The 57546-nt window shown below is 70.0% G+C and carries 46 protein-coding genes, 10 tRNA genes, 2 pseudogenes and 1 riboswitch (1 of these 59 only partly in view); of the genes and pseudogenes, 27 read left to right on the plus strand and 31 right to left on the minus strand.

Going from position 1 to position 57546, the window contains the following annotated elements; genetic code table 11:
• Window positions 1–272 precede the first annotated feature (272 nt).
• Complete coding sequence (locus tag H1D24_RS30480; RefSeq protein ID WP_181660959.1) at window positions 273–821, minus strand: MarR family winged helix-turn-helix transcriptional regulator; 549 nt, start codon at window positions 819–821, stop codon at window positions 273–275.
• 113 nt (window positions 822–934) lie between these two features.
• On the opposite strand from H1D24_RS30480, the gene H1D24_RS30485 reads away from it, so the two are divergent.
• Window positions 935–2221, plus strand: coding sequence for an MFS transporter (locus H1D24_RS30485; protein ID WP_181661046.1), 1287 nt, complete (start codon window positions 935–937; stop codon window positions 2219–2221).
• An 82-nt stretch (window positions 2222–2303) separates the two neighbouring features.
• Here H1D24_RS30485 and H1D24_RS30490 read toward each other — a convergent pair whose 3' ends face one another.
• Together H1D24_RS30490 and H1D24_RS30495 are read right to left on the minus strand one after the other, a co-directional pair.
• Complete coding sequence (locus H1D24_RS30490) at window positions 2304–3968, minus strand: ATP-binding SpoIIE family protein phosphatase (RefSeq protein ID WP_181660960.1); 1665 nt, start codon at window positions 3966–3968, stop codon at window positions 2304–2306.
• A 275-nt stretch (window positions 3969–4243) separates the two neighbouring features.
• A complete protein-coding gene (locus H1D24_RS30495; protein ID WP_181660961.1) occupies window positions 4244–5671 on the minus strand; it encodes an NAD(P)/FAD-dependent oxidoreductase in 1428 nt (475 codons plus the stop codon).
• A 376-nt stretch (window positions 5672–6047) separates the two neighbouring features.
• Between H1D24_RS30495 and H1D24_RS30500 the strand changes: the two genes are divergently transcribed.
• Window positions 6048–6902: a TetR/AcrR family transcriptional regulator gene (locus tag H1D24_RS30500; protein ID WP_181660962.1), complete on the plus strand. Its 855-nt coding sequence runs from the start codon at window positions 6048–6050 to the stop codon at window positions 6900–6902.
• A 205-nt stretch (window positions 6903–7107) separates the two neighbouring features.
• On the opposite strand, the gene H1D24_RS30505 is transcribed toward H1D24_RS30500, so the two are convergent.
• Window positions 7108–7278, minus strand: coding sequence for a hypothetical protein (locus H1D24_RS30505; protein WP_181660963.1), 171 nt, complete (start codon window positions 7276–7278; stop codon window positions 7108–7110).
• A 32-nt stretch (window positions 7279–7310) separates the two neighbouring features.
• Complete coding sequence (locus H1D24_RS30510) at window positions 7311–9404, minus strand: asparagine synthase-related protein (protein WP_181660964.1); 2094 nt, start codon at window positions 9402–9404, stop codon at window positions 7311–7313.
• A 782-nt stretch (window positions 9405–10186) separates the two neighbouring features.
• Between H1D24_RS30510 and H1D24_RS30515 the strand changes: the two genes are divergently transcribed.
• From H1D24_RS30515 to H1D24_RS30530, 4 genes are all read left to right on the plus strand, one after another.
• On the plus strand, window positions 10187–11620 hold the full coding sequence (locus tag H1D24_RS30515; protein WP_181660965.1) for an NsdA family TPR-like regulatory protein: 1434 nt from the start codon (window positions 10187–10189) through the stop codon (window positions 11618–11620).
• Window positions 11621–11781: 161 nt separating this feature from the next.
• Window positions 11782–13011, plus strand: coding sequence for an L-2-hydroxyglutarate dehydrogenase (gene lhgD, locus H1D24_RS30520; RefSeq protein ID WP_374064450.1), 1230 nt, complete (start codon window positions 11782–11784; stop codon window positions 13009–13011).
• A 131-nt stretch (window positions 13012–13142) separates the two neighbouring features.
• Window positions 13143–13964: a tRNA (guanosine(46)-N7)-methyltransferase TrmB gene (gene trmB / locus H1D24_RS30525; protein ID WP_181661047.1), complete on the plus strand. Its 822-nt coding sequence runs from the start codon at window positions 13143–13145 to the stop codon at window positions 13962–13964.
• Between the two features lie 100 nt (window positions 13965–14064).
• On the plus strand, window positions 14065–15414 hold the full coding sequence (locus H1D24_RS30530; protein ID WP_181660967.1) for a PrsW family intramembrane metalloprotease: 1350 nt from the start codon (window positions 14065–14067) through the stop codon (window positions 15412–15414).
• 63 nt (window positions 15415–15477) lie between these two features.
• Here H1D24_RS30530 and H1D24_RS30535 read toward each other — a convergent pair whose 3' ends face one another.
• Both H1D24_RS30535 and H1D24_RS30540 read right to left on the minus strand, forming a co-directional pair.
• Window positions 15478–16617: a M23 family metallopeptidase gene (locus tag H1D24_RS30535; protein WP_181660968.1), complete on the minus strand. Its 1140-nt coding sequence runs from the start codon at window positions 16615–16617 to the stop codon at window positions 15478–15480.
• A gap of 11 nt (window positions 16618–16628) precedes the next feature.
• Window positions 16629–16773, minus strand: a riboswitch (cyclic di-AMP (ydaO/yuaA leader).
• 404 nt (window positions 16774–17177) lie between these two features.
• Window positions 17178–17251: transfer RNA gene (locus H1D24_RS30540), tRNA-Met, on the minus strand.
• A gap of 374 nt (window positions 17252–17625) precedes the next feature.
• Here H1D24_RS30540 and H1D24_RS30545 point away from each other — a divergent pair.
• Window positions 17626–17991, plus strand: a complete 366-nt coding sequence (locus H1D24_RS30545) for a nuclear transport factor 2 family protein (RefSeq protein WP_181660969.1) — start codon at window positions 17626–17628, stop codon at window positions 17989–17991.
• A gap of 186 nt (window positions 17992–18177) precedes the next feature.
• Here the strand turns inward: H1D24_RS30545 and H1D24_RS30550 are convergent, their stop codons facing one another.
• The 5 genes from H1D24_RS30550 to H1D24_RS30570 all read right to left on the minus strand — a co-directional run bounded on the left by H1D24_RS30550 (window position 18178) and on the right by H1D24_RS30570 (window position 25363).
• Window positions 18178–18471, minus strand: a complete 294-nt coding sequence (locus H1D24_RS30550) for a hypothetical protein (RefSeq protein WP_181660970.1) — start codon at window positions 18469–18471, stop codon at window positions 18178–18180.
• A gap of 295 nt (window positions 18472–18766) precedes the next feature.
• A tRNA-Lys gene (locus H1D24_RS30555) sits at window positions 18767–18839 on the minus strand.
• 205 nt (window positions 18840–19044) lie between these two features.
• Complete coding sequence (locus tag H1D24_RS30560) at window positions 19045–20628, minus strand: amino acid permease (RefSeq protein ID WP_246460758.1); 1584 nt, start codon at window positions 20626–20628, stop codon at window positions 19045–19047.
• A gap of 102 nt (window positions 20629–20730) precedes the next feature.
• Window positions 20731–22869, minus strand: coding sequence for an FG-GAP-like repeat-containing protein (locus H1D24_RS30565; protein WP_181660971.1), 2139 nt, complete (start codon window positions 22867–22869; stop codon window positions 20731–20733).
• Between the two features lie 199 nt (window positions 22870–23068).
• On the minus strand, window positions 23069–25363 hold the full coding sequence (locus H1D24_RS30570; protein ID WP_181660972.1) for a DEAD/DEAH box helicase: 2295 nt from the start codon (window positions 25361–25363) through the stop codon (window positions 23069–23071).
• Window positions 25364–25871: 508 nt separating this feature from the next.
• Here H1D24_RS30570 and H1D24_RS30575 point away from each other — a divergent pair.
• Window positions 25872–26198: a hypothetical protein gene (locus H1D24_RS30575; RefSeq protein WP_181660973.1), complete on the plus strand. Its 327-nt coding sequence runs from the start codon at window positions 25872–25874 to the stop codon at window positions 26196–26198.
• A gap of 362 nt (window positions 26199–26560) precedes the next feature.
• On the opposite strand, the gene H1D24_RS30580 is transcribed toward H1D24_RS30575, so the two are convergent.
• Window positions 26561–26911, minus strand: a complete 351-nt coding sequence (locus tag H1D24_RS30580) for a metallopeptidase family protein (RefSeq protein ID WP_181660974.1) — start codon at window positions 26909–26911, stop codon at window positions 26561–26563.
• Window positions 26912–27023: 112 nt separating this feature from the next.
• Here H1D24_RS30580 and H1D24_RS30585 point away from each other — a divergent pair, with 112 nt between their 5' ends.
• The 4 genes from H1D24_RS30585 to H1D24_RS30600 all read left to right on the plus strand — a co-directional run bounded on the left by H1D24_RS30585 (window position 27024) and on the right by H1D24_RS30600 (window position 29187).
• Window positions 27024–28757 carry a metallophosphoesterase family protein gene (locus H1D24_RS30585; RefSeq protein ID WP_181660975.1) on the plus strand — a complete coding sequence of 578 codons (1734 nt, stop codon included), beginning with the start codon at window positions 27024–27026 and terminating at the stop codon, window positions 28755–28757.
• Window positions 28758–28902: 145 nt separating this feature from the next.
• Window positions 28903–28975, plus strand: a tRNA-Glu gene (locus tag H1D24_RS30590).
• A gap of 39 nt (window positions 28976–29014) precedes the next feature.
• Window positions 29015–29089: transfer RNA gene (locus tag H1D24_RS30595), tRNA-Asp, on the plus strand.
• A gap of 24 nt (window positions 29090–29113) precedes the next feature.
• Window positions 29114–29187: transfer RNA gene (locus tag H1D24_RS30600), tRNA-Phe, on the plus strand.
• Window positions 29188–29276: 89 nt separating this feature from the next.
• On the opposite strand, the gene H1D24_RS30605 is transcribed toward H1D24_RS30600, so the two are convergent.
• From H1D24_RS30605 to H1D24_RS30630, 6 genes are all read right to left on the minus strand, one after another.
• Window positions 29277–30002: a site-specific integrase gene (locus tag H1D24_RS30605; protein ID WP_258564427.1), complete on the minus strand. Its 726-nt coding sequence runs from the start codon at window positions 30000–30002 to the stop codon at window positions 29277–29279.
• Window positions 30003–30237: 235 nt separating this feature from the next.
• Window positions 30238–30540 carry a hypothetical protein gene (locus tag H1D24_RS30610; RefSeq protein ID WP_181660976.1) on the minus strand — a complete coding sequence of 101 codons (303 nt, stop codon included), beginning with the start codon at window positions 30538–30540 and terminating at the stop codon, window positions 30238–30240.
• Window positions 30541–30542: 2 nt separating this feature from the next.
• Entirely contained in the window at window positions 30543–30860 is a 318-nt protein-coding gene (locus tag H1D24_RS30615) for a hypothetical protein (protein WP_181660977.1), read from the minus strand.
• Between the two features lie 2 nt (window positions 30861–30862).
• Window positions 30863–31210: an RRQRL motif-containing zinc-binding protein gene (locus H1D24_RS30620; protein WP_181660978.1), complete on the minus strand. Its 348-nt coding sequence runs from the start codon at window positions 31208–31210 to the stop codon at window positions 30863–30865.
• Entirely contained in the window at window positions 31210–32064 is an 855-nt protein-coding gene (locus H1D24_RS30625; RefSeq protein WP_181660979.1) for a protein spdB, read from the minus strand. The genes H1D24_RS30620 and H1D24_RS30625 overlap by 1 nt, the downstream gene beginning before the upstream one ends.
• The gene (locus tag H1D24_RS30630; protein ID WP_181660980.1) at window positions 32061–32336 is read right to left on the minus strand and encodes a DUF6284 family protein; all 276 of its coding nucleotides are present in this window, start codon (window positions 32334–32336) and stop codon (window positions 32061–32063) included. The genes H1D24_RS30625 and H1D24_RS30630 overlap by 4 nt, the downstream gene beginning before the upstream one ends.
• Window positions 32337–32779: 443 nt before the next feature.
• On the opposite strand from H1D24_RS30630, the gene H1D24_RS30635 reads away from it, so the two are divergent.
• From H1D24_RS30635 to H1D24_RS30650, 4 genes are all read left to right on the plus strand, one after another.
• Window positions 32780–33580 (plus strand): GntR family transcriptional regulator, encoded by an 801-nt coding sequence (locus tag H1D24_RS30635; protein WP_181660981.1) that lies wholly within the window; start codon window positions 32780–32782, stop codon window positions 33578–33580.
• Complete coding sequence (locus H1D24_RS30640) at window positions 33577–34224, plus strand: YdcF family protein (protein ID WP_181660982.1); 648 nt, start codon at window positions 33577–33579, stop codon at window positions 34222–34224. The genes H1D24_RS30635 and H1D24_RS30640 overlap by 4 nt, the downstream gene beginning before the upstream one ends.
• A gap of 95 nt (window positions 34225–34319) precedes the next feature.
• A complete protein-coding gene (locus tag H1D24_RS30645; protein WP_181660983.1) occupies window positions 34320–34919 on the plus strand; it encodes a hypothetical protein in 600 nt (199 codons plus the stop codon).
• A 393-nt stretch (window positions 34920–35312) separates the two neighbouring features.
• Window positions 35313–35410, plus strand: a tRNA-OTHER gene (locus H1D24_RS30650).
• A 77-nt stretch (window positions 35411–35487) separates the two neighbouring features.
• On the opposite strand, the gene H1D24_RS30655 is transcribed toward H1D24_RS30650, so the two are convergent.
• Window positions 35488–35853: a hypothetical protein gene (locus H1D24_RS30655; RefSeq protein ID WP_181660984.1), complete on the minus strand. Its 366-nt coding sequence runs from the start codon at window positions 35851–35853 to the stop codon at window positions 35488–35490.
• A 622-nt stretch (window positions 35854–36475) separates the two neighbouring features.
• On the opposite strand from H1D24_RS30655, the gene hrpA reads away from it, so the two are divergent.
• The 3 genes from hrpA (at window position 36476) to H1D24_RS41810 (ending at window position 41228) form a co-directional block, all read left to right on the plus strand.
• Window positions 36476–40456 (plus strand): ATP-dependent RNA helicase HrpA, encoded by a 3981-nt coding sequence (hrpA, locus tag H1D24_RS30660; RefSeq protein WP_181660985.1) that lies wholly within the window; start codon window positions 36476–36478, stop codon window positions 40454–40456.
• A gap of 120 nt (window positions 40457–40576) precedes the next feature.
• Window positions 40577–40651 (plus strand) — tRNA-Asp (locus H1D24_RS30665).
• A gap of 310 nt (window positions 40652–40961) precedes the next feature.
• The gene (locus H1D24_RS41810; protein ID WP_220137426.1) at window positions 40962–41228 is read left to right on the plus strand and encodes a DUF6274 family protein; all 267 of its coding nucleotides are present in this window, start codon (window positions 40962–40964) and stop codon (window positions 41226–41228) included.
• Window positions 41229–41818: 590 nt separating this feature from the next.
• Here the strand turns inward: H1D24_RS41810 and bldC are convergent.
• Window positions 41819–42025: a developmental transcriptional regulator BldC gene (gene bldC / locus H1D24_RS30670; RefSeq protein WP_003949541.1), complete on the minus strand. Its 207-nt coding sequence runs from the start codon at window positions 42023–42025 to the stop codon at window positions 41819–41821.
• A 604-nt stretch (window positions 42026–42629) separates the two neighbouring features.
• Entirely contained in the window at window positions 42630–43472 is an 843-nt protein-coding gene (locus H1D24_RS30675; RefSeq protein ID WP_181660986.1) for a DUF8083 family protein, read from the minus strand.
• Window positions 43473–43660: 188 nt separating this feature from the next.
• On the opposite strand from H1D24_RS30675, the gene H1D24_RS30680 reads away from it, so the two are divergent.
• Both H1D24_RS30680 and H1D24_RS30685 read left to right on the plus strand, forming a co-directional pair.
• A complete protein-coding gene (locus H1D24_RS30680; protein WP_181660987.1) occupies window positions 43661–44761 on the plus strand; it encodes a Leu/Phe/Val dehydrogenase in 1101 nt (366 codons plus the stop codon).
• 394 nt (window positions 44762–45155) lie between these two features.
• The gene (locus H1D24_RS30685; RefSeq protein WP_181660988.1) at window positions 45156–45419 is read left to right on the plus strand and encodes a DUF3073 domain-containing protein; all 264 of its coding nucleotides are present in this window, start codon (window positions 45156–45158) and stop codon (window positions 45417–45419) included.
• 255 nt (window positions 45420–45674) lie between these two features.
• Here the strand turns inward: H1D24_RS30685 and purM are convergent, their stop codons facing one another.
• From purM to purS, 7 genes are all read right to left on the minus strand, one after another.
• Window positions 45675–46742: a phosphoribosylformylglycinamidine cyclo-ligase gene (purM, locus tag H1D24_RS30690; RefSeq protein ID WP_181660989.1), complete on the minus strand. Its 1068-nt coding sequence runs from the start codon at window positions 46740–46742 to the stop codon at window positions 45675–45677.
• Between the two features lie 60 nt (window positions 46743–46802).
• Window positions 46803–48329: an amidophosphoribosyltransferase gene (gene purF, locus H1D24_RS30695; protein ID WP_181660990.1), complete on the minus strand. Its 1527-nt coding sequence runs from the start codon at window positions 48327–48329 to the stop codon at window positions 46803–46805.
• A 103-nt stretch (window positions 48330–48432) separates the two neighbouring features.
• Complete coding sequence (locus H1D24_RS30700) at window positions 48433–49299, minus strand: META domain-containing protein (RefSeq protein WP_309484496.1); 867 nt, start codon at window positions 49297–49299, stop codon at window positions 48433–48435.
• A 56-nt stretch (window positions 49300–49355) separates the two neighbouring features.
• Window positions 49356–50156 (minus strand): maleylpyruvate isomerase family mycothiol-dependent enzyme, encoded by an 801-nt coding sequence (locus tag H1D24_RS30705; protein WP_181660992.1) that lies wholly within the window; start codon window positions 50154–50156, stop codon window positions 49356–49358.
• 129 nt (window positions 50157–50285) lie between these two features.
• Window positions 50286–52589: a phosphoribosylformylglycinamidine synthase subunit PurL gene (purL, locus tag H1D24_RS30710; protein ID WP_181660993.1), complete on the minus strand. Its 2304-nt coding sequence runs from the start codon at window positions 52587–52589 to the stop codon at window positions 50286–50288.
• Window positions 52589–53293 carry a phosphoribosylformylglycinamidine synthase subunit PurQ gene (purQ, locus tag H1D24_RS30715; protein ID WP_181660994.1) on the minus strand — a complete coding sequence of 235 codons (705 nt, stop codon included), beginning with the start codon at window positions 53291–53293 and terminating at the stop codon, window positions 52589–52591. The genes purL and purQ overlap by 1 nt, the downstream gene beginning before the upstream one ends.
• Entirely contained in the window at window positions 53290–53559 is a 270-nt protein-coding gene (gene purS / locus H1D24_RS30720; protein ID WP_067273899.1) for a phosphoribosylformylglycinamidine synthase subunit PurS, read from the minus strand. Before purS ends, purQ begins: the two co-directional genes overlap by 4 nt.
• Window positions 53560–53922: 363 nt before the next feature.
• On the opposite strand from purS, the gene H1D24_RS30725 reads away from it, so the two are divergent.
• The 6 genes and pseudogenes from H1D24_RS30725 (at window position 53923) to H1D24_RS30750 (ending at window position 55418) form a co-directional block, all read left to right on the plus strand.
• Window positions 53923–54273 (plus strand): histone-like nucleoid-structuring protein Lsr2, encoded by a 351-nt coding sequence (locus tag H1D24_RS30725; RefSeq protein WP_181660995.1) that lies wholly within the window; start codon window positions 53923–53925, stop codon window positions 54271–54273.
• Between the two features lie 237 nt (window positions 54274–54510).
• Window positions 54511–54582: transfer RNA gene (locus H1D24_RS30730), tRNA-Gly, on the plus strand.
• A 105-nt stretch (window positions 54583–54687) separates the two neighbouring features.
• A tRNA-Gly gene (locus tag H1D24_RS30735) sits at window positions 54688–54763 on the plus strand.
• A gap of 158 nt (window positions 54764–54921) precedes the next feature.
• Window positions 54922–55136, plus strand: a pseudogene (locus H1D24_RS30740) (ABC transporter ATP-binding protein); the annotation flags it as partial.
• Window positions 55137–55220: 84 nt separating this feature from the next.
• Window positions 55221–55319, plus strand: a pseudogene (locus tag H1D24_RS30745) (DNA-binding response regulator); the annotation flags it as partial.
• 23 nt (window positions 55320–55342) lie between these two features.
• Window positions 55343–55418 (plus strand) — tRNA-Gly (locus H1D24_RS30750).
• 60 nt (window positions 55419–55478) lie between these two features.
• Here the strand turns inward: H1D24_RS30750 and H1D24_RS30755 are convergent.
• Window positions 55479–56378, minus strand: a complete 900-nt coding sequence (locus tag H1D24_RS30755; RefSeq protein WP_181660996.1) for a phosphoribosylaminoimidazolesuccinocarboxamide synthase — start codon at window positions 56376–56378, stop codon at window positions 55479–55481.
• A 162-nt stretch (window positions 56379–56540) separates the two neighbouring features.
• Window positions 56541–57546 carry the 3' portion of a N,N-dimethylformamidase beta subunit family domain-containing protein gene (locus H1D24_RS30760; RefSeq protein WP_181660997.1) on the minus strand. It continues 482 nt past the right edge of the window, so 1006 of the gene's 1488 nt are visible here — the last part of the coding sequence; its start codon lies off the right edge, out of view; its stop codon occupies window positions 56541–56543.

Genomic DNA, 57546 nt, shown 5'->3' on the forward strand with positions numbered 1-57546 from the left:
AGTGGGTTGCCTTCCCGGCTCTTGGGCCGTTCCGACGTCCTAAACCTTAGCGGATTCTCCCGGCGACTCATAATCGAGCCGTGGAATTGAATTCGGACGCGCCGAATCAGTCCCGCTGGGAGTTCGTGCTGTGGTTTGGGGTGCCGCGTGAGCAGCGAAGGTGTCACCGGAGAACCGTTACGTCTCGTGGCAACCCGAAGAACCCTACGGATCGCCCATGGCGATGTCAACCGTCGCCGTCAAGATTTTTTCGGCGAGGCCGGCCAGGGGCATCAGTCCAGGTCACTGAGGCGTCCGCCGGCGTCCGGCTGAGCGTGCTCCACGCGTCGCAGGAGCCGGGTCAGCACCTCGCCGAGGGTGGAGCGCTCCTCCGGGGAGAGGTCCTGGAGGAGATCCTCCTCGAAGACCGAGGCGAGCCGCATGGCCTCGAGCCACTTCTCGCGCCCCTCGGCCGTGAGCTCGACGATGACGCGTACGCGGTTGGACTCGTCCCGCTCACGCGTGACCAGCCCCTCGCCCACCATGCGGTCGATCCGATGGGTCATCGCGGCGGGTGTGAGGCCGAGCCGCTTGGCGAGGTCTCCCGGACCCATGCGGTACGGGGCGCCGGAGAGGACGAGCGCCTTCAGTACTTCCCACTCGGCGTTGCTGATGCCGAGCGTTGCGGTCTGGCGGCCGTAGGCGACGTTCATACGGCGGTTCAGGCGGCCCAGGGCCGAGACGATCTTCTCCACCTGCGGGTCGAGGTCCTGGAATTCCCGCTGGTAGGCGGCGATCTGTTCTTCGAGGGTCGGCTCGGTGACGCCGTGAGTGTCGCCCATGGTCGGCAGTATGGCACGACCTTGCTTGGCGTTGAAGTTCTTCACCCTGTATTGTTTAGCTTCGAAGTTTATGTTCGAAGTGTTTCAGGGTTGAGGTGAAAGTGACCAGGGCGATGGGCGCAGCGTTGCGCCGGATCCAGATCGGCAGCGTGCTGAGCGCGTTCGGTGTCGGCTTCACGGTTCCGTTTCTCTACGTCTATGTGGCGCAGGTGCGGGGCCTCGGGGCCAGTACGGCAGGCATCGTGCTCGCCGCCTTTGCCGTCGCCGCCCTGGTCGTCCTGCCCTTCACCGGGCATGCTCTCGACCGGCGCGGGCCGCTTCCGGTCCTGGTGGGGGCCGCGCTGATCGCTTCCGCCGGTGCCCTGGCGCTGGGACTCGCGCGCGGCGAGGTGGCGGTGATCGTGGCAGCCGCGGTGCTCGGTGCGGGCACCGCGGTGATGCAGCCGGCGCTCGCGACGCTGATCGTGTGGTGCGCGGACACGAACACGCGCACGCGTGCCTTCGCCACGCAGTTCTTCCTGCAGAACCTGGGGCTCGGTATCGGCGGACTGATCGGCGGCCAGATCGTCGACGAGCACCGGCCCGCCAGCTTCACGCTGCTGTTCTCGATCGAGGCCGTGATGTTCCTGGTACTGGCAGCGATCGCCGCCACGGTGCGGATGCCGCAGTCGCCGGCTCTCCGCGGTTCCGTGCCCCGGGACGAGGCCTCGGCCGGCCGGAACGGTCTACGGGCGCTGCTGCGGCACCGGGCGATGGTGCAGCTGTGTGTGCTCGGGTTCGTACTGTTCTTCGCCTGCTACGGGCAGTTCGAATCGGGCCTCTCCGCGTACGGCGTGGAGGCCGCGGGAATCTCGGCGTCGACCCTGGGGATCGCTCTGGCGGCGAACACGGCGGTGATCGTGGTCGCGCAGTTCGCGGTGCTGAGGTTCGTCGAGCGGCGCAGGCGGTCCCGGGTGATCGCCTCCGTGGGGCTCCTGTGGGCGCTCGCGTGGGCGGTCGCCGGGTATGCGGGTCTCGGGCACGGCAGCCAGGCCATGGCGACGGCCGCGTTCGTCTCGACGTACGCCCTGTTCGGACTCGGCGAGGCGATGCTGTCGCCGACCCTCGCGCCGCTGGTGGCGGATCTGGCGCCGACGGGCATGGTCGGTCAGTACAACTCCGCCTTCGCCCTGGTGAAGCAACTGGCGCTGGCGGTCGGCCCGGCCGTCGGCGGTCCGATGGGGGCTGCGCTGCACGCGCCGTACATCGTGACGTTTCTGCTCTTCTCGCTCGGCATCACGGTGCTGGCGCTGCGACTGGGCCGCCGGCTCGCCCCGGGGCAGGACCAGCCGTCGCTCGCCAGGGCCCGCGTGGTGGCGCAGGGCGGTGCACCGGCCGAACCGGTGCCGTCCGGCGCCTGACGCGACGGGTGCCCGGGCCGTCCGGCGCCTGACGCGGGTACGACGCGGGTACGACGCGGGTACGACGCGGGTACGACGCGTACTAGGTGACGCTGGGCAGTGCGAACTCGCACCAGACCGCCTTGCCGCCCCCGGGTGCGCGGCGCGAGCCCCAGTTCGAGGCGATCGTGGCGACGATGGCGATGCCGCGGCCCGTTTCGTCGGCGGGCTCGGCGCGGCGGCGGCGCGGCAGGTGGTCGTTGCCGTCCGTCACCTCGATGATCAGACGGCGATCGGTGCGGCGCAGTCGCAGACGCATCGGCGGGGTGCCGTGCTGGAGCGAGTTGGCGACGAGTTCGCTGGCGGCCAGGACGCCCAGGTCGTGCAGCTCGCGCGGGAAGCGCCAGCTGGTGAGGACGCCGGAGGCGAAGGCACGCGCGCGTGGAGCGGCTTCCACGCCGCCGAGCAGTTCGAGCGCGGCGTTACGGAAGAGCTCCTCGTCCGGGCCGCTGCGTGCGGGGTGCTGCAGGACGAGTACGGCCACGTCGTCGTCGTGGTCCGCGGTGACGCCCGCCGCGCGGATGAGGCGGTCGCACACCACCTGTGGCGTGCCGGTCGCTCCGGCGAGGGCGTTCTCCAGGGCGGCGACGCCTTCGTCGATGTCCTCGCCGCGCCGCTCGACGAGGCCGTCGGTGTAGAGCACGGCGGTCGAGCCGGGGCCGAGCGGGACGGAGCCGGAGGCGTGCATCCAGCCGCCGGTGCCGAGCGGAGGGCCGGTGGGTTCCTCTGCGCGGTGGATGGTGCCCTTCTCGTCGCGTACGAGGATCGGGAGATGGCCCGCCGAGGCGTACACGAGCTTGCCCTCGTTGGGGTCGTGCACGGCGTATGCGCAGGTGGCGATCTGGTTCGGGTCGATCTCGGCGGCGAGGCCGTCGAGCAGCTGCAGGACCTCGTGCGGAGGCAGGTCCAGGCGGGCGTACGCCCTGACGGCCGTGCGCAGCTGGCCCATGACGGCCGCCGCGCGCACGCCGCGGCCCATCACGTCGCCGATCACGAGGGCGGTGCGGCCGCCGCCGAGCGTGATCACGTCGTACCAGTCGCCGCCCACGGCGGCGTCGGTGCCGCCCGGCTGGTACGTGGCGGCGATGCGCAGGTCGTCGGGCTCCTCCAACTCCTGGGGGAGCAGCGACCTTTGCAGCGTGACGGCGGTTTCGCGCTGTCGGCGCTCGCTGGCGCGCAGCCGTTCGGCGGCCTCGGCGTGGTCGGTGACGTCGGCGGCGAAGATCAGGACGCCTCCGCCTTCGGGGGTTGCCAGGGTGTCGACGGGCGTGCAGGTGAACGTGTACGAGCGGCCGTCGGGGGCCTTGCGGGACTTGACGGTGCGGGGTCTGGAGCTGCGCAGCACCTGGTCGAGGAGCGGCAGCAGGCCGATCTCGTCGAGCTCGGGAAGCGCCTCGGCCGCGGGTTCGCCGACGGGGCGAGGGCCGAACGCCGCCGCGTACGCGTCGTTGACGTAGGCGATGCGGTGCTCCGGGCCGTGGACGAGCGCGACGAGGGCCGGGATGCGGTCGAGGACCTCGCGGACCGGGAGGTCGTCCACGGCGGGCGTGGCGCAGGGCTCGTCCGTGTCGGTCGGCTTTTCGGCGCGTGCCTGGGGAACGGCGCCCGCTCCGTCCACGGGCGGTGCCGGGGAGACCGCCTCATCGGCCCGCGCTGCCGCGCGGCGCTGCGTTCCGGGGAGCCGGGCGCTCCAGCGCGTGAAGTTCACCGATTCATGCCTCGTGTCGTCGTCTTCGGCCCGCTCCTGAACGGCCGGGGGTCCGGACCGCCGCGCAGCCGCGGTCGGGGGCTGCGTACTCCGGACAGATACAGCACTGGGGAAAGCCTCAAGATGTCTGGGTGATGTCAAGGTGATGTCGAGTGCGGGCGAGGGAACGACCGTCCGGCATCGTCATGGTCATGGTCGCGAATCAGGGACCAGTCTGGCCGATGGGACTGACATCCGTCAGACGCCCGTCAAGTGGGTGGAGTTCCTTACTCCGTTCAGGACGACCCCTTCGGGTTGTCCTGAGGCTTCCCACCGGCCGCGAGTTCGAACTCTGCCCGGGGATGTTCGAGCGATCCCAGCGACACGATCTCCCGCTTGAACAGCCCGGAGAGGGTCCACTCGGCGAGGACGCGGGCCTTGCGGTTGAAGGTGGGCACCCTGCTGAGGTGGTAGACGCGGTGCATGAACCAGGCAGGGTAGCCCTTCAGCTTGCGTCCGTAGACGTGCGCAACGCCCTTGTGCAGCCCCAGCGACGCCACCGATCCGGCGTATTTGTGCGCGTACTCCTGGAGGGGCTCGCCACGCAGTGAGGCGGCGATGTTGTCGCCGAGGACCCTCGCCTGGCGCACCGCGTGCTGGGCGTTGGGGGCGCACTCCTTGCCCGGTTCGTCGGCGGTGACGTCGGGGACGGCCGCGGCGTCTCCGGCCGCCCACGCGTGCGTGACGCCCTCGACGGTCAGCTGGGCGGTGCACTTGAGGCGGCCCCGGCCGTTCTTCGGCAGGTCGGTGGCGGCCAGGATCGGGTGCGGTTTGACGCCGGCGGTCCACACGACCGTACGCGTCGGGAAGCGCGCGCCGTCGCTGAGCACGGCGACCCGGTCCTCGCACGAGTCGAGGCGGGTCTCCAGGCGTACGTCGATGTTGCGGCGCCGCAGCTCACGGACGGCGTACTTGCCCATCTCCTCGCCGACTTCGGGGAGGATGCGGTTCGTCGCCTCGACGAGGATCCACTTCATGTCCTCGGGCTTGACGTTGTGGTAGTACCGCGCGGTGTAGCGGGCCATGTCCTCGAGTTCGGCGAGGGCCTCCACGCCCGCGTACCCGCCGCCGACGAAGACGAAGGTGAGCGCCGCGTCGCGGATCGCCGGGTCGCGTGTGGAGGAGGCGATGTCCAACTGCTCGATGACGTGGTTGCGCAGGCCGATGGCCTCCTCGACGGTCTTGAAGCCGATGCCGTGATCCGCCAGGCCGGGGACCGGGAGGGTGCGCGACACGGAGCCGGGGGCCAGGACCAGCTCGTCGTACGTGAGGGTGACGGCGCCCGTGCCCTCCTCGTCACTCGCGAGGGTGGTGAGGGTCGCGGTGCGCTTGGCGTGGTCGATCGACCGGGCCTCGCCGACGACGACACGGCAGCCGTCGAGGACGCGGCGCAGCGGCACCACCACGTGCCGGGGCGAGATGGAGCCCGCGGCCGCCTCGGGCAGGAAGGGCTGGTACGTCATATAGGGGTCGGGCGTGACGACGACGATCTCGACCTCACCCCGCTGGAGCTCGGGTTTCAGCTTCCGCTGCAGACGCAGAGCCGTGTACATCCCGACGTAGCCGCCGCCGACGACGAGAATGCGCTTGTGCACGGGGGGTTCGGCCCGCCGCTCAGCGGCCGACGGGTCCGGTGTCTCCTCATTGATCGCAGCGTTCACCATCCCATGACGCACCCGTCCCCGCCGTTTGTCCACAGTCCCGGCAATTTATGTGACCGGTCGCGCCGGGCGGTCGCTCTTGGGCGATTTGCCGGAGTCCCCGGAAGATGCGCAGGTCATCGGGTAGGCGCTACGAGGAGCCCGGGGGTGCAATCAGGGTTGAAACGGTGCGTACTCCGATCGTGGCACGCGCCGCGCGGAACGTCCCTCTTCTGAATTGACTCGGGCTCAACTATGTTCGTGTGTCGTCGGAGTGTGGGGGGATGCTCTCGGCGGGCCCGGCGAGAGGGCTCGTGGGACCACGCGTGTGCCTGTGCGCTCCGGCTGCCAATGACGGGGAGAGTCTCCGGGGGGAGACGTCATTACCGGGGGAACAAACATGCATATTCAGGACTCTCATTGGTCGTCCGCATCCGCCTATGCAGCCGCGGGATCGCACGGCGCGCATGGAGCACACGGGGCGCACGGCTCGCATGGCACGCACGGCACGCACGGCACGCACGGCACGCACGGCGGAAACGGTCGTGCAGTGGGCGACGGAGGCCGCACGACGCCGCTGCGTGTGGACGCTCAGCGCAATCTGGAGCATGTGCTGCGTGCGGCGCGCGAGGTCTTCGGCGAGCTGGGGTACGGCGCGCCGATGGAGGACGTGGCGCGGCGGGCCCGGGTCGGTGTCGGCACGGTCTACCGGCGCTTCCCGAGCAAGGACGTCCTGGTACGGCGCATAGCCGAGGAGGAGACCTCCCGGCTCACCGAGCAGGCGCGCGCGGCGCTCGGCCAGGAGGACGAGCCGTGGTCGGCGCTGTCGCGCTTCCTGCGGACCTCCGTGGCATCGGGCGCGGGCCGGCTGCTGCCGCCGCAGGTGCTGCGGGTGGGCGTCGCCGAGGACGGGTCCGCGGCGAGTGACGGTACGGGTGCGGGGCTGGACGAGACGCGCGTGCCGCAGCAGCGCTCCTCCCAGCCTGCGCAGCCCGAACTACGGCTGGTCGAGCAGCGGACGGCACGGGCCGACGAGCAGGGCGACGCGGGGGCGGCGGAGCTCCTCGACGTCGTCGGCCGACTGGTGGACCGGGCGCGGGCGGCGGGCGAGCTGCGGGCGGACGTGACCGTGGCGGACGTACTGCTGGTGATAGCCACGGCCGCACCCGCCCTGCCGGACGCGGCCCAACAGGCGGCGGCTTCCGCACGGCTGCTGGACATTCTGCTGGAGGGGCTGCGGTCGCGGCCGGCGTGACAGAAATTGGCCCGTCTGGGGGCACCTCCCAGCGGTAGCTGGGGGAGATTGAGGACGAGTCCGAAGGGCGATCCGGGGTCTGGGGCGGAGCCCCCCATGCGGCGGAGCCGCGCATCGATACAGCCGGGAAGGGGCGGGGTAGGGGAATCAGCACGCTCGGTCCGGAATCAGCACGCTCGGTCCGGACGTACGGGTCGGTTCGGGCCTACGAACCCATGGCTGCCGCCAGTTCGGCGAGCACGGCATCGGCCGTGAGGCCCGCGCCCGCCGCGTACTCGGCGTCGTAGCGCCGCCGGCCCAGCGCGGCGACCGGTTCGGCCTGAAACGCCCGGGTGCGTCCGCACCCCTGTGGGCCCGTCCTGCGGGCAGCCTGCAAACACCAACTGCCCCGGCGGCGGCGTCCGATCGCTACGGCCTCCCCGCCGCCCCCAACGCCCCCCTCTGCGGCCGCACCGTCCCCGTCGGCACCGCCCGCTGCCGCGCCGGCGTCCCCGTCCAGCAGGTGCCCCGGCGAGCCACGATGCGGCGCAGCCACAGTTCCAGGGAGACCAGGTCGGCCAGGCCGTCCAGCGGGAGGGGTTCGCCCTGGGCGGCGGCGCGCAGGGCCTTGCGTACGACGCGGGCCTCGACCAGGCCTGCCTGGGCGAGGAGCGGGGTGTCGAAGAGGGCGATCAAATCGTCGACGGCGACGCGCAGGCCGATGCGGGCGGCGGCGGCCGAGGAGGCGTGCGAGGGGGCGCCCCAGCCGGGCGGCAGATCGGAGACTCCGGCGCCCTCCAGGACCGTACGCAGGATCGAGGCGCGTGCACCCGGCTGGACGCGCAGGGCCTGGGGCAGGGCCCGGCACGCGCGGACGACCTGGTTGTCGAGGAAGGGCGCGTGGAGGCGCTGGAAGCGGATCTCCGCCGCCTGCTCCAGAATCCGGAGGTCGGCGGCGTGGCGGGCGAGCGCGGCGCGGGCACGGAAGTCGCCCGGGCGCTGTCCGGGCCCGGTCCCCGGGCGGATCACCGTGTCCTGAAGACGAACCGATACTTCAGCGAGCGCCTCACCGGTCAGCCAGCGCGCGGCCGGCCCGGGTCTGCCCCAGGCGAGCGCGGCGAGCGAGGCGCCCACGGCGCCTCCGGGTTCGTCGAACCTGCGGTGCAGGAGCCTGTCGGCGAGCCCTTCGACGCCCGCGCGGTACGGCGTACGGGCGAGCCGCCGTGCCGCGGCGTACACGCGCGCGGGGACCATCACCGACCCGTCGGCCTTGGTCAGCGCGGCCACCGGCTTCACCAGATGGCGGCGCTTGCGGTCCATGAGGAGGTCGGCGAGGCGGGCCGGGTGGGCGTCCATGACCTGGCGGGCGCCGTAGCCCGTGAGGTGGTCGGCGCTGCCGGAGGCGAGCCGCGCGCGGTGGCGGGCGGCCGTCACCAGCGAGGGCCCCGGCTCGTCGGTCAGTGGGGCGTCCAAGTCGACGTAAGGGAGGGTCTCTTCGCCGCCGGTGACGACGACGTGGTGCAGGCGCGGATTGGCGGCGATGGCCCCGGCGCGCTCCAGCTCGGCCTCGCGGCCGCCCGTCGCCAGGTCGTTGAAGGTGACGGCCAGCAACCGCTCCCCCGCGCCGGTGCCATGGCCGAGGACGGTGCCGGGCATGCCGGGCAGACCCGCAGCGAGCAGGGCGAGGGTTCCGGAGGCGGGCCCTCCGGAGAGGTCGGCGCCGATGCCGGGCACGGGCATGCCGCGGGCCGCACGCCGCTCGGCCGGGCCCATGCCGGGTACGGGACCGGGGTCGATGTCCGCTCCGGGTACGTGGCGCGGGGCGGTGAGGCGGGTGCGTACGGCCTCCACGAGGGCGTCGCGGACGCCGTCCACCGCGCTGGTCGCGTCGGCCGCGGGCGCCGCGACGGCGAGCGATGCCACGGGCTCGTACCCGGCGATCTCCCGTGCGCCGTTGCGCAGGATCAGCGCATGCCCGGGCGGAATGCGCCGTACGCCCTGATAGGGCGTCGAGTCGTGCAGTGCCTCCGGTACGTCGGGGGCGGCGAGCAGGGCCGCGAGGTGGCCGATGTCGAGGTGGGCCTCGATGAGGTCGGCGAGCGGCAGGGCCGCCGTCGCGTACGCCGTGCCGCTCGCCCACGGCGTGTAGAAGACGGGGCGCACGCCCGCGAGATCACCCGCGATGGTGACGCGCCGGCCGACCTGGACGACTGCCGTGTAGCTGCCGGACCAAGCGGTCAGATGCCGGAGTGCGCCGCCGCGCGCGGCGAACAGGGCCACCTTGAGCTGCTCGTCGGTCGCCCCGCAGGTGCCGAGGACCGCGATCCGGGTCTGGGCGTCGGCCTTGACGACGCGTACCTCGTCCGGCCGCCAGTCGCCCACCGCCCACAGCGGGTCGGGGTCGCCCCACAGCAGTTGGGAGCCCACGGGGTGAACGGTCTCCCCGTCGATCCCGGTGGCCCCGGCGGACCCCGCACCGGCGGACCCAGCGGCGGCACTGCTCCACCCCACCAACCACCGCATCGCCGCCTCCACAGGCTGTGGACAACCAGTGCACCGCACGAACCGGCCGAGTGAGTCCGAAGTCGCGCCTGCCCCGCGACGCCCCTCAGCCAGGCACCATGCTGCCACGAAGGAGGCGCACAAAGGGGGCTACGCGCGCGCTTGAGCCCCCGTGCATGCGCCCCTGGCAAACCCGTACCGAGGCTCTCTGTGGCTGGAGTTGACGGATGAAGCTGCAGGCCCGCGCGGGGCGCATGTGCAGCATGAACAGGGAATGCGCAGGGCGACGCGCAGACGAGATTCGGCCAAATCGGCCTGGGATGTTCACAACTCCCCACGATGGGGACACAACGCACGGTCCGGGAGGCGGAGTTCGCCTCCCGGACCGGTCCGCCACCCGCGGGGATGAAGGCGGCGGTGTCCCCCAGCCCGCTGCATCCAGTACAGCGGGCCGACCCACGCACGACCCATGGAAGCGCTCCCGCCATGGCCGGAGAAGAGCGCACGGACGGGCGCACGGCCACACGGCCGGAGCACGCGGAGGACGGCCTGTTCCCCGTTCGCGCGGGCCGTAATCTCGCCATCCGGACCTATGCCTCTTAACGCTTGGGATGCGGCGAACTACGCTGTGTGTGTCTGTGTTTTCGCGGGAGGCATATTCCTCGGGGCCCGGCCACACGCTCATGCGGCCGGATCCGGGGCTCGCGGTGGAGCCGCCGCGGGTGCGCCCCCTGGGAGGACACAGCACGAATGCCGCGTGCCAATGCCCGGCGCGGCAGCCGTCTTGTGTCGAGGGGTGGCGCATGTCCAGGGAGCAACGCGGGCCGAACGAAAAGCTCGGCGCCGTTCTCGCCCTCGCGGGAATCAGCAACGCGGGACTGGCGCGGAGGGTCAACGACCTCGGCGCCCAACGCGGTCTGACACTTCGCTACGACAAGACGTCGGTGGCCCGGTGGGTGTCGAAGGGCATGGTGCCGCAGGGCGCCGCCCCGCATCTGATCGCCGCTGCCATCGGCCAGAAGCTCGGCCGCCCGGTGCCGCTCCAGGAGATCGGCCTGGCGGACGCGGACCCCGCGCCGGAGGTGGGTCTCGCCTTCCCGCGCGACGTAGGGGCCGCCGTCAGGTCGGCGACCGAGCTGTACCGGCTCGACCTCGCGGGCCGGCGGGCCGGCAGCGGCGGCATCTGGCAGTCGCTCGCGGGCTCCTTCGCCGTGAGCGCGTACGCGACGCCCGCGTCCCGCTGGCTGATCACCCCCGCAGACTCCTCCGTCGCGCGCGAGGCGAACACGGCCGAAGGCGCCGAGAGCAGCGGCACACCGCTCAAGGTCGGCCACAGCGATGTGCAGAAGCTCCGCGAGGCCGCCGAGGACGCACGCCGCTGGGACTCCAAGTACGGCGGCGGGGACTGGCGTTCGTCGATGGTTCCCGAGTGCCTGCGGGTGGAGGCGGCACCCCTGCTGCTCGGCTCGTACTCGGACGAGGTGGGCCGCGCCCTGTTCGGAGCATCGGCCGAACTGACGCGCCTGGCGGGCTGGATGGCGTTCGACACCGGCCAGCAGGAGGCCGCGCAGCGCTACTACATCCAGGCCTTACGCCTCGCCCGCGCGGCAGCGGACGTGCCGCTCGGCGGCTACGTACTGGCGTCGATGTCCCTCCAGGCCACCTACCGCGGCTTCGGCGACGAGGGCGTCGACCTCGCCCAGGCTGCCCTGGAGCGCAACCGCGGCCTGGCAACGGCCCGCACGATGAGCTTCTTCAGGCTGGTCGAGGCACGCGCGCACGCGCGCGCCGGTGACGCACAGGCCGCCGGCGCCTCGCTGAAGGCGGCCGAGGGCTGGCTGGAACGGGCCCGTGACGGCGACAACGATCCCGGCTGGCTCGGTTTCTACTCCTACGACCGTTTCGCGGCCGACGCCGCCGAGTGCTACCGCGACCTGAAGGCACCCCGCCAGGTGCGCCGCTTCACGGAGCAGGCCCTGTCGCGCCCCACGGAGGAGTTCGTCCGCTCGCACGGACTGCGCCTCGTCGTGTCGGCCGTGGCCGAGCTCGAGTCAGGCAACCTGGACGCGGCCTGCGAGCAGGGCGTACGCGCGGTGGAGGTCGCGGGACGCATATCGTCGGCCCGGACGACGGAGTACGTGAAGGACCTGCTGCACCGGCTGGAGCCGTACGGGGACGAGCCCCGGGTCGTGGAGCTGCGGGAGCGGGCCCGGCCGCTGCTGATGGCCCCCGCGTAGGCGCTCCGCTGGACGTGCCGCGATGTGCCGTCGGTTCGCTGCGGCGCCGTTGTGGCTGGTCGCGCAGTTCCCCGCGCCCCTTTGGGGCGCTGCACTAGGTCACCTCGCCTCCGGGGTTTGAGCGCATTGTCAGTGGCGCAGTGCACTATCGGGGGCAGGAGGTGAGGGACGTGGTGACGGCGGGCAGGCGCGTGGCGCTCGACTGTGACGTGCTGGTGATCGGCGGCGGGATCGTCGGCCTGTCGACGGCGTACGCGATCACGCGCGCCGCACCGGGGACACGTGTCACGGTGCTGGAGAAGGAACCGGGCCCGGCCCGGCACCAGACGGGGCGCAACAGCGGCGTGATCCACAGCGGGATCTACTACCGCCCGGGCTCGCTCAAGGCGCGGTATGCGGTCAAGGGCGCCGCCGAGATGGTCAAGTTCTGCGCCGAGTACGACATCGCGCACGCCGTGACCGGGAAGCTGATCGTCGCCACCGACCGGGCGGAGCTGCCCCGGCTGCACGCGCTGGTGCAGCGGGGGCGGGAGAACGGCATTCCGGTGCACGAGCTGGGCCCGGCCCAGATCGCGGAGCTGGAGCCCGAGGTGCGGGGCCTCGCCGCGATCCATGTCGGCACAACCGGCGTCTGCGACTTCACGGCGGTCGCACAGCGGCTCGCGGAGGCCTCCGGGGCGGAGATCCGGTACGGGTCGGAGGTCACGTCCATCGACCGGCGGGCGGACCTGGGGGTGGCCGTCCGCACAGCCGACGGCGCGGTGGTCCGCGGGCGGATGCTGGTGAACTGCGCCGGACTCCACTGCGACGAGGTGGCGCGGCTCGTGGGCGACGATCCGGGGATGCGGATCATCCCGTTCCGCGGCGAGTACTACGAGCTGGCGCGGCCCGAGCTCGTGCAGGGCCTGGTCTATCCGGTGCCGGACCCGGCGTTCCCCTTCCTCGGAGTGCACCTCACGCGCGGCATCGACGGTGGCGTGCACATCGGGCCGAACGCGGTGCCGGCGCTGGCCCGCGAGGGGTACGACTGGGGCACGGTGCGCCCCCGTGAGCTGGGGGCGACGCTCACCTGGCCCGGATCATGGCGCATAGCGCGCCGGCACTGGCGGTACGGGGCGGGGGAGCTGCGGCGCTCGGTGTCGAAGTCCGCGTTCACCACCGCGGTGCGGCGGCTGCTGCCCGCCGTCACCGAGGACGATCTGGTGCCGGCGCCCAGCGGGGTGCGGGCGCAGGCCGTCCTGCGGGACGGGGCGCTGGTGGACGACTTCCTCATCCGGGAAGGGGCACGGGCGGTGCATGTGCTCAATGCACCGTCTCCTGCGGCTACGGCTTCGCTGCCGATCGGGCGGGAGGTGGCCCGGCGGGCGCTTGCGGCGTTGGCGCGCGGCTGACGTACCGGCGATGGTGCGTACCGGCCCCGCCGTCATGACCGCCGAACCTCCGTAGAATCGATCCCACTGTGTACGAGTACGACGAGAAGCACCAGGCGGGCGCCCCCGAACGCCGGCGCCCCGGGAAGCGCATGTTCCCCGAGGGGACCGGCCCCGCGCCCGACCCCGCCGGCTCCCACTTCGAGCGGCGGATCCGCAGCTTCCAGCCCCGTCGGAGCAGGGTCACCAGCGGCCAGGCAGACGCCCTGAAGCGGCTCTGGCCCACGTGGGGCCTGGACATCGACGGGCAGCGCACCCTCGACCTCGCCGACCTCTTCGGCAGCGACTGCCCCGTCGTACTGGAGATCGGCTTCGGCATGGGCGAGGCCACCGCGCAGATGGCCGCCGCCGACCCCGGCACCGGGATCCTCGCCGTGGACGTGCACACGCCCGGCCAGGGCAATCTGCTCAATCTCGCCGACCGGAACGGCCTGTCCAACATCCGGGTGGCCAACGGCGACGCGATCATCCTGCTCCGCGAGATGCTGCCGCCCGCGTGCCTCGACGGGCTGCGCGTCTACTTCCCCGACCCCTGGCCGAAGAAGCGGCACCACAAGCGCCGCCTCATCCAGCCGGAGTTCCTCACGCTCGCCGCGACCCGCCTCAAGCCGGGCGCGCTGATCCACTGCGCGACCGACTGGGAGCCGTACGCCGAGCAGATGCTCGAGGTACTGACGGCGCACCCCGACTTCGAGAACACCCAGGAGGACGGCGGCTACGCGCCCCGCCCCGCCTTCCGCCCCCTGACCCGCTTCGAGGGACAGGGTCTTGACAAGGGCCATGTGGTCCACGACTTGCTGTTCCGCCGCACGGAGACCATGAAATCCGCCGGATCCGGAGGAACCGACCGACCCGAAGGGCAGGCGGGACCCGCGAAGTCCGCCGGACCCAACCCACCGCCCAGAGCCCTCTGACGCACCGTCGCGGCCACCGGCCATCCCTCGTTAGGGTCGATACGTGGCCGCCAACTGCCCCCAGCAACCCTCGCATCCGCCGTCCCCCACATACCCCGCCATGCCCCCCGGCCCCGGCACCGGCGCCCCCGTCCCGGGCACCGGCACCGCGCTGCGGCATGCGCACTGGTGGCAGCGGCGGGTGGTGCGCGCAGGGGCGCTCATCACCTTGCTCGCGCTCTCCGGGCTCGTCATCCTGGCCCTCGTCCGCGAACAGACCGGCACCGAGGGGTTCCTGGCCGGCCTCGGTCTCGCAGTGCTCCCGGTGCCGCTGCTCATAGCCGCGTTCCGCTGGCTGGACCGGGTGGAACCGGGCCCCTGGCGGAACCTGCTCTTCTCCTTCGCCTGGGGAGCATGTGCGGCCGCGCTGATCGCGATCGTCGCGAACAGCTTCGCGACCCGCTGGATAGCCGTCGCGACCGCCGACCCCAGCAGCGCCGACACACTGGGCGCCACCGTCATAGCGCCCGTCGTCGAGGAGTCCGCGAAGGCGGCAGCGGTCCTGCTGATCTTCCTCTTCCGCCGACGGGACTTCACCGGAATCGTCGACGGTGTCGTCATCGCCGGCGTCACCGCCACCGGCTTCGCGTTCACCGAGAACATCCTCTATCTCGGCACGGCCTTCGGCACCGACCAGCTCAACGGCCAGAGCGGCCTGACCTCCGTCACCGCGGCGACGTTCTTCGTCCGCATCGTGATGTCGCCGTTCGCGCATCCACTGTTCACGGTGCTCACCGGCATCGGCTTCGGCATCGCGGCACTGTCCGCCGAGCGCCACCGCGTACGCCGGGTCCTCCTGCCGATCGCGGGCCTGCTCCTCGCGATGGGCATGCACGCCGCCTGGAACGGCTCGTCGAGCTTCGGCCCGTACGGGTTCTTCGCCGTCTACGCCGCGTTCATGGTGCCCGCGTTCGGGCTGCTCACCTGGCTGGTGATCTGGACGAGGCAGCGTGAGCTGGGCACCATCCGCCGCGAGCTGCCCGCGTACGCGGCCGCCGGCTGGCTGACGCCGCCCGAGCCGCTCCTCCTGGGCTCGATGCGCGCACGCCGCCTCGCCCGCGAGTACGCGGGTCGCCATCTGGGCAAGCCCGCGGCGCGGGCGGTCGCGGAGTACGAGGCGTATGCGACGTCTCTGGCGTTCCTGCGTCACCGGGGGCGCCGTGGCCGCGCGGGATCCGATTTCGTCGTACGGGAACGGGAGCTGCTGCACGAGCTGTGGCGGCGCAAGGACGTGGCACGGCCCGCGCTGGCCCACGCGGCCGCGGCGACGGCGCCGGAGGTGGTCCCGCCGTACGTTCTCCCGTACGGGCATCCGCAGGGACAGGTCCCGTACGGCGCGATGCCGCCGTACGGACAGGTTCCGTACGGCGGCATCGCGCCATATCCCGCGTACAACCCCTACCGTTCCTGACGCGCCTTACCAGGTCCGTTGGGAGTTGGGCCCGTTCCCGTCAGGGATTCAGGCCCATTCCCGTCAGGGGGTCAGGCCCTTGCTGCGCAGCCAGGCGAGCGGGTCGACCCCGTCGCCTCCGCCCGGGTGGATCTCGAGGTGCAGATGCGCGCCGGTGACGTTGCCGGTGGCGCCCACGCGGCCGATGACGTCGCCCGTGGTGACCTTCTGGCCGACGCTCACGCTGATCGAGGACTGGTGGCAGTACCAGATCTCCGTGCCGTCCTCGAGCTCCAGCACCGTGCGGTAGCCGTACGAGCCGGACCAGCCGGCCTCCTTCACCGTGCCGGTGTGGACGGCCTTGAGCGGCGTCCCCGTGGGGGCCGCGAAGTCAACGCCGGTGTGGTAGCCGGAGGACCACAGCGAACCCGCGTCGCCGAACTGCGAGGTCAGAGTGTACGAGGACGTGGGGAGGGCGTAGCTCGCGGCGAGCTTGGCGAGGCGCTCCGCCTCAGCCTTGCGCCTGGCCTCCTCCTCCGCCGCCTTCTTCTCGGCGGCGGCCTTGGCCTCGGCCGCTTCCCGCTCCTTGGCCGCTTCTTCGGCGGCCTGCTTGGCGGCGGCCTCCTCGGCGGCCTTCGCGGCCGCGCTCTCCGCCTGGTCCTGCTGCTGCTCGGCCTGCTGCATGATGCGGGCGCGCAGTGCCTCACCGGCGTCCGTGGTGCCCTGCTCCGCGTCGGTGGCGGTGACGCCGGCTCCGGTGAGGGGCGCGACGGCGTTGGTGCCGGAGTCCGACGAGTCGGACACCAGGGAACTCACGCCGGGCAGGGACTCGGTGACCGACGACAGGTCGGGCATCGATATCTGCACCGGCGGCTTGCCGCCCTGCGCGGTGGCGATGCCGCCCGCGCCGACGGCGGCGATGACTCCCACACCGAGAACCGTGGAGCTGCGCGCGAGGCCTCCGCCGCGCTGCTTGATGACACGGTGCCGACCGCGGACGGGCCGGACGGACTCCTCAGTGGGGTTCCATTCCTCCCAGGGCCCCTCGTCCTGGGAGAAGCCGGTGCCGAAGCCGGTGCCCGTGTCGAAGCCGCTTCCGGTTCCTCGGTCGAAGCCAGTGCCGGTTCCTGTATCGAAGCCGGTGCCGGTTCCGGTGTCGAAGCCGGCGCCGTCAGGGTCGTACGGCGCGAACGAGGGTTGCGGGGCAGGCGGGTTGGACGCCACTGGGGCGCGCTCCTTTCCTTCCTTCTCGCCTACCGGGTTAGCTGACGGGTTCGGAGCAGGAAGGTCTCCTACGAACGCCTTTTGCGGTAAAGGCGCCCGATTCACCCCAAGTTGGTGGTTCCCCGGTTCCCTTACGGGATTCGGCGCGTGCGCACGGAGCCGCCTCTTGTGACGGCTGGGACGACCGCGCTGCGTTATCGAACGTTAATAGACGGGGGTACCGAATTCCAAGCCGTTCCGGCTGATCGTTAACGCTTTTGGTCTGGACTTAACAGGTCAGGACCGGGCGGAATCGGGCGAGTTGACCGCCCGGCCGCATCAAGCACCTACTTGACGGTGTGTCAGTTGTTACGCGCAGGGGGGTCGTTCAGTCACGGAAGGTGACGTGGGGGCCGCTCCGCTCACGGACGCCGCACGGCTCACCGACAACGTGGCCGTGCTGGGGAACCCGGTCTCGTACGCACGATTGGGCCACGTCAGTAGACGGCTGCGGTGACCAGCGGGGCTGCAACGCGCCGAGGGGCCGGAACCACATCTGGTTCCGGCCCCTCGGGCTTCAGTAGCGGGGACAGGATTTGAACCTGCGACCTCTGGGTTATGAGCCCAGCGAGCTACCGAGCTGCTCCACCCCGCGTCGTTAAGTACAAGTGTACGCCATGCGCGGGGCCCTTTTGACCAGCCCGGTTCGCGCCCCGTGTGAACCGCGCACTCAGGCCAGTGCCACTCGCACGCTCCCGGCGCGCGAACGGCGGCGGTCCACTGACGGCGGACCGCACAACGCAGGCGCACCGGTAGTGCTCCGGCCGTGCACTGGTTGCGCGGGAGGGGCCGCCGGCCTTCCCCCTGCCCTCGGCCGGCGGCCCCGTGGAGGCCGGACGAAGGCCCCGCGAAGGCCGGGCGAGCGGATATGGCCCCGCGAAGGCCGGGCGGGCGGTTGTGCCACCGGCACCGGTTGCCGTGGCCCATCCTGCGGAGGAGCCTCGAAGGAGAGGTCAGAAGGAGGTCACCATGGGCACCTCGGCGAGCCCCGCCTTCGACACCGAAATCCTGCGCCAGGGCATCGAAGGCCACAACGCGGACACGCTCCTGTCGCTTTACGCGGACGATGCGGAAGTCCGCGTCGTCGACCGCAACACTCAGCCCAGCCATCCACTGATCAAGCACGGCCGCAACGAGATCAGCGAGATGCTGAACGACATCTACGGCCGCGAGATGACCCACAAGCTGGAACAGTGCGTGGTCCAGGGCGACCACGTCGCCTTCACCGAGTCCTGCGAGTATCCCGACGGCGTCAAGGTGCTGGCCAGCTCCATGATGTCGCTACGAGACGGCAAGATCGTCGATCAGACGCTGATCCAGGCGTGGGACGAGTAGGAGGAGCAAGAGAGCCGGGCGAGTAAGAGAGCAGGACGAGGCAATACGTGCGCGGGTCGCGCGGGAATGCCGCGACGCCGAGCCCGGGAAACCCGAGAGCCTCGAGGTAGGAACGTGGGCGACCACCAAGCCCACATACGCGACCGCGCCCGAGCCGGCCAAAGCCGACCCGGGCGCGGCGCCCTGCTAGCCCACAACGATGATCACGAAGCCGTGATCGAAGCGGTGGTCGAAGCGGTGGTCAAAGCGATGGTCGAATCGGTGATCGAAGCGGTGGTCGAATCGGTGATCGCGGTGATCGCGGTGATCGAAGCAGCGTCCGCCCCAGTAACCGCGGTCGCAGTGGTAGGTGGTCACATGAGTGTCCACGGCAGGGGTTGCTGCTGCGGCCGTCCCTGCTGCGCTGACCGCAGCGCTGCCGGCCATCAGAACGCTGGCCGCGGACACCGCGACGAGACGCCTCGCGCGTTGTGCTCGCATGGTGAATGCTCCTCTCCTTCCATCATCCCGCGCTCTCACCGGCACGAGACGGGTGGCCGCAGCCGCAAGGGAGGAGCGGCGCGGTCGCCGGCTTCGCCCGGCGCATACGAGGAGCACGTCTCTGTAACCGAGGCCCCCGCTGGACGCGAACCAGCCGACCGGGGGCGTGCCCCCCGGGTTGCGACCCTGCTTGTACTACGTCGACGGCGCCCTTTTGGATTGGCGCTTCCGGGCGGCTGGGCCCGAAAAGCACTGAAGGCCCAGATCAGATCTCCTCTGACCTGGGCCTTCCTCGTAGGCCGTGTGGGACTCGAACCCACAACCAATGGATTAAAAGTCCACTGCTCTGCCAATTGAGCTAACGGCCCGCGTTACTGCATCCCCGAGCATAGCCGGACGAGCCCGCGTCTCCGATCGGGTATCGGTGGACCGCGTCTTTCCGACCGCCGAAGACGGCACATCGACCGCCCAAGACGGCACATCGACCGCTGAAGACGGCACATCGGCCGCGGAAGACGGGCACGCGGCCCGAGGCCCCGCCGACACCCGGTCGGCGGAGCCAGGCCCTCGGCCTCACGGGTCCAGAGGTTCCAACGCCCCCTCCCGTGCCGCCTCTCGGGCGAGCGTGCGTGCGTGTTCCGGGTTGAGGAACCAATGGCGGGCCGAGGCCAGCCACCAGGCTGCCGCGAAGCCCAGCACGGCCAGGACGGCGATCGGCGCGTAGTTGAAGGTTTCCCAGGTCACCGGGGCCACCTGCGGCAGCATGAACAGGATCGTGATGACGCCGACCCACACCACGGCGACGATCCCGATGGGCCGTGACCACGCGCCGAGATGCCATGGACCGCGCTCGAAGGCGTCGCCCTTCCACAGGCGCAGCATGGTCGGTACGACGTATGCGATGTAGAGGCCGATGACCGCGATCGAGGTCACGGCCGCGTACGCCGTGACGTTGATCAGATACGGCAGGCCCAGCACCAGCGCGCCACCCGCGGCGAGCCAGACCGCCGCGACCGGGGTGCGCGTCCGCGGGCTGACCGTGTGCCAGACGTGGGAGAGCGGGAGGGCGCCGTCACGCGAAAAGGCGTAGATCATGCGGCTGTTGGCGGTGACGGAGGCCATGCCGCAGAACAGCTGTGCACCGATGACGACGAGCAGCAGCAGCTTGCCGGCCGTCGCGCCGAGCGCGTCGAGCAGGATCTGCGCGGGCGGTACGCCGGTCGGGGACGCCAGCGCCTTGTCGTACGACTGGATGGCGAAGGTGAAGCCGAGCAGCAGGACGAAGCCCGCGATCCACGACGTCCAGATCGACTGAACGATTCCTCTCGGACCCGCCGTCGAGGCGTCGTGGGTCTCCTCGGTCATGTGCGCGGAGGCGTCGTACCCGGTGAAGGTGTACTGCGCCATCAGCAGACCGAGCAGCACCACGTACAGACCGCTGCCCCATCCCGTGTTGTTGACGAACTCCGTGAACACGAAACTCGCGGACTGGTGGCTGTCCGGTACGAAGGTGAGCGCCCCGACGATCACGGCGACGCCGATGACGTGCCACCACACGCTGACGCTGTTGAGCAGGCCGACGATGCGTACGCCGAACGTGTTCAGCAGGCCGTGCAGCACCAGGATCCCGGCGAAGAGCAGGATCGTACGGCCGGGCGTCACCTCGAAGCCGAACTGCAGATTGAGGTAGGCGCCCAGGAACGAGGCCGCGCCGAAGTCGATACCGGCCGTCACCGCGACCTGGCCGAGGACGTTGAACCAGCCCGTGAACCAGGCCCACGCGGCCGCGCTCCGCGACGGCGCCAGCCGGTACGCCCAGTAGTAGAGCCCGGCCGACGTCGGATACGCCGAGCAGATCTCCGCCATCGCAAGACCGACGAACAGCGTCATCAGACCGACGCCGACCCAGCCCCAGGTGATCACGGCGGGCCCGCCCGTGTTCATGCCGAAGAGGTACAGGGTCAGACAGCCGGAGAGGACCGAGATGATCGTGAAGGAGACCGCGTAGTTCGAGAACGCGGACATGCTGCGCGCGAGGACCTGCGTATAGCCCAGCTGGGCCAGCCGCTCCTCGTCCGTCAAGTGCGCGGCGCCGGACGCGTCCGGCGCCGGCTTACCGGTGGTTTCAGCGGCACCACCGACCGCCTCATCTGTCATGCCCCCAGCGATTCCCTCGCTGGGGGCATGACATGCGCCACAGAAAGGCCGAAACCCGACCGTGACCGGGCCGACGCGGGCGGGCCCTGGGTCGAAGCCGGTCTAGAAGAGGCCCTTGTACCCCTGCCAGCCGCTCGCGATCTTCACGCGCGGTGCGAACGAACCGTTCCCATAGCCGGCGTTCCGGTACAGGCCGCCTGCGGTGTCCCGCACAACCAGGTCGTTCTTCCCGTCACCGGTGATGTCCCCGACCCCGACGATCGCGTTGTACGACGCGCCCCAGTTCGAGTACAGCTTCACGCGTTCCTTCAAAAGCCCGTTCCCCAGGCCGTCGTAGCGGTAGAGCGTGCCGTCCTTGTGGCGCGCGAGGACATCCCCGAACCCGTCGCCGTTGAGGTCCCCGGCGCCGACGATCTTCGTGTACGCGGTCCAGCCGGTGCGGATCTTCTTGCCGGCCGCCAGCTTGCCGTGCCCGTCGTTGGCGAAGACGTAGATGTCACCGGTCGACGCCTTGCGCGCCAGCAGGTCCGTACGCCCGTCGCCGGTCAGGTCGCCGGGCGCGACCAGCACGTTGTACGCGTTCCAGCCGGTGCCGAGGGACGTGTGGCTGCTGCTCGGCGAGTAGGAGCTGCCGCAGTGGCCCGAGTACCGGCGCAGCTCGCCGTTCGGCATCCGCACCAGCATCTCGGAGCAGCGGTCGCTGCCCATGTCACCGAACGGGACGGCGACCGTGCCCGCGGGCCAGCCCGACGCGGACCGCTTCGAGTCGAAGGTGCCCTTGCCGCTGGTGTAGTGGAGGGTCAGGCCACCGGAGGAGTTGAGCGTGGCCAGCTCGCCGAACGCGTACCCGCCCTGGTCGTGGAAGCCCTGGCGGCCACCGCCGACCGAGATCTTGCCGCTCGTGGTGTACGTTCCCGCGCCCTCCGCCGCCGTGGCGGTCAGCGTCCAGGAGTACATGCCGCTGTAGACGTAGGTGCCGGCGTTGGTCTTGCCGTCCCAGATCAGGTCGACCTCGGTGTCCGGGCCGCCCCTGATCGTGCGGGCCGTGCGCCCGAGCGCGTCCTTGACCGTGAACGTCCAGTTCGCGGGCTTGTTGAGCTGCCAGGTGCTCGACCAGACCGAGCCGCCGGAGGTGTCCTTGAGGTCGAGGAGGCCGTCGTCGAGCTCGGACTCGGTCTTCGCCAGGGATGCCGACGGTACGCCGCTGGGGACGATGCGGATCGCGTTGTCCTGCCCGACGTACGCGATGTCGCCGCCGAACCGGTCCACCGCCCAGGTGAGCCGCCGCTGGTCGGCGGTGTTCCCGGCCGGGAGGTCGGCGATCTCCCGCGGCGCCGCGGCCGAACCGGTGTGGAAGTCGGTGAGCAGCAGCTTGCCCGTGGTCCGGTCGTGCCGGACGAGATAGCCGTCGCCGACGAGTGCGAGACCGGACGGGACGGTGATCTTCGTCTTCGTGGAGCGGTCGTAGACGCCCGCGGCGCCGGTCGGGCCGCAGTTCCAGTAGATCCAGCGGCCGACCGCCTGCAGTTCCTTGACCGGGCAGGGCGCCCCGGTGGCGAGGGTCTCGATGACCTTCTTCTGCTCCAGGTCGTACGAGGTGACCGAGCCGGTGGTGGAGCCCGGCGTGTACAGCCTGCTGCCCCAGATCGAGGCGGCGATGATCGAGCGGGTCATCCGCACGGACGTGGTGCGGTACACCTCCACGTCGTCAACGTACTGCTTGCTTGTCGAGGTCGCGTTGTAGGCGTAGTAGCGGCCGCTGACGTCCACGAACCGGGCGCCTGTGACGCCGGGTTCCTCCACCGAGTGGTAGCCGTCCGGGCTGGTGTGGATCTGGGCGTACTCCTTGCCGTCCTCGACGAAGAAGTGGCCGACGTTCCCGTTGCCCGAGGCGCGCAGCACCACGCAGGAGCCGGCGTCGCACGGCACCTCCTTGAGGTGCTGGCCGTACGCGTACGTGCCGGCGTAGCCCCAGCTCGTCCGGGCGCTCGCCGACAGTCCGTCCGGCGACACCTGCCGGGCGAAGACGAACCGCTCGCCGGACGCCGCGCGTTCGACCGTGTTCAGCGTGCCGCCCGCGAAATCGATCCCCCAGACCCCGTCGGTCTGGATGGGCGTCGGCGCGTCGGCCGCGCCCGCCGAGGTCGACGCGCTGAGCCCCGCGACGACAGCCGCGACAGCGGCGAGCGCCGCGCCTCCGCGTCTGAGCGCACGACGGCGTACGAAGGTGTGGCGAGCCATGGATCCCCCTCAGCCCCGCGGGCTGCAAGTGTGCTGTGCGCGAGAAGTGCGCGAGATGTGCGCGCCCTGAGCAGGGCAACCGGAGCGTACCAGGAGGCACTTGGGGGTCAGAAGTGGTTTCCTGGTCACCTCATGACGAACGCCGAAGGGCCCGGACGACCGAAGTCGTCCGGGCCCTTCAGGGTCTGTTCAGCGCGGGTCAGCCGTTGCGCTTCCAGCGCGGCTTGTCCTCGCGGCGGCCGAACGAGCCGGTCCCGCGGTGGTCGTCACGGCGCCCAGACGGGCGGTCGTGGCCGGAGCGGAAGCCGCCGCCGGAAGGCCGGTCGTCGCGGCGATCGCGGTTGAAGGGCCGGTCGCTGCGGTGGCCGCCGGACGGGCGGTCGTCGCGGCGGTCGAAGGAACGGCCGCCACGGTCGTCGCGGCGGAAACCACCGCGGTCGTCACGACGCTCGAAGGAACGCCCACCACGGTGGCCGTCACCACGGTCGTCCCGGCGGAAGCCGCCCGACGGACGGTCGTCACGGCGCTCGAAGGAGCGCCCACCGCGGTCGCCGTCACGGCGGTCACGGTCGAAGCCACGGTCGTTGTCGCGACGGTCGCGGTTGAAGCCACCGCGGTCGTTGTCCCGGCGGAAGCCGCCCGAGGGGCGGTCGTCACCGCGGAACCCGCCGCGGTCGTTGTCCCGACGGAAGCCGCCCGACGGACGGTCGTCACGGCGCTCGAACGAACGCCCACCGCGGTCACCGTCACGGCGGTCACGGTCCCGGTTGAACCCACGGTCACGGTCCCGGTCACGGTCACGGCCGCCGAAGCCACCCCGGTCACGGTCGCGGTCGTTGTCACGGCGGTCGCGACGCTCGTAGTTGCCCCGCTCGTCACGGCGCTGACGCGGCTCGTACGCCGGACGCTCCTCGTACGCAGGACGCTCGGCGCGCTCGCCCACCGGCTGCTCGGGCACCGAAACGGCTGCCTCGACCGCGGCCTCCGCGAGCGCCTCCGCCGCGGCGGAGACGGTGGCCTCGGCCACCGCGGCAGCCGGGTCCTCGCCCCGCTCACGAGCCGCACGGGCGGTCAGCCTGTCGGCCTCCTCGCGCAGTTCGGCGGCCCGGCGCTCGGCGCGCTCCAGCTGCTTGGCGAGGTCCTTGACCTCGTGCTCCGCCTGCCGGGCCGCGTTGCCCGCGGACTCGGCCTGCACCTCGGTCATCGACCGGGCGCCGGTGATCTCGGCGACCTCGGGGTCGAACGCGGCGCCGCCCTGGATGATGTGGCGCGAGGCGTCGACGCCCGCGTCCTCCATGAGCCGGAAGATCTGGCGGCGCTGGTGCGGCAGCGACAGCGACACGACGGTGCCGCTGCGGCCCGCACGCGCCGTACGGCCCGAGCGGTGCAGGTAGTCCTTGTGGTCGCCGGCCGGGTCCACGTTCAGGACCAGGTCGATACCGTCGACGTGGATGCCGCGGGCCGCGACGTCCGTCGCGACGAGCACGTTGACGTACCCGTCCTTGAAGTCGGCCAGGGTGCGGGTGCGCGCGCCCTGCGTCATGCCGCCGTGCAGCGCGTCGGCGAGGACGCCCGCGTCGCGCAGCTGCTCGGCGACGCGGTCGGCGCCGAGCTGGGTGCGGACGAAGATGATGGTGCGGCCCTTGCGCGCGGCGATCGCGGCGGTGACCGGTGCCTTGTCCTTGGGCTTCACGATCAGGATGTGGTGCGACATGGTCGTCACGGCGCCCTGCGCGGCGTCGACCTCGTGGCTGACCGGGTTGTTCAGGTAGCGCTTGACCAGGGTCGCGATCTCGTTCTCCATCGTCGCGGAGAAGAGCATGCGCTGACCGCCCGCCGGCACCTGGTCGAGGAGCTCGGTGACCTCGGGCAGGAAGCCCAGGTCGGACATCTGGTCGGCCTCGTCGAGGACCGCGATCTGCACGCTGTCGAGCGAGCAGGCGCCGCGGTTGATGATGTCGCGCAGCCGGCCCGGCGTGGCGACGAGGATGTCGACACCGCGCTCGAGGGCGTAGATCTGGTTGCCCATCGACGTACCGCCGCAGACGACCTTCATCTTCAGGCCGAGGACGTCCCCGTACGGCTGCAGCGCGTCCGCGACCTGCATCGCGAGCTCACGGGTCGGGGTGAGGATGATGCCTCGGGGGTGCTTCTTCTCGGTGTGGCCGCCGGCCAGCGTGGCGAGCAGCGGCAGGCCGAAGGAGAGGGTCTTGCCGGAGCCGGTGCGGCCGCGGCCGAGGATGTCCTTGCCGGCCAGGGCGTCCGGGATGGTCGCCGCCTGGATCGGGAAGGGCGTGGTGACCCCGTTCTGCGCGAGCTTGCGGACGACACCCTCGGGCAGACCGAGGTCGGCGAAGGTGAGCTCGGGCTCGGCTTCGGCGGAGGCCTCGGGCGCCTCGTCGGCGGCGTTCTCGGCGGCGGCCGCTGCGGCGACCTCCGCGATCTCGATCTCGTTCTCGGGCAGGACGGAACGGTCAGTACTGGAAACGGACATGCGAAATGCGAAACCTTCCGGAGTCTCGGCACGCGCCCAAACTCCGTGAATTCGCAATCGACCGCCTCAATGCGGTCCGGCCACGGCAAGGGAGAGTACGCGCCACACGCGGCGCGTCATTCATGGCGCCGGGCAAATGGGATCAAACGATCTGCCACCATACGCACCCTCCACCCCCGAGCGCAAACCGAACCCCATACGCGCAGCTCACGGCGGTGCGGCAGACACTCGCCGCCCCTCCGCAAGGCCTGCGCCGACTTCCCCAGGGCCCGGCGACGCCCCTCCCAGAGCCCGGCGAAGCCCCTCCCGGAGCTGCGCCGCCTCCTCCCGGCAGCCTTCCGAGCCGTCCCGAAGCGGGCCGCCCGGCTCTCTCCGGGAGTGTGCCGCCGCCTAGGGCCTCTCGTTTGGATCAGGCTGGGCTCGCGGGGCCTGGCACGCACATCTCCGCGTTGCAAACGAGAGGCCCTACACCGGGTGCCCCGCCTCCGGCGAAGGCTCCCGCGGAGAAATGCCCGCCCCCGCGCCCTGCGCCGCCCTCTGCTCGTGGGCCGACGACGACGGTTCCGCGGTCGGGGAGGGCTCAGTGCTCGGCGTCGGCGACGCGTCCACCGGTGACGGGTCCGGGGTCGTGGGCGTCTCAGTCGGCTTGGGCTTGGGCCTGGGCTTCCTGCTGGGCTTCGACTTCGTCGGCGACGCCTGCGGGGACCCGGGCTTCTCGCTCTTCGTCGGCCCGGACGAGCCCGCACCGGAGGCCGACTCCGAAGGCAGGGCCGAATCGGACGCGGACCCCCTGGGGTGCGGCGCTCCCTTCCCACCGTCGCGCCCGTTCCCGTAACCGGAGCCATTGGCGGCCGACGCCGCCCCGCCCCCGTCGGGAGCGGCGGCGCCGCGCGGCCCGACGGACTGGGCGGGGGCCTGCCCCGTCCCGTCGTCGCTCACACTCATGCAGCCTGCGGTCGCCGCGACGGCCACCACCACGGCAGCCCAACGGACGGATACGAAAAAGTGGCGCACGGGCGGGCACCTCCGGGGCGCGGCACGCAGAAATCAGTGCAGGGGGCTGACATCGGTGCAGGGGACGGGATCCCACTGCCCAACTCCCGGAGCCCACAAGAAGACACGGAACCCGGACCGGACACCCGGCGAACGGCCCCGTCACCGGCACCCGTCTCGCGCCCTTCCGCCCGATGCGCCGGCTCAGCCGTATCCCAGCGCATGCAGCCGCGCATCGTCGATCCCGAAGTGATGCGCGATCTCGTGCACCACGGTCACCTCGGTCTCGACCACAACGTCCTCGCGCGACTCGCACATACGCAGCGTCGGCCCCCGGTAGATCGTGATGCGGTCCGGCAGCACCCCCGCGTACCACTCACCGCGATCGGTCAGCGGCGTCCCCTCGTAGAGCCCGAGCAGCTCGGGATCGTCGGCCGGCGGTTCGTCCTCGACGAACACCGCCACGTTGTCCATCAGCCGCGTCAGTTCCGGCGGGATCCGGTCCAACGCCTCGGCGACCAGTTCCTCGAACTCCTCGCGCGTCATCTCCAGCACACGGCCATTGTCGGCCACGACTCCGCGTATCCACCGGCGCACAGGAGAAAGCCGCACATCCGCCGTTTGCAGCAGGGGCATACGGTGCGGCGCACTTGGGCATACGGGACCAATGGTCCGCGTCCTCGCCCGCATCCTGGAGCGTGTCCCGCACATCGTGCCGCGCCTCGTGCCGCCCTACGTACGGAGTGCTTCCGCCGCGCTCGTACGCCACGTCCCCACGGCCTTCCTACGCCACTACCGGTCCCGTCACCCCCGCCCCGTCGGTGAACTGGTCCATCCCCCGCACCCCTACGCCCGTGCGCTCGGCCTCGTCGCGGTCGTGCTGCTCGGGGCCTGGCTGGGCCTGCTGATCGTGGGCAGCGTCCGTGCCCCGGTCGGGCCCGTGGACACACGGATGGCGCTGCGGCCATCCCTCACAGGCGGCACGAAGATCAACATCTCCCCGCTCGGCGACCTGGAGCTCCGTTCCCACATCGCCCCCATCCGCCTGGACGTGGACGTCGACCGGCTCGACCCGGTGCGTGCCGAGGCTCTGGTCCGGCATCCGGAACGGCTGTCCGGCCTGCAGGACGAGGTGACCCGCGACGTCGAGGACGGCACGCGCGACCTGGCCGTACGCTCCTGCGTCGCCGTCGTCTCGGGCGCCACCGCCCTCGGGCTCGCCGTCTACCGCCGCCCCCGCCGCGCCCTCGCGGCCGGCGGCCTCGCCCTCACGCTGCTCGCCGCCTCCGCCGGCACGGCCTTCGTCACCTGGAACCCGAACTCGGTCCTCGAGCCCAAGTTCTCCGGCCTGCTCACCAGCGCCCCGTCCGCCGTCGGCAACGCACGCAGCATCGTCACCGAATTCGACGTCTACCAGAAGGAGTTGGCGCGTCTGGTGACCAACGTGACCAAGTTGTACGACGTGACGTCCACGCTTCCCGCGTACGCACCCGACCCCTCCACCATCCGGGTGCTGCACGTCTCGGACATCCACCTCAATCCGGCGAGCTGGCACATCATTTCCTCGCTCGTCGAGCAGTACGAGATCGATGTCATCGTCGACTCCGGCGACACCATGGACCACGGCACGGCCGCCGAGAACGCGTTCCTGGATCCCATCGAGGACCTCGGCGCGCCCTACGTCTGGGTGCGCGGCAACCACGACTCGCTCACCACCCAGCGCTATCTGGAGGACATGAAGAACGTCCACGTACTGGACGAGGGCAGGGCGGTCTCCGTCGGCGGCCTGCGGTTCGCCGGGACGGGCGACCCGCAGTACACGCCCGACCGCTCGGTCAAGGCCGAGGGCGATCCGGCCGAGCGCATGGCGGGCATCCGGCTCGCCTCGGCCCTGCGCGACCAGCAGGCCGCCGGTACGCCGGCCGACGTCGCGATCGCCCACAACCCGGTGGCGGCCCGGGAGACGGACGGCGAGGTGCCGCTCGTCCTCGCGGGCCACGTCCACCACCAGGAGATGGAGGTCCTGAAGCTCGGCACCCGGCTGAGGATCGAGGGGTCGACGGGCGGGAGCGGGCTGCGAGCGGTCGAGGGCAAGAACCCCGATCCGGTGGAGGCGTCGGTCCTCTATCTGGACCGCGACACCAAGCGCCTGCAGGCCTGGGACGAGATCAGGCTGGGCGGCCTGGGCCTGACGACGGCCGAGGTCAGCCGCCACCTCCCGGAGGAGAACCAGCCGGGAGCCTCGCCGACACCGACGCCGTCCGCGCCCTCACCGGACACGCCCCCGGCGACCGCACCGGGCACGCGCTCGACAACCTCACCAGGCACGTCCCCGGCACCCTCGCCCGCCACCTCCTCGGCGACCCCGTCCGCGCCGTCGCCGGGCCGCTCCGGCCCGTAACCCTCCGTCGGCCCCTGACCAGCGTCTGCGCGCTCCCGACGCACCACCGCACCACCCCGCCGTAAACCGTTTTGGCGATAGCTCCCCGCATCCCATATGCTTCTCACGTCCCCGACGCGCTGCGAAGCGCCCAGGCGGGCCCTTAGCCCTCATCGTCTAGTGGCCCAGGACGCCGCCCTTTCAAGGCGGTAGCACGGGTTCGAATCCCGTTGGGGGCACGTAACACCGTGTGCGACACTGTTCGTACACAACAGCTTGGTCCTGTGGAGCAGTTTGGAGTGCTCGCCACCCTGTCAAGGTGGAGGCCGCGGGTTCAAATCCCGTCAGGACCGCTGCGATCCCTTCGCGGATCGCGTGGCTGGGTAGCTCAGTTGGTACGAGCGTCCGCCTGAAAAGCGGAAGGTCGCCGGTTCGACCCCGGCCCCAGCCACAACCGCCCCACCAGGGCAAACACCCCCTCCGAAGATCTTCGGGGGGGTGTTTTCGTGTCGGCTACGCCAACCAGTACGCCAACGGCTCTCAGGAGAGGCTGTCGCCCAGCTTCCGGAGCGCCTTCCGCTGCTCGTCCAGTGACGCGTGGGCATAGACCTTCATGGTCACGCCAATGTCGCTGTGGCCGACGATCTGCCGGACGATGTGCGGCGGCACCCCGAGATCGAGCAGCAGCGAGACGGCGGAGTGCCGGAGATCATGGAACCGGATCTCCAGACCGAGCCGCTTCCGGAGCGGATACCAGCTCCGCCGGAGGTTGTCCGGCTCCAGCGGGGTGCCGATACGGGACGTGAAGATCAGCCCGTGTTCCTTCCACTCCATACCTGCCGCCGCACGCTCCTGCGCCTGCCGCTCGCGGTGCTCGGTGAGTGCCTTCACCACGATCGGCGGGAGCGGGACGGTACGGACCGATGCCAGGGTCTTTGGCTTGACCAGTCGCAGCTCCCCGCCCACGCGCTGGAGCGCGCGCTCCACGGCCAGCGTCTCGCGGTCGAGGTCCAGCGCATCCCAGCGGAGCCCCAGCAACTCGCCCCGGCGCATTCCGAGAACCAGGGCGAGCACGTAGAGAGCGTGCAGCCGGTCCTCTGCGGACTCTCGGAGGAGAAGACGGGCGTCCGCGACACTGAGCCCCTTCCCCGTGTCGTACGAAGGCGTGGGCACCTGTACGAGCTGGGCGACGTTCCGCACGATCAGTTCCTCCCTGACGGCGTTCTGGAGGGCGTTCCTGAGTACTGCGTGGATGGACTGCACCATTCGGCGGGACAGCAGCGTCTGGCAGCACTTCCCTGCCGCGCAGCACTGCGGCTCGGGGCGTTCCTTGTCCCAGCCGTGCTTGCAGCACTGGCACTCGGAGGCGACGCGGGCGAGCCAGGTGCGGACTTCGGCGGCCCTGAGGGGGGAAGGCTCCTGACTACCCCGAAACGGGGCGGGAAAGTTGAGGGGGCCAGCCACCCCGCCCGGCATCAGCGCGGGCGGGGCTTGCGTGAGGTCAGCGGCCGTGTCGGGCGCGGTTCTCCGCGTGGCTGAGCTGGGACGGCTCGATACGCGGGGCGTCCTCGTACCACGCGAACGGGCGGAGGTCGCAGGCGGCCTTGTGCACGCGAGTCGCAGCTCCGTAGTGCTCCGGGTTGGAGAACACCCGACCACCCGTCAGGGAGGCCAAGAGGCGGGCTGCGTGGTGCTCGCAACCGGTCGCCCCGGCGTTGCTGCGATCGAGGACGGTCACGGCATCGTGCGGGCCGACACAGGGCGTCGGGTCGTCCGGGTGAGCGGCGGGACAGCGACGGTCCATGCTCACCACCACCCCGAGGACTTCTTGGCGGCCTTGGCGGCGGCGGCCTCGTTCACGATCCGCTGCCGCTCCATGTGCAGGGCGGTCAGTTCCGCGGTGAGCCGGGTCTCAGCAGCGTTCGAGGTGGACTCCACCCGGTTCTCCGCGCGGGTGGTGCTCTTGCCGCGCAGGACCCGGTACGAGCCGCTGGCGAGCGCGCCCAGCACGGCGCGGCGCTCGGAGCTGGTCAGGGGCCACATTTCGCCCCGGCGGACCGCCTCCAGCTTGCGCGTCGTCTTCTGGATTTCGCGGTCCACCTGGCGGGTGTCGGGCTTGCCCATGGTCAGGAACTCCTCAGAGATTCGGAGTGGTCGGGGTAGGCGCAGGTCGCGCAGGTGCCGAGGGCGGCGGGGATGACGTAGCCCGCATCGGTGCGGCACTGCGGGCAGGTGCGGCGGGCGGCGTTGGCCTTGGCCAGTGCCGCGTGCTTCGCGGGGGTCATGGGGCGTACCGGCTTGGCCAGTTCGACCCGGTATAGGTAGGCGACCAGCGGCCCACGGCGGCGGCGCGGCCGTTCGAGCTGTGCGGCCACGTCCTGACCGCCCGGGCGCAGGCCATGGGCGCGGAGCTGTCGGCGGGTGGCGTAGCCGTCCGGTGCCAGGTGCCACCGGAACGCCAGCAGTGCGCCCATCAGGCGACGCGCTTCCACGCGGCCCGCAAGCGGACCTCTGATGCGGAGTGGCCGGCCGCTCGGAAGCGGGTGGCCATTTCGCGGTAGGACAGGGCGGGAACCTCGCTGTGACGGATCTCGTCGACCAACGCGTCAAGCGCCTCGTCGGTGAGCGCAGGTCCCGCATCAAGCGCGGGAACCGGCTCCGTGGGTCCCCACACCGGGAGTTCCCACCGGGGCGTGACACCGGGCGTGACGCGGTTCGTCACGCTGGTCAGCGCCCTGCCGGTGTCCTCGCCGTCCCGCGCCGTCTCCAGCGTCGACCAGGCCCGCGAGAGGCTCTGAGCGGTCTTTGCCTGGACGCGGGCGACGCGGGCGCCGGCCTCCGTCACGGCCGTCAGCCGGGTCTCCTCGGTGGCGGCCTCCGCCCGCAGCCGGGCGCGGGCAACTGCCGCTTCGTCGCGGGCCTCTTGCTGGATGCCCCGGATCGCGCCGAGTGCCGCGGGGGTGAGCGCGGTCCGCTCCCACAGCCCGTGCACCAGCCACAGTGCCTTGGCCGCGATGGGCAGCCATGCGACGGCCAGCCACGCACCGGCGGACTTCTCAGCGGTGAGCGCGTGCGCCACCAGGACGCCGGCCGCGATCAGGCCGAAGCACCAGCCGACGCCAGTGACCGCGCGGCTGTGGTCGCCCTGCGCGGCCAGGCGACGTTCGTAGGCGAGGGTGGCCAGCCATCCGCCGTCGATCCCGAGACCGACGACCAGCGCGACGGGCCACGGCATCGCCGTGCCCAGCCACATCACGACCACGGCCAGGGTGAGAACCATCGACACCGCCGTCATCGCGACGGCGGGCAGCACGGTCTTGGCGTTCATGCCGCACCTCCCGGCGCCATCGCGCCGGCCGTGCGGTTGACCAGGTCCCGCCGGGCGGAGAGCACTCGGTTGCGGGCCCGGCGGATGCGCCGCGCGTCCAGCTCGGTCGGGGTGCGGTCCAGGGTCATGATCTGCGCGTCGAGCAGGTCGACCTCCGCCAGGATCAGCGGAGACTCCAGCTCGATCACGTCCAGCTCCGCGGCCGTCGGCTCACGGTCGATGCTGTCGACCGTGACGGTAACGGCCGTCTGAAGTGGAGCGATGAGCTTCATGGGTCGTGTTCTCCCTAGCAGGTAGCAACGGCCCAAACCGCGCCCCCGGAGTTGCCTCTCCGGGGGCGCTTGCCGTTGGGGTCGGAGTGTCCGGCTCCCCTCAGCGCTGCTCGTACGAGACGAGCAGCGGAGGCAACCGGCCGTCGCAGGAACGCGGCGGTGCGGTGAGGTCTTGCTGTCTCCTTCGGGAACACGAGCTCCCGTTTGCAGGCGTATGGAGACGTGGCCTTGCGGCCTAGCCATCCGGTTGACCAGGGGTCCGGTGCCCTCGGCCCGCTCTGTCCCGGGCCCCTAGCCGCAACGTGGAAGGCAACCCAAAGAAGGCCCTTCCACTCGCTGTCCTAGGACTGCGAACGGCCTGAGACGAAGATGGCACGCAGTCCCAGGACTGTCAACAGTCCTGGGACTGTGCTTCACTGGAACGCATCGAAGGGAGTTCGGCTGTGGCACCCAAGTGGCGCGAGCTTGCGGATCGACTCGCGGAACAGATCAGGAACGGCGAGTACGCACCCGGGGCCCAGTTGCCCCAGATCAGAGACCTTGTCGAGGCTGGGGAAGGCTCCAAGTCCACGGTTCATCAGGCGTACAAAGCGCTTGAGGCTGAGGGGCTGGTGACGTCGTCGCGTGGGCACGGCACCGTCGTGCGCCCGCGTGCTCCGCTCAAGCGGCTCGGCATCGCTCGGTACGACAAGGTGAAGTGGCGTGATGGCGATGAGGTCGCGTTCATCGCTGACCGTGTCGCGTCGGGGCGCGCGTACAAGCGCAACGAACAGACGCAGACCGTGAGCCGCATCGAGGCGAGTGGTCTCGTCGCCGAGGGTCTCGGCGTTCGTGTCGGCTCCGAGGTGTACGCACGCGCCCGCCTCGTAAAGGAAGGCGCCCAGCCGACCCACACCCTGACCAGCTACTACCGGCCCGAACACGTCGAGGGGACACGAATCGTCGACCCCACACCGGGCCCGGCCGGCCGTGGCGGCGGATATCGGGTGTTGTACGACGCGGGGTACGAGATCGATCACATGAAAGAGGCCCTGTTCGCCCGCGTCCCCACGGCGGACGAAGTGAAGCTTCTACAGCTTCCGGTCGGTGAACCGGTGGTGGAGCTTCATCGAACTACGTACACGGCCGATGGCACGGTGGTTGAGTTCGCAGTCGGCATCCACTCCGCCTCACGGTTCGCGTGGGAGTACGAGTTCAAGGTCCCCGATTCCGCCCGCGACCAGGACAAGGAAGATTCGCCGTGATCTCCGTACAGGACTGGGAGGACACTCAGCTTCTGTGGGACTACCAGCAGATGAACCACGAACCGCGCCCTTGCTCGGTGGGTATCGGTCTTGGCAGCCACGACTTGGGAGTGGCTGACACCACCGTCGACCTCTACCGGCGCGGCATGATGCCGCTGATCGTCTTCACGGGGGCGACTAGCCGAACCACCCAGGACCGCATGCCGCGCGGTGAAGCTGAGCACTACCGGGACCGTGCGCTTGAGCTGGGCGTGCCGGCGGACGCCGTCCTTGTCGAGCCTCACGCCCGGAACACCGGGCAGAACATCACTCTGTCCCGCGCTCTTCTCGAAGAGCGCGGGTTCGACGTGTCCTCTGTGTTGCTCGTCAGCAAGCCGTACGAGGAACGTCGGGCTAACGCCACCGCCCGGAAGCTGTGGCCGGAGGTCGAAATTGTCAGCGCGTCTACACCCATGACGCTCCCCGAATACGTCGACTCAATCCGGGACTCGCACCTTGTCATCGACATGCTTGTCGGATCGCTACAACGCCTACTGATCTATCCGGACCAGGGCTTCATGATTTCGCAGGACGTACCTAAACACGTCATCCGAGCGTATGAGCGACTCGCCTCCCGTGGCTTCACGAGCCGTCTGGTTGCCTGATCTGTCCGCGCGACCGGATCCCTCGTCTCAACGCTATGTTTTCTGCACAGTTCATTGAACGCCAATCTCGCCTAGTCGACGGCAAGGAGTCATTCATGGAAATCGCCAGCTTAGTTGTGGCACTCATTGCAGCGCTGATTTCACTTGGCGCCGCCTTCGGCACATGGAGGGCCGTCCGGCCGCGCCCGAAACTGAAGGGCTCAGTCACCTTCGCTTGGACCCAGGGTTACACCACCAGCACTCCGGGCGTCCCCGCCGGCCGAATGGTGGGCCTTCACGTCCTGCTGACCAATGCATCGTCACATCCTGTACACCCCTTGAACTACGAGCTGGAGGTTAGACGTAACGGGCAGTGGATTTCTGGCAAGCGGCTGCAGAATTGGCAGTCAGCTCCCGTGGAACTAACTATCGCCAATAATCACATACAAATGGATCAGCAGCATCTCGTGGATTGGCCACCTCGGCCAATCCATCATGGTGCTCCAATGATGGGTTTCCTCGTTCATCTGGTTCCTGGCATCACCTCAGAGGCGGAAATCGAGGGGTACCGGGTGACGGTGACTGACGTTTTCGGCGGCGCGATCTCTTTCGAAAAGGACGCAGCGTCAGCTCACCGATACAGTGCGAGTAACGACGGCGGCTTCACGGCGGTGGAAGCTTTTAGACACGCAGGCGCAACCGTTACGACAATCTGATGTTATCGACCACTAGCTGTCATCGCGCAAGCACTCACCTCACTACCTTGTACGCCAACCCGTACGCCAACAGCAACACACAACTACACGCCACCGAGACCACCTTCAGCCGCTACAATCAGCCCCGTTCCCGACGGGACACGGCCTGAAAAGCGGAAGGTCGCCGGTTCGACCCCGGCCCCAGCCACCGCCGCAAGGCCCCGTCCCCAGGACGGGGCCTTCTCATTTTTCATGAGCCCTCGCTCCAGGGCCCCGCCTCACGGCGCCACACAGGTCACTCTGGCCCCATGACCACCAGCTCCCCTGGCAAGGTGGAGGCCGCGCCCGCGGCGCAGCCGCAATCAGACACAGCAAATCCCGTCAGGACCGCTGCGATCCCTTCGCGGATCGCGTGGCTGGGTAGCTCAGTCGGTACGAGCGTCCGCCTGACTGTGTCTGAGGGCGGCTGCGCCGCGGGCGGAAGGTCGCCGGTTCGACCCCGGCCCCAGCCACCGCCGCCCACCTGGGCAAACGCCCCCGCCGAAGATCTTCGGCGGGGCGTTTCGTTTCGCTCGGGCCGGCGGCCGGGTCAGTCCGTCGACCAGACCTTGATGCGGTAGGCCGGTACGTCCGTGTTCAGCATGGCGCGCTCGCCGGGTGAGAGCTGGGCGACCGGGGTGGAGAAGCAGTTGTTGGTGAAGACCTGGACGATCGTGTCGGTGGCGTTGTCGACCGGGTAGTTCGGGTTCGCCGGCGGCACCAGCTCGATACAGGCGCCCATCGGGTCCTCGATGACATGGGACTCGCCGTCCTCGTCGTACCAGACGAAGGCACCGGACTGGGCCGAGGCGGGGGCCGAGGCGACCGTGGTGGCCAGGACCGCCGCACCGAAAGCGGCGACGGCCGTACGGGCCGTCGTGCGGAACAGACGGCGGACAGATGCAGGTGCGCTCATATGCACTCCTGACGTGAACTTCACCTGGGAAGCCCAAACCGCATAGAGGTCCTCAGGGCCTGGGATCGACTGCTCAGGGTGATCGCGGCGCGCATCGGGCTCAGCATGGCCAGCATGGCCGCCGGCCTGCTGATCCGGGCCCATGCGCCCGCGCTCGTACTCGGCTGGCACGCCGCCGTCGTCCTCGGCGACTCCATGCGCCCGCATCTGAGGCCGGGAGACGTCGCCGGGAGACGTCGTACTCCCGTCGGACGTCCTCGGCCTCGGGCGGCTGCGCGTCCCCGGGCTCGGACTGCCCGTCGCCTTCGGCAGCGCTCACGAATGGCCGGACCGGCCCCGCGCATCCGGCCCAAAGTCGCCGGCTGCCTGCTCCGATCCCGTCTCCACCAATCCGTTCTCCAGCGATCCCGGCACCGCGCCCGCCCGCCCAGCCGACGCCCGCCACCCAGTCGGCGCCCCCTCGCACCCCGCCCCCGCCCGGCACCCGTCCCGGCGCCCGCTCACCTTGCCCCGGCCTGACCAATCCCACCGAGCCGCCGCCCTCGCCGAGCCGCCGCTTCCCCGAGCCGCGCCCGGAATAGGTTGGCCGCACGCACACCCCGGATGCGATCCTGGTCCCCGTATGTCTACGCACCCTGCCTCCGCCTCCGCTCCCGCCGCCTTCGCCGATCTCGGCTCCCGGCTGGCCGAGCTGTCCCTGCGCGACGCGCAGCGGCTCGGGCGCCGGCTCGACGGGGCCCGTCGCATCCGCAAGCCGGAGGCGCGGGCCGCGGTGCTGGCCGAAATCGAAGGGGAGATCGGCAAGGCCGCCGACCGGCTGGCCGGGCGGGCGGCGCGGCTGCCGGAGATCACCTACCCCGAGTCCCTTCCGGTCAGCCAGAAGCGTGACGCGATCCTCGAGGCGATCCGCGACCACCAGGTGGTGATCGTCGCGGGCGAGACCGGCTCCGGCAAGACCACGCAGATCCCCAAGATCTGCCTGGAGCTGGGCCGCGGCGTGCGCGGCATGATCGGTCATACGCAGCCGCGCCGTATCGCCGCCCGCACGGTCGCGGAGCGCGTGGCCGAGGAGCTGAAAACTCCGCTGGGCGAGGCGGTCGGCTGGAAGGTCCGCTTCACCGACCAGGTGGACCCGGACGCGACGTTCATCAAGCTGATGACGGACGGGATCCTGCTCGCGGAGATCCAGACGGACCGCGAGCTGCGCGCCTACGACACGATCATCATCGACGAGGCCCACGAGCGGTCCCTCAACATCGACTTCCTGCTGGGCTACCTGGCCCAGCTGCTGCCCCGCCGCCCGGACCTCAAGGTCGTCATCACCTCGGCGACCATCGACCCCGAGCGCTTCTCACGTCACTTCGGGGACGCCCCGATCGTCGAGGTCTCCGGCCGTACGTATCCCGTCGAGGTGCGCTACCGCCCGCTGCTGGAAGAGGACTCGGACGACGCCGATCGCGACCAGATCACGGCGATCACGGACGCGGTCGATGAACTGATGGGCGAGAGCAAGGGCGACATCCTCGTCTTCCTCTCCGGCGAGCGTGAGATCCGCGACACGGCCGACGCGCTGAACAAGAAGTACACCCGCGCCGGAGGCGCTATTGGGCAGAGCACCGAGGTCCTGCCCCTCTACGCCCGCCTCTCGCACGCCGAGCAGCACCGCGTCTTCCAGCCGCACACGGGCCGCAGGATCGTTCTGGCGACCAACGTCGCCGAGACGTCCCTCACCGTCCCCGGCATCAAGTACGTCATCGACCCGGGCACGGCCCGCATCTCGCGCTACAGCCACCGCACCAAGGTGCAGCGCCTGCCCATCGAGCCCGTCAGCCAGGCCAGCGCCAACCAGCGCAAGGGCCGCTGCGGCCGTACGAGTGACGGCATCTGCATCCGGCTGTACTCCGAGGACGACTTCCTCGCCCGCCCGGAGTTCACGGACGCCGAGATCCTCCGGACGAACCTTGCCTCCGTCATCCTCCAGATGACCGCGGCCGGCCTCGGCGACATCGAGAAGTTCCCCTTCATCGACCCGCCGGACCACCGCAACATCAGGGACGGCGTCCAGCTCCTCCAGGAGCTCGGCGCACTGGACCCGGCCCAGAAGGACCCAGGCAAGCGCCTCACCCCGCTCGGCCGCAAGCTCGCTCAGCTGCCCGTCGACCCCCGGCTGGCCCGAATGGTCCTGGAGGCGGACAAGAACGGGTGCGTACGCGAAGTCATGGTGATCGCGGCCGCGCTGTCCATCCAGGACCCGCGCGAGCGTCCCGTCGACAAGCAGACGCAGGCAGACCAGCAGCATGCCCGCTTCAAGGACGAGACGAGCGACTTCCTCTCGTATCTGAACCTCTGGCGCTATCTGCGCGAGCAGCAGAAGACGCTCGGCTCGTCCGCCTTCCGCCGGATGTGCAAGACGGAGTACCTCAACTACCTGCGCATCCGCGAATGGCAGGACATCTATACGCAGCTGCGAACCGTCGCGAAGCAGATGGGGATCCATCCGAACGAGGACGAGGCGAGCGAGCAGGCCGTCCATGTGTCGCTGCTGGCGGGACTGCTGTCCCACATCGGCATGAAGGACGTGAAGGACGGCGCGAAGAACGAGTACCTGGGGGCGCGGAACGCGAAGTTCGCGGTCTTCCCCGGCTCGGCGCTGTTCAAGAAGCCGCCGCGGTTCGTGATGTCCGCTGAGCTGGTGGAGACGTCCCGCCTCTGGGCCCGCGTCAACGCGAAGATCGAGCCCGAGTGGGTCGAGCCGCTGGCCCAGCACCTGCTGAAGCGCACGTACAGCGAGCCGCACTGGGAGAAGGACCAGGCAGCGGTGATGGCGTACGAGAAGGTGACGCTGTACGGCGTGCCGATCATCACCCAGCGGAAGGTCAACTACGGGCGGATCGACCCCGAGGTCTCCCGCGAGCTTTTCATTCGCAACGCCCTGGTCGAGGGCGACTGGCGTACGCACCACAAGTTCTTCGCCGACAACCGCAGGCTGCTCACCGAGGTCGAGGAGCTGGAGCACCGGGCGCGGCGCCGCGACATCCTCGTCGACGACGAGACGCTGTTCGACTTCTACGACCAGCGGGTGCCCGAACACGTCGTGTCCGGGGCGCACTTCGACTCCTGGTGGAAGCGCAAGCGTCACGAGGAACCGGAACTGCTCGACTTCGAGCGGTCGATGCTCATCAACGAGCGCGCCGGTGACGTGTCGAAGGACGACTATCCGGACAGCTGGCGCCAGGGACGGCTCAAGTTCAACGTGACGTACCAGTTCGAGCCGGGCGCGGACGCGGACGGCGTGACCGTCCACATCCCGCTCCAGGTGCTCAACCAGGTGACCCCCGAGGGCTTCGACTGGCAGATCCCCGGCCTGCGCGAGGAGGTGGTCACGGAGCTGATCCGCTCCCTGCCCAAGCCGATCCGGCGCCACTACGTGCCCGCGCCGAACTACGCGAAGGCGTTCCTGGAGCGGGCGGAGCCCTTGCAGGAGCCGCTGCCGGTCACGCTCGCCCGCGAGCTGAAGCGCATGGTGGGCGTGCCCGTCACGGCGGACGACTTCGACTGGGCGAAGGTCCCCGACCATCTGCGCATAACGTTCCGGATCACCGACGAGCGGCGCCGCAAGCTCGCCGAGGACAAGGACCTGGAGACGCTGAAGCTCCAGCTGAAGCCGAAGGCGCGCCAGGCCCTGTCCCAGGCGGCGGCCGCCACGGCGGAGCGCTCCGGCGGCAGCTCGCTCGAGCAGTCGGGCCTCACGGACTGGACGATCGGCTCACTCACGCGCGTCTTCGAGACGCGCCGCGCGGGCCAGCCCGTGAAGGCGTACCCGGCGCTCGTCGACGACGGCGACACGGTCTCCGTACGCCTCTTCGACACCGAGGCCGAGCAGCAGCAGGCGATGTGGAAGGGCACCCGCCGCCTCGTCCTGCGCAACATCCCGGTGAATCCTGCGAAGTTCGCATCCGAGAAGCTCTCCAACCCGCAGAAGCTCGCCCTGTCCGCCAACCCGCACGGCTCGATCCAGGCGCTGTTCGACGACTGCGCCATGGCCGCCGCGGACAAGCTGATCGCCGACTTCGGCGGCCCGGTCTGGGACGAGGAGTCGTACCGCAAGCTGTACGACAAGGTGCGCGCCGACATAGTGGACACGACGGTGCGGACGGTCGGCCAGGTGCAGCAGGTGCTGGCGGCGTGGCAGGCCTGTGAGCGCCGCCTGAAGTCCACGACCAGCCCGGCGCTGCTGGCGAACCTCACGGACGTACGGAAGCAGCTCTCCGCCCTCGTCAGGCCCGGCTTCGTGACGGAGACGGGACTGCGCCGGCTGCCGGATCTGATGCGCTATCTGGTCGCGGCGGACCGCCGGCTCCAGCAGATGCCGACGAACGTCCAGCGGGACACCACGCGCATGGATAAGGTCCAGGAGATGCAGGACGAGTACGCCTGGCTCCTCGAGCAGATGCCGCAGGGACGGCCTGTGCCGCAGGAGGTCCTGGACATCCGCTGGATGATCGAGGAGCTACGGGTGAGCTACTTCGCGCATGCGCTGGGCACCGCGTACCCGGTGTCGGACAAGCGCATCGTGAAAGCGATCGACGCGGCGGTTCCGTAGGGCCCATGCCGCCACCAGGGGTGTGACGGCCACGTCGCCCTGCGTGAGTTCGACCGTCGGCCCTGCACTGCTGTACAGTCTCTTCTCGCAGCACAGCGCAGGAAAGTGACTGCGAGACCTGGTCCTGTGGAGCAGTTTGGAGTGCTCGCCACCCTGTCAAGGTGGAGGCCGCGGGTTCAAATCCCGTCAGGACCGCACGATGAAGGGCCGCAACCCCACGGTTGCGGCCCTTCGGCATACCCGCCACCCACAACGCCACCGAACGCCCCGCCTAAGCGGAGGCCGCGCCCGCGGCGCAGCCGCAATCAGACACAGCAAATCCCGTCAGGACCGCAGTAAGAACGGCCGCAACCCCACGGTTGCGGCCCTTCGGCTTGCCTGCCCGTTGCGGCCCCTTGGCCGTTGCCCGCCCGTTGCGGCCCTTCGGTCTATCCGCCCGCGTCTTGACTGCGTCACATTCCGCCGGTACCCAGACAACAGGGACCGTGACCACGGGAGGTGGCGCATGCCGGTGTCTGCCAGGCACGAGACGCGCGCTCTGTTGCGCGCCCATCTGTCGGCCGCCTCCAGCTACCGCCATCTGACGCGCCATTGCCCGGTCTGCCATCAGCTCCTGCGGCTGGCGATGGAGCCCGCAGCGCGCCCCTCGGAGGGCGATGGGGGCAGCCGCGCGGCCGACTCGGGTGCGACGGGACTACGGCCGGAGGAGCCCGGCGACGGCGGTGAGAGCCGGCCCGAGTCCGTTGAGGACCAAAGTCTCCCCAAGACATGACCAATGTCGGCCGACGTGCCGCTCGTGGAGTGGGAGGCTGGAGGCATGTCTCCAGCGGCGGATTCAATAGCTCAGGTGACACACCATCAGCAAGAGGTGGTGTGTGTGACGGGTGTCACCACATGAGTTTTGGGAACACCCTTACTTACACCCCGTCTACAACGGCTCAATTTAATATGTGCAATTGCACTACAGGGTGAAGGGTCGCCCAGCCCCTCAGAGAGCTGCCGCCAAGGCTTCTCACAGTCACCCCGACAGGGCACCTCAGGGGGCGGCAAGGCCGCCCACAGAGCCCCTGAGTGCACACGTCGCACCGGGTCGGCCGCAGCGCCCTCATGGCCACCGAACGGCTGACCCACAGACGACTCGCGGACGAGGCGGCGACGCCACGAGCCACACCACTCCCGGGCGCAACGCGCACAAAAAGATCGCGCTGGACCCGGCGGAGTCCAGCGCGATCAACGACGCACCCTGGGGGTGAACTTGGGCGTGGGTCCCGTTGGGGCAGGTCCCGCGTCGCATGGAGCTGTGTGTCTCAGGCGCCCGGCCAGGTTGGGGGACCCGACCAGAATGCCCGCTATTCGGTTGTTTCAGGCCTCGCTGCGCTGCTGCGGAATGCCCGCGAGCAGAGCGCGGACCTCGGCTTCGCGGTAGCGGCGGTGCCCGCCGAGCGTACGAATCGACGTGAGCTTGCCAGCCTTGGCCCAGCGCGTGACCGTCTTGGGGTCGACGCGGAACATCGTGGCGACCTCAGCCGGGGTCAGCAGCGGCTCGGCATCAGGGGTGCGAGCGGTCATGAGCGGCCTCCTCGGGAGAACCGAATCCATCTCGGTTCTTTCCTCTAAATTCTGCACCTTGACCCGCGTTGCCCGAAATGAGCGGACGCGAGTCGAGTCGGTTATAGGACGAACGGCTTGTCCTCGGCACTACAACTACACCATCTGTCCAGCCGCGTCGGCCAAACCGATGGAATTGCCCTCCCAGGTGTTCATCAGCGACGGAAGCCGATGGACCATGCCATAGCGGACAGTCACACCCCTGTGACGATCAGTCACAGGGCGATCAGGAGGCAACAGGTCCCCCCAAAACATGCAATGCCCGGCATCTGGCGCACAGTTGGACGTAAGGAGCCCTCCCCGGACTCCTTGTCCTATTTTGGCACGAGGAGGACCGATGGACGCAAGGTACCGGTTAGTGTGCTCCGTCACGCTTGGGGTCAAAGTCCCGGATCGGGACCTACGTCCGCAGCCTGTCCACCGACTCGTCAGACCCCGTCCGTGACGCAGACCACTTCCGGGGACCGTACCGTCGCCCTCCGCACATCGCCGTCCGCACCGTCCGGCTCGAACACCGCCGTCGCCGCCCACGCCCGCCGCCGCAACCGCCGCGGCCGTCACCGCGTCAGTTTGCCGACTGCAGGTCCCGGACCGCCCGCCAGCGCTCGACCAGTCGCGCGTACGCCTCGCCGGCGGCGGCGCCGTCGCCGCCGCGCAGCGCGTCGATGCCCTCGGCCACGTCGGCCGCCGAGTGATCCCCGTCGAGGTGCTCCTCCGGCAGGGCGTGCACCAGGCCGCCGTAGTCGAGCTCGACGAGCGAGCGCGGATGGAACTCTTCGAGCCATCGCCCAACATCTACCAGGCCGTCGATCATCGGCCCCTCGTCGATGGCGTCCCTGAGTGCCTTGAGGCCGCGCGCGACACGCCTGCGCGCCTGCACCATCGGCGTCCGGTAGCGCAGCACCGGGGGTGCCTCCCCGGAACCCTTCTCGTACTCGCGCTCCTCGTCCGAGACGAGCACGAACCAGTTCAGGGGGACCTGCCACCTCGCGGTGCGGATCCAGGGGCGGGCGTCCGGATTGCGTTCCAGCCACCGCTCGTAGTCCGCGACCGTCTGGCGGCGCACCACCGGCGGCAGCACCGCGTCGAGGACCGGCGCGGGCAGCTCTCCGGCCAGGTCGCCCATCGCCTGCCAGGCGCGCAGCCGGGTGCGCCACGGACAGACGCAGAGCACCCCGTCGATGTCCGCGACGAAGGCGTCGTCACTCTCGTGCACCGGCACCGCGACGGGCGGGGTGGGCAGCAAACCGGCCAGCGACCGGCGCAGTTCGTCCTGGTACGAGGGGTGCTTGGGGCGCCGGGCATAGCGTGCCCAGTGGGTGCGCTCCGGCTCGGGGAAGGCGGCGAGCGGTTCGTACACACGCAGGTAGCACGTGTACGGAACGATCACCGACGACACCTTGGGCACAGCAGCTCCCTCCCCCGCGGGCAGGCGGGAAAACACTGCAAATCGTCCCATGCCCATACTCCAGGAGAGGGTGATCCTCGGCACTGCGCCCATGGCCGGCGCGCACGCGCTCTAGGCTCATGTCACGGACCCGCCACCCACACGGGACCGGCACTCCAACCGCCGCTACTTACCCAGGAGTCACCACAGTGACCGACGTAACCGGCGCACCTGCTGATGTACTGCACACCCTGTTCCGGACGGACCAGGGAGGCCATGAGCAGGTCGTGCTCTGCCAGGACCGCGCCAGCGGCCTCAAGGCCGTGATCGCCATCCACTCGACCGCCCTGGGCCCCGCGCTCGGCGGCACCCGCTTCTACCCGTATGCGAGCGAGGAGGAGGCCGTCGCCGACGCGCTGAACCTCTCGCGGGGCATGTCGTACAAGAACGCCATGGCCGGGCTCGACCACGGCGGCGGCAAGGCGGTGATCATCGGCGACCCCCAGCAGATCAAGACCGAGCAGCTGCTGCTGGCGTACGGCCGGTTCGTCGCCTCGCTCGGCGGTCGGTACGTCACAGCCTGTGACGTCGGCACCTACGTCCAGGACATGGACGTGGTGGCGCGCGAGTGCCCCTGGACGACCGGCCGCTCCCCCGAGAAGGGCGGCGCCGGCGACTCGTCCGTGCTGACGGCGTACGGCGTGTTCCAGGGCATGCGGGCCTCGGCCCAGCACCTGTGGGGCGATCCGACGCTGCGCGGCCGGAAGATCGGCATCGCGGGCGTCGGCAAGGTGGGGCACCACCTCGTGGAGCATCTGCTGGAGGACGGCGCCGAGGTCGTGATCACGGACGTCCGCGAGGAGTCCGTACGCCGTGTGCTCGACAAGCACCCCGGCGGGCGCGTCACGGCCGTGGCCGACACGGACGCGCTGATCAGGACCGCGAGCCTCGACATCTACGCGCCGTGTGCGCTGGGTGGGGCGCTGAACGACGAGAGCGTGCCGGTCCTCACGGCCCGCATCGTGTGCGGTGCGGCCAACAACCAGCTCGCCCATCCGGGAGTCGAGAAGGACCTCGCCGACCGCGGGATCCTCTACGCGCCCGACTACGTGGTGAACGCCGGTGGCGTCATCCAGGTCGCCGACGAACTGCACGGCTTCGACTTCGACCGCTGCCGGGCGAAGGCCGCCAAGATCTTCGACACCACGCTGGCGATATTCGCACGTGCGAAGACGGACGGTATTCCGCCGGCCGCCGCGGCCGACCGGATCGCCGAGCAGCGGATGGCGGAGGCGCGCACGGCACGCTGAGGCGTACGGCAGCCACATCTGGACGGCGCCTCCTCGCGAGTGAGCCGAAGGAGCGCTGAGCACAGTCGCCCTCTCGGCACCGTCACGCCCCGGTAGGGGCATATCGGGCACAGCGGCGCCCCGGAGGCGAACCGAGTGCTTTAAAGAGATGCGTCTCACGCTGTCGGCGGGTCGTGCGCCAGGAAGAGGTTAAAATCGCAGTTGACCAGCGAGGACGGGGCGCCTCGCGGGTCCTGCACCGAGGCACGTGCTGCGGGCGACGTACCGTATGGCCGCGGAAGCAGGTACCGTTGAAGCCCTACGGACGGGTCTCTCCATGGAGAGCCCGTTCCAGATCATGAACGCGTGTCAAGACTCTGGGGCCGTCGAGCCCCGTCACCGAGGGGGTCGAGCCATGGGGCGCGGCCGGGCCAAGGCCAAGCAGACGAAGGTCGCCCGCCAGCTGAAGTACAACAGCGGCGGGACTGACCTGTCGCGTCTGGCCAACGAGCTGGGCGCATCGACTTCGAGTCCGATTTCGAGCCAGCCGCCGAACGGTGAGCCGTTCGAGGACGACGAGGACGACGACCCGTACGCACGGTACGCGGATCTCTACAACGACGACGAAGAGGACGAGGACGAAGAGTCCGATCCGTCGTCGCAGCGCCGCGGCGCTTGACCGCGCAGCATTCGCAGTTCTCGTAGCAACTGCACTTCACCCGGTCCGGGGCCGTAGCGCCGGACCGGGTTTCGTGCTGCCTGCCGCTTCCGCGGAGCTACCCGCCGGCGCCACGGGTGGTGCCGGGCGGTCGACGACCGCCGGGCCGCCATACGGGTCGACGACCGCCAGGCCGCCACACCGGTCGCCGTTCCACCGGGCTGTGTCCCTAGCTCGGGCTCCACCGGGCACCGTCACTCGGTCGGCTCAGACGGCTCAGACCGCGTAGTCCCCGACAAGCGCGGCGCCCGTCGTGTGGTCACCGCGGTCCGTGATCGAGCCGGCGACCCAGGCGTCCACGCCGCGGTCGGCGAGGGTGGTGAGCGCCACGTCGACCGACTCCTCGGGGACGATCGCCATCATGCCCACGCCCATGTTCAGCGTCTTCTCGAGCTCGAGCCGCTCGACGTCGCCCGCCTTGCCGACCAGGTCGAAGACCGGGGCCGGGGTCCAGGTGGTGCGGTCGACCACGGCGTGCAGCCCGTCCGGGACGACCCGGGCCAGGTTGGCCGCGAGCCCGCCGCCGGTGATGTGGCTGAAGGCGTGCACCTCGGTGGTGCGGGTGAGGGCCAGGCAGTCCAGGGAGTAGATCTTGGTGGGCTCCAGGAGCTCCTCGCCGAGGGTCCGGCCGAACTCCTCGACCTGCTGGTCCAGGCTCATGTTCGCCCGGTCGAAGACCACGTGGCGGACGAGCGAGTACCCGTTCGAGTGAAGACCCGAGGACGCCATCGCGATGACGGCGTCACCCTTACGGATGCGATCCGGACCGAGGAGGCGGTCCGCCTCGACGACGCCCGTGCCGGCACCCGCGACGTCGAAGTCGTCCGGGCCGAGCAGCCCGGGGTGCTCGGCGGTCTCGCCGCCGACGAGGGCGCAGCCGGCCAGCACACAACCCTCGGCGATGCCCTTGACGATCGCGGCGACCCGCTCGGGGTGGACCTTGCCGACACAGATGTAGTCGGTCATGAACAGCGGTTCGGCGCCGCACACCACGATGTCGTCCATGACCATCGCGACGAGGTCGTGGCCGATCGTGTCGTAGACGCCGAGCTGCCGGGCCAGGTCGACCTTGGTGCCGACGCCGTCCGTGGCGGAGGCCAGGAGGGGCCGCTCGTACCTCTTGAGGGCGGAGGCGTCGAAGAGGCCGGCGAAGCCGCCGAGGCCGCCGAGGACCTCGGGGCGCTGGGTCTTCTTCACCCACTCCTTCATGAGCTCGACGGCGCGGTCGCCCGCCTCGATGTCGACGCCCGCGGCTGCGTAGCTGGCACCAGTTGTCTCAGACATGAGAAATGAAGGCTTTCGTGTCGTACAGCTGTCGTGCGCTGCGTGGATTAGCTGCGTGGGTTACGGGCGGCGGATCGCGTCGGTCGCGGCGGTGGCCGCCGGGCCCGCGGCCAGCTCGGTCTCCAGAAGCTGCTTGCCGAGCAGCTCGGGGTCGGGCAGCTCCATCGGGTACTCGCCGTCGAAGCAGGCGCGGCACAGGTTCGGCTTGGCGATGGTGGTCGCCTCGATCATGCCGTCGAGCGAGATGTACGCGAGGGAGTCGGCGCCGAGGGACTTGCCGATCTCGTCGACCGTCATGCCGTTGGCGATGAGCTCGGCGCGCGTCGCGAAGTCGATGCCGAAGAAGCACGGCCACTTCACGGGCGGGGACGAGATGCGGATGTGCACCTCGGCGGCGCCCGCCTCGCGGAGCATGCGGACCAGGGCGCGCTGGGTGTTGCCGCGGACGATCGAGTCGTCGACGACGACCAGCCGCTTGCCCTTGATGACTTCCTTGAGGGGGTTCAGCTTCAGGCGGATGCCGAGCTGGCGGATGGTCTGCGAGGGCTGGATGAACGTACGTCCGACGTACGCGTTCTTCACCAGGCCGCTGCCGAAGGGGATGCCGGACGCCTCGGCGTATCCGATGGCTGCCGGGGTGCCGGATTCCGGCGTGGCTATCACCAGGTCGGCCTCGGCCGGGGCCTCCTTGGCGAGCCTGCGGCCCATCTCGACCCGGGAGAGGTGGACGTTCCGGCCGGCGATGTCGGTGTCGGGGCGCGCCAGGTACACGTACTCGAAGACACAGCCCTTGGGCTTCGCTTCCGCGAATCGGGACGTTCGCAGACCGTTCTCGTCGATGGCGACGAACTCGCCCGGCTCGATCTCGCGGACGAAGCTGGCACCGCAGATGTCCAGGGCAGCGGTCTCGGATGCGACGACCCAGCCGCGCTCCAGGCGGCCGAGCACCAGCGGGCGGATGCCCTGCGGATCGCGGGCCGCGTAGAGCGTGTGCTCGTCCATGAAGACGAGCGAGAAGGCGCCCTTGACCTGAGGCAGCACCTGCGCGGCGGCGTCCTCCACGGTCAGCGGCTTGCCGTCGTCGTCGGTCTGGCCGGCCAGCAGCGCGGTGACCAGGTCGGTGTCGTTGGTCGCGGCGACCTGGGTGGCGCGGCCGTTCTCCTTGGGGAGGGCGGCGACCAGCTCGGCGAGCTCCGCCGTGTTCACCAGGTTGCCGTTGTGGCCCAGGGCGATGGAGCCGTGCGCGGTGGCACGGAACGTCGGCTGCGCGTTCTCCCACACCGAGGCGCCGGTGGTGGAGTAGCGGGCGTGGCCCACGGCGATGTGGCCCTGGAGGGAGCTGAGGGAGGTCTCGTCGAAGACCTGGGACACGAGGCCCATGTCCTTGAAGACGAGGATCTGGGAGCCGTTGCTGACCGCGATTCCCGCGGATTCCTGACCCCGATGCTGGAGGGCGTAGAGCCCGAAGTAAGTGAGCTTGGCGACCTCTTCACCCGGAGCCCAGACACCGAAGACGCCACAAGCGTCCTGGGGGCCTTTCTCACCGGGGAGCAGATCATGATTGAGTCGACCGTCACCACGTGGCACGCCATCGAGTGTAGGCGAGATCGACCACTGGTCCGAATTCGCGGACAGTGGGACTTCTTACTCTGACTTCTCCGCCGCGGTCACTCCTCCTTCTCCGCCGCGGTCACTCCTCCTCCTCCGCCCTGGTGGTGAGGCCCTTGCCGGAGTCCGCGGTCAGGGTCAGGACGTCGTGTTCCTTCTCGTATGCGACCTTCCCGTCCAGTATTTCCTTGATCGCGTTCTCTGTCCTCATGACGGGGGCCGAGCACAGCTTGCGGGTGGTCGCCAGACGGCCGAACTCGATCGTGCCCTGAGCGCCGTCCTTGACGGTGGCCTTGCCGGAGAAGGTGTTGCAGCCCAGGCTGCCGCGCACCGTGCCGTCCTTGGAGAGGACCAGATACGCCCTGCCGCGGGCGGCCTTCGGCAGGGACTCGGCGGTACCCTCTGCGCCCTTCCCGGTGAGCGCGTCGACCGTCCACTTGGTGCCCTTCAGCGGCGGGGCGGCCTCTGAGCGCAAGGTGATGCTGTCGCCGTTGTCGCTGGTCAGCGTGAGGGTCTTGGGCTTGCCCTCCGGTTCCGTGACCTTGGCCTTGAGATCGCCGTGGAAGATGCTGGTGAACCTCTCCTCGAAGTCCTGGACAGGGCCGGGACAGCCCATCTCGGTGCTCGCGAGGTCGGAGACCCTCACGAGGTCGCCCTCGACCTCCACGTCGGCGCCGATGCTGTTGCAGCCCACGGAGCCCCCGGACTGGCCACCGCCCTCGCCCGGCTTCGCCGCGCCGGGCTTGAACGTCACATGGGCGTTGTGCGCCTCCTCCGGCAGGGGGATGTCCTTACCGTCGACTGTGACCTTCTCCGGTACCCAGCGCGTGTCGGCAACCTGCACGTCGCCACCGACCTGGCCGCTGCCGGGCTGGTTGCCGCAGGCGGTCAGGGCGGCGGTGCCGAGCAGGGCCACGGCCGCGTACGTCACGTTCATCACTCGCTTCACGGCGATGTGACGTATGCGACACCGAGCGGGTTCCCTGTCGCACCGCATGAGATGCGTCATCCCATGAGGGGCAGGAGCGCGGAGAGGTCGGCCCGCTCGCCGCTCGCCGAGACATGGGCGGCAGCCAGCTCGGCTTCCCAGGTCGTTCGGCCCGTCGCCAGCCGGATCCAGGTCAGCGGATCGGTCTCGACGACGTTCGGCGGGGTGCCGCGGGTGTGCCGGGGGCCCTCGATGCACTGCACCACTGCGAAGGGCGGGACGCGCACCTCGGTGGAGGCACCGGGCGCCCTGAGGGCGAGCGCGTCGGCGAGCATCCGGGTGCAGGCGGCGAGCGCCTGGCGGTCGTACGGGATGTCGAGCCCGGCGGCGCGGTTGAGGTCGTCGGTGTGGACCACGAGTTCCACGGTGCGGGTCACCAGGTAGTCGCCGAGGCTGATGGCCCCGACGGGTGTGGCCAGCAGCCGGGTGTCGGGGGTGGCGGCCAGGTGCCCGGCGATGCGCTGCTCGGTGCGCGAGTAGAGCGCGTCGAGGTCCGGGGTGTCGCGGGCGAGTTTCCGGGCGCCTACGGCGATGTCGTCGGCGCGTGAGGCAGACGCGGAGAGCAGGTCCACCAGGTCCAGGTCGGCCTTCGCAGGCGCGTCCCGCTCGACGTTCCGGCTGACGCTCTCGACGGTCATGGCGATATGCGCGGCCAGCTCCCGGATTGTCCAGTCGCCGAGCTGCGCGGGGGCCGCCAGTTGCTGGTCCGTGAGGGCGCGTACGGCCTCTCGTACGGAGCCGAACTGGGTGAGGACGGCGGCGCGGATCTTCGCGGAGTCGTAGGAGCGGGTGCGGGTGCGCTTCTTGGCCGGCGGCATGGGGCGAGGCTAATCGGTCGGGGTGACAGCGGGCGCGGGCCCGGCAGAAGAGGAGAGCCACGACAGCCCCCGCCCGAAGCCGGGCGGGGGCTGTTCAGCGCATGGGCCGACGCATGTCCTGCGCGTGGGTCAGACCAGCAGCGCCGGGATCGTCTCCTCGTGCGCCGTGCGCAGCTCGGCCAGCGACAGAACGAACTCGCCCTGGACGTCGACCACTGCATTGGAATCAGACTCAGCGCCGTCGACGACACCGATACGGGTCACGGGCAGCCCGCGCGCCCCGCACATGTCGGTGAAGCGGAGCTCCTCGGAACGCGGCACGGCCACCACGGCGCGGCCCGCCGACTCGGAGAAGAGGAACGTGAAGGCGTCCAGGCCGTCCGGGACGACCAGGCGTGCGCCCGTGCCGCCGCGCAGGCAGGACTCCACCACGGCCTGGATCAGACCGCCGTCCGACAGGTCGTGCGCGGCGTCGATCATGCCATCGCGGGAGGCCGAGATCAGGATCTCGGCGAGCAGCCGCTCCCGCTCCAGGTCCACGGCCGGCGGCAGACCGCCGAGGTGGCCGTGGATCACCTGCGACCAGGCCGAACCGCCGAACTCCTCCTTGGTGTCGCCCAGCAGGTAGAGGAGCTGGCCCTCTTCCTTGAAGGCGACCGGCGTACGGCGGGTCACGTCGTCGATGACGCCGAGGACCGCCACGACCGGGGTCGGGTGGATCGCCGTCTCGCCGGTCTGGTTGTAGAGCGAGACGTTGCCGCCGGTCACCGGGGTGCCGAGCGTCTGGCAGGCATCCGCGAGACCACGCGTGGCCTCGGCGAACTGCCACATGACCGCGGGGTCCTCGGGCGAGCCGAAGTTGAGGCAGTCGGAGACGGCGAGCGGCTTGGCGCCGGTCGTCGCCACGTTCCGGTAGGCCTCGGCGAGCGCGAGCTGCGCGCCCGCGTACGGGTCGAGCTTCGCGTACCGGCCGTTGCCGTCCGTCGCGACGGCGACACCCAGGTTGGTGTCCGCGTCGATACGGATCATGCCGGAGTCCTCGGGCTGGGCGAGCACGGTGTTGCCCTGCACGAAGCGGTCGTACTGGTCGGTGATCCAGGACTTCGACGCCTGGTTCGGGGACGCGACGAGCTTGAGGACCTGCTCCTTGAGCTCGGCGCCGGAGGCGGGCCGCGGCAGCTTGTTCGCGTCGTCGGCCTGCAGCGCGTCCTGCCAGGACGGCCGCTCGTACGGCCGGTGGTACGTCGGGCCCTCGTGGGCGACGGACCGCGGCGGTACGTCGACGATCTGCTCGCCGTGCCAGAAGATCTCCAGCCGGTCGCCCTCGGTGACCTCACCGATGACGGTGGCGATGACGTCCCACTTCTCGCAGATCTCCAGGAAGCGGTCGACCTTGTCGGGCTCGACGATCGCGCACATGCGCTCCTGCGACTCGCTCATGAGGATCTCCTCGGGCGAGAGCGTCGCGTCACGCAGCGGCACGGTGTCCAGCTCGACGCGCATACCGCCGGAGCCGGCGCTCGCCAGCTCGGAGGTGGCGCAGGAAAGGCCCGCACCGCCGAGGTCCTGGATGCCCGCGACCAGGTTCTCCTTGAAGATCTCGAGCGTGCACTCGATGAGGAGCTTCTCCTGGAAGGGGTCGCCAACCTGGACGGCCGGGCGCTTGGCCGGGCCGGTCGACTCGAAGGTCTCAGAAGCCAGGACGGACACACCGCCGATGCCGTCGCCACCGGTCCGGGCCCCGTACAGGATGACCTTGTTGCCCGTACCGGACGCCTTCGCGAGGTGGATGTCCTCGTGCTTCATGACGCCCACGCACAGGGCGTTGACCAGCGGGTTTCCCTGGTAGCAGTCGTCGAAGACGACCTCGCCGCCGATGTTGGGCAGGCCCAGGCAGTTGCCGTAGCCGCCGATGCCCGCAACGACGCCCGGCAGGACGCGCTTGGTGTCGGGGTGGTCGGCCGCGCCGAACCGCAGCGGGTCCATGACGGCGACCGGGCGGGCGCCCATGGCGAGGATGTCGCGGACGATGCCGCCGACGCCGGTGGCCGCGCCCTGGTACGGCTCGATGTAGCTGGGGTGGTTGTGCGACTCCACCTTGAAGGTGACCGCGTAGCCCTGGCCGACGTCGACGACGCCGGCGTTCTCGCCGATGCCGACGAGCATGGCGTCGTTCTCGGGGGCCTTCTCGCCGAACTGCTTCAGATGGACCTTGCTGCTCTTGTACGAGCAGTGCTCGGACCACATGACGGAGTACATGGCGAGCTCGGCGCCGGTCGGACGGCGGCCGAGGATCTCGCGGATGCGCTCGTACTCGTCCTGCTTCAGGCCCAGTTCGGACCAGGGCTGCTCGACGTCGGGCGTTTCGGTGGCGTGCTTGACGGTGTCGAGATTGCGGGGGTACGGGGGTCGCTCCCCGGATGAATGCAGCATCAGACGTTGACCAGCTTCTTCAGGATCGAGGTGAAGAATCCGAGGCCGTCGGTGCGGCCGGTCCCGATCCCCGGCTCCACGGCGTGCTCGGGGTGCGGCATGAGGCCGACGACGTTGCCCGCCTCGTTGGTGATGCCGGCGATGTCGCGCAGCGACCCGTTCGGATTTCCGTATCCATCAGCGGCTTCGCCGCGGGCCAAGTAGCGGAAAGCGACCCGGCCCTCGGCCTCCAGCATGTCCAGCGTCCGCTCGTCGGCCACGTACCGGCCGTCGATGTTCTTGAGCGGAATGGAGATCTCCTGGCCGGCGGTGTAGTCGGCGGTCCAGGCGGTGCGGTCGCTCTCCACGCGCAGCTTCTGATCGCGGCAGATGAAGTGCAGATGGTTGTTCCGCAGCATCGCACCGGGAAGGAGGTGGCTTTCGGTGAGCACCTGGAAGCCGTTGCAAATGCCCAGAACCGGCAATCCGGCCTTCGCCTGGTCGATGACCGTCTCCATCAGCGGCGAGAAGCGCGAGATGGCTCCGGCGCGCAGATAGTCGCCGTACGAGAATCCGCCCGGCAGAACCACCGCGTCGACCTGCTTCAGGTCCTTGTCGCGGTGCCACAGCGGCACCGCCTCAGCACCGGCAAGCCGGACCGCGCGCTGGGTGTCACGGTCGTCGAGCGTGCCCGGGAAAGTGACGACTCCAATACGAGCGGTCACGACTCCACCTTTACAGCTTCGGCCTCTTCGACCTTTACGACGAAGTCTTCGATCACGGTGTTGGCGAGGAAGGTCTCCGCCATCTCGTGAATACGGGCGAGGGCGGCTTCGTCGAGCGGCCCGTCCACCTCGAGTTCGAAGCGCTTTCCCTGACGAACGTCGGAGATGCCCTCGAAGCCGAGGCGCGGCAGTGCACGCTGCACCGCCTGTCCCTGGGGGTCGAGGATCTCCGGCTTGAGCATGACGTCGACTACGACGCGTGCCACTGGCACTCCCGGTGTGTGGTGCGTGAGCAAGTGTCTTCAGACTACCCGGCCCCGATTTCTACTCGCGTAGACATGGAGCAACCCACGTGACCGCGATCACGATCCGGTATCGGCCCGGGCGTCTTCACGGAAAATTCAGGGAAAAAACCGCGGGGTCGCATTGCGCCTACGCTCCCCTACCGCCACCCTCACTCCGATACCGGACACGCGGACGTATTCAGTCGGGCTTCACAATGCAATGCCAAGCCCTGTACAAAGGAATTGGCAATAGCCGATACTTGCCCCGTACTTTGCTCAAAACTGCTGATCAGTCGCCATCACCGCACGTCAACGCAGTGATGTCGCTTGAAGGGACCGATATTCGTGGCGCAACGTGTCGTGGTCACCCTCTATGACGACATCGACGGCGGAGAAGCGGCGGAAACGATCGCCTTCGGGCTGGACGGCAGGTCGTACGAGATCGACCTCAATCCCGCCAATGCCAGGAAACTGCGTAAGGCGCTGGCTCCGTACATGCAGGCCGGCCGCAAGCGGACGGCCGCCGGGAAGTCCACCGGCGGGAGCGCGGGCAAGACGGCCGCCGACTACACGCACACCGCCGTCGCCGCGTCCCCCGCGGCGGTCCGCGCCTGGGCCCGCTCGAACAAGATGCACGTACCGCCGCGCGGCCGGATCCCGAAGAAGGTCTACGAGGCGTTCGACGCGGCGAACTGAGGGACGCGGGCGAAGGTGGCGTCGCCCTCGGTGGCGCCATCGGTGCCGGTGGGCGGATCGCCGCACCCACTCAGCGCCGGCGGGCGGGGCGCCGCCAGTACCGGAGGGTGGCGGTCAGAGTGACCCGGGCCCCGTCCCGCCCTCCCTCCAACCGACTTGCGCGGCACCCCCGCTGATCAGTTAGAGTCTGGATCACGCCGAGGGGCAAGGCCGAAAAGCCGCACCTCACGGGGTCTTGCGGGTGTAGTTCAGTAGCAGAACACCCCCTTTCCAAGGGGGAGGCGCAGTGTGCGATTCCTGTCACCCGCTCTGCATCGCTTACCGACCACGGTTTCCGACCCGGTTTACCGAGCACGGTTGTGGATCAGGTAGGCTGGTGCTCGCACCGGTCAGTGAAAGCTGATCGGGGGCAGTGCGGACGTAGCTCAGTTGGTAGAGCGCAACCTTGCCAAGGTTGAGGTCGCGAGTTCGAGCCTCGTCGTCCGCTCCAGCAGGAGAGGTCCCGGTCATCGACCGGGACCTCTCCTTTTGTCTTCATCCAGCTGTCCTCGTCCGGCTGCCCATCCGGCGATTTCTCTGACATTTGTCATGCGGAGTGATGACAGCGCGCACTGCTGCCGGCACTTGATCACTGGGACGCTGTTGGTCATGGACACGAACGAACACGAGCACGTGATCGAGATCACCGACCTGAGGCGTGTGTACGGGGGCGGATTCGAGGCTGTGCGCGGAATCACGTTCCGTGTGGGCCGCGGGGAGATCTTCGCGCTGCTGGGCACCAACGGCGGAGGGCGGCTTTCCCGTCGGAGCTGACCGTCGCGGAGACCGCGCGGATGTGGGCGGGCTGTACGCACAGGAGTCGCAACGCGAGGTGCCGGATGTCGTACGGGATATCGGGAGGCCGACCTCGGGTTCGAACTCACGGGTGCACAGGGTGTGCTGACGGCGGCCGGGGTCGGAACTATCTGGCGTCGGCCGTGTCCAAGCTCGGGGTGGAGAACCGTCATGCGGCTGTGCGTCTCGCTCGCGAGCGAGGTTGGGTATAGTAGCTCTCGCGCAACAGCGCAATGCGGACGTAGCTCAGTTGGTAGAGCGCAACCTTGCCAAGGTTGAGGTCGCGAGTTCGAGCCTCGTCGTCCGCTCCAGAACGAAGCCCCCGGCGGTCAGACCGCCGGGGGCTTCGTCGTTTCCGCGCGCTTGTCGGGCTACGACCAGGTGCTCCCGGTCAGCAGCTCGTACGCCTCCGCGTACTTCGCCCGCGTCGCCTCCACGATGTGTTCCGGGAGCGCCGGCGGCGGCTGCTCGCTCTTGCGGTCCCAGCCGGACTCGGCCGACGTCAGCCAGTCCCGTACGAACTGCTTGTCGTAGGACGGCTGGGCCTGCCCCGGCTGCCAGGCGTCGGCGGGCCAGAAGCGGGAGGAGTCGGGCGTCAGCACCTCGTCGGCGAGCACGAGCGCCTCGCCGTCGAAGCCGAACTCGAACTTCGTGTCGGCCAGGATGATCCCGCGCTCCCGGGCGATGTCACGGGCACGGGCGTAGACGGCGAGGGTCACCTGGCGCAGTTGGGCGGCGGTGTCCGCGCCCACCTGGCGCGCGACCTCCTCATACGACACGTTCTCGTCGTGTTCGCCGACCGCTGCCTTGGTCGCGGGCGTGAAGATCGGGGCGGGCAGCTCCGAGCCGTCGACGAGTCCCTCGGGGAGGGCCAGGCCGCACACCGTGCGCGACTGCTCGTACTCGACGAGGCCCGAACCCGTCAGATAGCCGCGCGCCACGCACTCGACCGGGACCATCCGCAGCGACTTGCAGATCAGCGTGCGGCCCTCCCAGTCGGCCGGCGCGCCCGGCGGCAGCTCTGTGCTCAGCACATGGTTCGGGGCCAGGTCGGCGAGCTGGTCGAACCACCACAGCGACAGCTGGGTGAGGATGCGGCCCTTCTCGGGGATCTCCGTGGGGAGCACCCAGTCGTACGCGGAGAGGCGGTCGCTGGCGACCATGACGAGGTCGCCGGCCTCGTTCTGGTACAGATCGCGCACCTTGCCGGTGTGCAGATGCACCAGGCCCGGAACCTCGATCGGTTCGGGCTTCTCAACGAATCCGGACACGGTTCCTCCCCGTGGTTCTGTCTGATGTGCTGCCTCGATTCTCCCGTATGCGTGCGGTGGCCCTTGCCAGGGGTCGACTGCGGCACGCCTGCGGTGGCCCGGTCAGGCGTGTGGGGAGGATGGCCGAGGGGGGAATGGACGCGCGGGGCGGTGGGGATCGCGTCAGGCGCGTTTGCAGATGCGGTCCAGGAGGTTGGCCGTGGCTCGCTGGATGCGTTCGTCGACGTGGCCCGGGCGGTCCAGCGCCGGGGACCATGCGAAGGTGCCGGACGCGAAGACGAGTGCGCCGGACGGGGCGCGGTACAGGGACGTCTCCTGGTGGCGCTGCACGCCCTCGCCGTCCTGGTACGGGGAGTGGGCCAGCAGGATGCGCCGCCGGTGCTCGGGGAGCACGGTCCGCGGGAAGTAGCGGTCGGCCTCGCCCGCGACCAGGCCGTCGATCTCGTCGCCTTCGTGCGCGCCGGTCGACTCCCACAGCCAGTGATCGGCGTTGCGGACGACGAGGGGGTGCGGCTCCGGCACGCGGCCCGCGTACTGGATGCCCATCAGCTGCTGCTCGGGCCGGTCGACCTCGCGCCAGAGCGCAGGCTTTCCCGGGCCTCTGCGCTTGCGGCAGGTCAGGAGGCGGTCCGGTGCGCCGGAGGGGGACGGGCCGAGCTCGACCTGCCAGTACATGGTGTTGGCGGACAGGAAGACGAGCGAGGTGCCGTGCTCACGGGCGAGCTCGGTCACGCGGCGCATCGGGACCGACCAGTACTCGTCGTGTCCCGGGAAGACCAGGCCGCGGTAGCGGGTGGGGTCGACACGGCCCGCGTGCAGATCGCGGGTGTCGGCGTACGCGAGGTCGTATCCGTACCGCTCGGCCCAGCGGATGAAGTCGTACGCGTGACCGACGTGGAGAGGCAGCCCCGCACCCGCGTACGGGCGGTCGAAGGAGACCGTCACGGCGGCCTCGCTCTCGCCGAGCAGCCGGCCGTTCTCGTCCCACGCGTGGTAGAGGCTGGCGCCGCTGTGGCCGTCCTCCGGGTAGAGGTTGTACGCCTGCCAGGTGATGTCGGGCAGGAGGAGGAGCAGATCGGCGGGCTTGTGGTCGCGGACGGTGAAGGGGACGTGGGAGCGGTAGCCGTCTGCGGTGGTCAGGACGGCGACGTATGCCCCGATGTTCCAG

Origin of the sequence: Streptomyces himalayensis subsp. himalayensis (assembly GCF_013778455.1) — a bacterium.
In the GTDB taxonomy this organism is placed as follows: Bacteria; Actinomycetota; Actinomycetes; order Streptomycetales; family Streptomycetaceae; genus Streptomyces; species Streptomyces himalayensis.

Coding starts and splice junctions, on each gene's coding strand:
- H1D24_RS30495 (WP_181660961.1), bottom strand. CDS start 5,671: ATGGTGAACGCTGCGATCAATGAGGAGACACCGGACCCGTCGGCCGCT.
- H1D24_RS30625 (WP_181660979.1), bottom strand. CDS start 32,064: ATGAACGCCAAGACCGTGCTGCCCGCCGTCGCGATGACGGCGGTGTCG.
- H1D24_RS30530 (WP_181660967.1), top strand. CDS start 14,065: ATGCCCCCCGGCCCCGGCACCGGCGCCCCCGTCCCGGGCACCGGCACC.
- H1D24_RS30550 (WP_181660970.1), bottom strand. CDS start 18,471: ATGCGAGCACAACGCGCGAGGCGTCTCGTCGCGGTGTCCGCGGCCAGC.
- H1D24_RS30655 (WP_181660984.1), bottom strand. CDS start 35,853: ATGAGCGCACCTGCATCTGTCCGCCGTCTGTTCCGCACGACGGCCCGT.
- H1D24_RS30645 (WP_181660983.1), top strand. CDS start 34,320: ATGGAAATCGCCAGCTTAGTTGTGGCACTCATTGCAGCGCTGATTTCA.
- H1D24_RS30610 (WP_181660976.1), bottom strand. CDS start 30,540: ATGGACCGTCGCTGTCCCGCCGCTCACCCGGACGACCCGACGCCCTGT.
- H1D24_RS30685 (WP_181660988.1), top strand. CDS start 45,156: ATGGGGCGCGGCCGGGCCAAGGCCAAGCAGACGAAGGTCGCCCGCCAG.
- H1D24_RS30605 (WP_258564427.1), bottom strand. CDS start 30,002: ATGGTGCAGTCCATCCACGCAGTACTCAGGAACGCCCTCCAGAACGCC.
- hrpA (WP_181660985.1), top strand. CDS start 36,476: ATGTCTACGCACCCTGCCTCCGCCTCCGCTCCCGCCGCCTTCGCCGAT.
- H1D24_RS30500 (WP_181660962.1), top strand. CDS start 6,048: ATGCATATTCAGGACTCTCATTGGTCGTCCGCATCCGCCTATGCAGCC.
- H1D24_RS30545 (WP_181660969.1), top strand. CDS start 17,626: ATGGGCACCTCGGCGAGCCCCGCCTTCGACACCGAAATCCTGCGCCAG.
- H1D24_RS30480 (WP_181660959.1), bottom strand. CDS start 821: ATGGGCGACACTCACGGCGTCACCGAGCCGACCCTCGAAGAACAGATC.
- H1D24_RS30575 (WP_181660973.1), top strand. CDS start 25,872: ATGCCCGCCCCCGCGCCCTGCGCCGCCCTCTGCTCGTGGGCCGACGAC.
- H1D24_RS30560 (WP_246460758.1), bottom strand. CDS start 20,628: ATGACAGATGAGGCGGTCGGTGGTGCCGCTGAAACCACCGGTAAGCCG.
- H1D24_RS30705 (WP_181660992.1), bottom strand. CDS start 50,156: ATGCCGCCGGCCAAGAAGCGCACCCGCACCCGCTCCTACGACTCCGCG.
- trmB (WP_181661047.1), top strand. CDS start 13,143: ATGTTCCCCGAGGGGACCGGCCCCGCGCCCGACCCCGCCGGCTCCCAC.
- H1D24_RS30515 (WP_181660965.1), top strand. CDS start 10,187: ATGTCCAGGGAGCAACGCGGGCCGAACGAAAAGCTCGGCGCCGTTCTC.
- purM (WP_181660989.1), bottom strand. CDS start 46,742: ATGTCTGAGACAACTGGTGCCAGCTACGCAGCCGCGGGCGTCGACATC.
- H1D24_RS30620 (WP_181660978.1), bottom strand. CDS start 31,210: ATGGGCGCACTGCTGGCGTTCCGGTGGCACCTGGCACCGGACGGCTAC.
- purL (WP_181660993.1), bottom strand. CDS start 52,589: ATGCTGCATTCATCCGGGGAGCGACCCCCGTACCCCCGCAATCTCGAC.
- H1D24_RS30570 (WP_181660972.1), bottom strand. CDS start 25,363: ATGTCCGTTTCCAGTACTGACCGTTCCGTCCTGCCCGAGAACGAGATC.
- H1D24_RS30615 (WP_181660977.1), bottom strand. CDS start 30,860: ATGGGCAAGCCCGACACCCGCCAGGTGGACCGCGAAATCCAGAAGACG.
- H1D24_RS30510 (WP_181660964.1), bottom strand. CDS start 9,404: ATGCGGTGGTTGGTGGGGTGGAGCAGTGCCGCCGCTGGGTCCGCCGGT.
- H1D24_RS30630 (WP_181660980.1), bottom strand. CDS start 32,336: ATGAAGCTCATCGCTCCACTTCAGACGGCCGTTACCGTCACGGTCGAC.
- H1D24_RS41810 (WP_220137426.1), top strand. CDS start 40,962: ATGCCGGTGTCTGCCAGGCACGAGACGCGCGCTCTGTTGCGCGCCCAT.
- H1D24_RS30485 (WP_181661046.1), top strand. CDS start 935: ATGGGCGCAGCGTTGCGCCGGATCCAGATCGGCAGCGTGCTGAGCGCG.
- H1D24_RS30585 (WP_181660975.1), top strand. CDS start 27,024: ATGGTCCGCGTCCTCGCCCGCATCCTGGAGCGTGTCCCGCACATCGTG.
- bldC (WP_003949541.1), bottom strand. CDS start 42,025: ATGACCGCTCGCACCCCTGATGCCGAGCCGCTGCTGACCCCGGCTGAG.
- H1D24_RS30565 (WP_181660971.1), bottom strand. CDS start 22,869: ATGGCTCGCCACACCTTCGTACGCCGTCGTGCGCTCAGACGCGGAGGC.